The following is a 56,697-nucleotide window of genomic DNA, read 5'->3' as shown; positions in this document are numbered from 1 at the left end:
GTGGACTCGATCAGTCGCTCCGAGGTGCTCATGAACCCACTGTACATACTAGTAGTTACAGAACGCCGGCCCCGTCCTGGGAGGGCGTGGGCGTGGGCGGGGCGTGGCCGCCGTGGAACGGGTCGCCGCGCGGTACGGAAACCCGGACGTGCGGACCCGCGAGGAGTACGCGCAGTCCTCGCACTGGGCCTGCTGCGGGTCGTCGGCCAGACCCGGCCCCAACTTCGGGCCATGGTCCGCTGGGAGTCAGTCCTGGTCGCCGCGTTCGGTACGGCGGGCTGGCGGGCTCGGCCTCGGTGCCTTCCTCGGCTGGGTCCTGGCGGCGGCCTCCGACGGCGCGAGCGACAGCGCCTTTCACCTTGAGCGTGCCGCCCTTGCACCTGGCGGTGGTGGCGCTGGTGGGCCTCGTGGCCGGAGCCCTCGCGGGGCCGCGCTCGGCCCGGCGTGCCGCCCGGCTGGACGTACTGCGGGCGATCGCCACGGAGTGACGCCGTTCGGCGAGTCCCGCGCGGCCCGCTCACCGCCCGGTCAGCCGACAACGGCCGACCGGGCGGGAGTGTGTTCGGGCGCGCGGCCGACGGGCTCGACGTCCGCGAAGCGGCGCGCGGGCTCCGTGGCCGTGCGGCGGGCCGGGCGCGGCGGTGCCTTCACGGCCGGGGTCGTCGTGGGCAGCGTGAACCAGACGACCTTGCCGTTGTCGCCGTCCGGCCGTACGCCCCAGCTCTCGCTCATCGCCGCCACCATCGCGAGCCCACGCCCGCAGGTGGCCAGCGGATCCGCGTCCGCAACGACGGGTAGGCGCGGGTCGTGGTCGCGCACCGAGACCATGAGCCGGTCGAGCAGCAGCTCGATCTCCACGGTGCACGTCTTGTCGGGTTGGGCATGCCGGTGGACGTTCGAGAGCAGCTCCGTCACACCGAGCGCCGCTCGGTCTATCAGGGGATCAAGATGCCAGTAGCGCAACTGCGCAGATACGATTCTGCGGACCTGGCCGATCCGCGACGGCAGGGCTTGGAGCTCCACCGTGCAGTGCCTGCTTGGGTGACTGATCACGGCTGCGACTCCCCGACGTGAGGTCCGGAAGAACACGGAGTTCGGATCCAGCAGCGCCTGCGTGAAACGGCCGCCTGCTGTCGTGGCCGGCGGGCTGGTTCGCAGCGTTATCGCCGGTAAACCCAGAGTGACGTGAGACCAGAGTGGCGCAAGGGGTGTGGGGCTGCAACTCGCGGCGTTCGGGGCGGAGTGTGGCGCCGCAGGTTCTCGGCCACCGTGGTACGTCACCGCCGATCCCCGGCCACCGTGGTGCGTCGCTGCCGCTCCCCGGCCCGGGCATTCGTCGGTCGCCCGTCAGCTGCCACGGCCCGCAGCCCTGCGTACGGCCTCTATGAACCGGCGTGCCGCGGGTGGGCCCGGCTCGCCCGGGGCGGGGTCGTGCTCGCCCAGGGTCAGCACATACCGCTTGCCGTTGAGGTCGGCCAGCGCGCGGTCCCCGGAGGCGAACCACGGCTTCGACGCCCGCACCGCCTGCACCGGCGCGCTGTCGATCTCGCTGCCGTAGCTGGTGAGCAACTCCACCCGGCCGCCGCTGATCCGGACCTGCCCGGCCCGGGTGAGCGAGCGCAGACCCTTCCCGATCCGCACGCCCAAGGCCCTGAACTCCGGCTCCGCCATACCCTCCTGCCCCCTCGTCGCCCGCGGGTCCTGTACGGGGTGTCCGTCCCACCCGGTGCAGTCTGCCCGCCACCGAAGTCGCGCACCAGTGCGCACGTCACCCGGGCATAGGCCACCCGGTGCACTCACGCGAATGCGCCCCCGAGGGGGGCCGGGGCGTGGTGCGTTCCTGCCGGTGCGGGGTGCGAGGCGCGGTCCCTCGCGAGGAGGTGCGGTGATCTCTCGCGAGGAGATACATGACGCTCTCCTGGGAGGCCGGGCCCTGGCGGTCGTCCGTACGGCGCCTGCGTGGCGTTTCGTCGAGGGGTGTCGCGTGGTGGTCCGCTGGGAGGCTGGTGCAGTGATGGGTCTCGTGAGGCGGTGCGTGGTGGTCCCGCGCGAGGCTGGCGTCTTGTGTCGCCTGTGTGGCGTCTGCGTGGCGCTCCGCCGAGGGTGTCGCGTGGTGGTCCGCTGGGAGGCTGGTGCAGTGATGGGTCTCGTGAGGCGGTTGTGTCGGTCTCTCGCGAGGCTGGCGTGCGGCGGTCGTCTGCGGGGCGTCTGCGCGAGGTTCGAGGCGACGATGGGCGTCGTGAGGCGGTGTGTGGGCGGTCTCTTGCGAGGCGGGCTTGTGGCGGCGTGTGTGTGGTGTCTGGTCTGCGTGGCGTTCCGCCGAGGGGTGTCGCGTGGTGGTCAGCCGGGAGGTCGGTGTGCGACGGGTCGCGCGGGGCGGTGGATTACGGCTGCTCGCGAGCCTGCGCACGGCGGTCTCCCCGAGCGTCTGCGCGGCATCCCCCGCAAAGGGACGGTCGAGCAGTCCACCGACCCCGCCCCCAGCGCCCCCTTTGAGCCGCCCAAAGATGCGTTTATGCAGGTGAGAAGCGTGCGCAAGCTGTTTATGATCGGGGTGTCGGCCGCGCGACGCGCCGTCGGCGTGCAGCCCTAAGGAGCCCCGCCGTGATCACCCCCCAGCAGACCCGGACCGGCGCCACTCTCGACGTCGACCGTACCGACGCCGCCTACCGCGTCTGGCTCAAGGACGCCGTCCGCAAGGTGCAGGCCGACGCCAACCGCTCGGCCGACACGCACCTCCTCCGCTTCCCGCTGCCGGAACACTGGGGCATCGACCTCTACCTCAAGGACGAGTCGACCCACCCCACCGGCAGCCTCAAGCACCGCCTCGCCCGCTCGCTCTTCCTCTACGGCCTCTGCAACGGCTGGATCCGCCCCGGCCGCCCGGTGATCGAGGCGTCCAGCGGCTCGACGGCGGTCTCCGAGGCGTACTTCGCGAAACTGATCGGCGTCCCCTTCATCGCGGTGATGCCGCGCACGACCAGCGCCGAGAAGTGCCGCCTGATCGAGTTCCACGGCGGCCGGTGCCACTTCGTGGACGACTCCCGCAGGATGTACGAGGAGTCCGCCCGCCTCGCGGCCGAGACCGGCGGCCACTACATGGACCAGTTCACCTACGCGGAACGGGCCACGGACTGGCGCGGCAACAACAACATCGCCGAATCCATCTTCCGCCAGCTGGAGTTGGAGCGCTTCCCGGAGCCGACGTGGATCGTCGCCACGGCCGGCACCGGCGGCACCTCCGCGACCATCGCCCGCTACGTCCACTACATGCAGTACGACACCCGCGTATGCGTCGCCGACCCGGAGAACTCCTGCTTCTTCGAGGGCTGGACCACTGGCGATCCGGACGTCACCTGCGACTGCGGCTCCCGTATCGAGGGCATCGGCCGGCCCCGTATGGAGCCGAGCTTCGTGCCCGGCGCGATCGACCGCATGATGAAGGTGCCGGACGCGGCGAGCGTCGCCGCGGTGCGTGCCCTGGAGCAGGCCATCGGCCGCAAGGCGGGCGGCTCGACGGGCACCGGTCTGTGGAGCGCCCTGAAGATCGTCGCCGAGATGGTCGCCGAGGGACGTACCGGCAGCGTGGTCACCCTGCTGTGCGACCCGGGCGACCGCTACCTCGACAAGTACTACTCGGACGCCTGGCTGGCCGAGCAGGGCCTGGACATCGCCCCGTACAGCGCGGCGATCGAGTCGCTGCTGGCCACGGGCGTCTGGCCGGACTGACGCGCCACGGCGCCCGGCGCCCTACCGCGCCAGCCGCCGGTCCAGCGCCGTCACCGCGTCCCGGAACGCCCGCCCGAAGCCCGGTCGCGCCAGCCTCATCACCGCCCGGAACACCGGCGGCCCGTCGGCCGCGAACGTCCACCGCACCCGCGTACCGCCACCGGCCGGCGCGAGCCGCCACTCCTCGACGAGCGCGCGGACGCCCGGCGCGTTGGTCTCGTCGACGCGATACGCGTACGCCTCGGGCGCCTTCGCCACGAGAACCGTCTCCGCGAACCGCGTACCGCCCCGCAGCCGGACCTCCCGCCCGCTGTCGGTCGGCCGGGCCAGCGTCACCGCCGAGAACCACTCCGTCCAGCCGGCCACGTCCTCGGCGAGCGCGCGGAAGACCGGCTCCGGGGGAGCGGCGATCTCCCGTGCGAAGACCAGCCGTACCGGAGCGGACAGCAAGAAGTCGACGTCCACCGGACGCAGACGGCGCGCCATACGAAACCCCCTGGGCGACGAGCAGGCACCGGGCCGCTCACCCTAGTTGGCGATCCGTCGGATGTCTGCGCCGGGAACGGGGTCAGAGCTCGTCGGCGCCCTCGTCCTCGCCCGCCACGATCAGATGCCGCAGATGCTCCGCGATCTCCTCCCGCGCCTCGGCGGCCAGCCCGGCGTCGGTCACCAGCGTGTCGACCTGGTCCAGCGTCGCGAACGAACTCAGGCCCACCGTGCCCCACTTGGTGTGGTCGGCGACCACCACGACCCGGCGCGCCGACTGCACCAGCCGCCGGTTCGTCTCGGCCTCCGCGAGGTTCGGCGTCGACAGACCGGCCTCCGCCGATATCCCGTGCACACCGAGGAACAGCACGTCGAAGTGGAGCGTGGCGATCGCCTGGTCGGCCACCGGCCCCACCAGCGAGTCGGACGGCGTGCGTACCCCGCCGGTCAGCACCACCGTGGCCGCACCCTGCCGCTGGCCGGACGAGCGCTGCGACGAGTGGAAGACGTCCGCCACCCGCACCGAGTTCGTGACGACGGTCAGGTCGGGGACCTCCAGCAGATGATGCGCCAGCGCATACGTCGTCGTACCGCCCGACAGCGCGATCGCCGAACCCGGAGCCACCAGCTCCGCCGCGGCCTTCGCGATGTCCTCCTTGGCGCTCAGCTCCAGACCCGACTTGGCCTCGAAGCCCGGCTCGTGGGTGCTCGCCTCCAGCACCGGCACCGCACCGCCGTGCACCTTCTCCAGGACGCCCTGGCGGGCCAGCGCGTCCAGATCGCGGCGGACGGTCATGTCCGACACGCCGAGCTTGCGGGTCAGCTCGTTGACCCGCACGCCGCCGCGCCGCCGCACCTCGTCCAGGATCAGGGCGCGCCGCTGCTCCGCGAGGAGGTTCTGATTCTCACTCACGTACGCTCCGGTCCTTTCGTCAAGCCGTCCGACACGCCCTCGCACCTGCTCCGACTAGGACATTCTCCCGCCCCTGGTGCGTTGGCGTCCCATATTCGCACGGCTTGGCCCGCGCCGCGCCACCGGCTGCGCGACGCGCACATGTCACCTAGGTCTCATCGGTTGCTCGCTCCTCACCCGGATCGGGGAGATTCCGTGTCGAGGGGTGTGCATCGCCCCGCCAGGGGAGATCCTGTGTCCCGCATGGACATGCCGACGGCGCGTCCTGGGGGATGTGCACACGACACGGGGGAAGTGCGAAGAGTGGAAAGCGCGCAGGAACGCGGCTTGAACGACGGGGTGACCGGCCCCGTGCCCCGGCCCGCGAAGGCCGGGGCCACCCTGGAACTGCTGGTCCACGGCGTGGGCGGGGCCACGCCCGAGCACATGCTCGACGACCCGCGCACCGTGCGGGTCTCCGGCGACGACACGGCGGCCGTCTTCCGCCGCGCCGACGACGTCGAGGCGGAGAGCCGTCCCACCGACCCCGACGGGCGCCCGGTGCCCGAGGCGTACGTCTGGTGCAACCTCACCTCCGGAAACGGCGCGCGAGCCCTGTGGCTGCTGTTACTGCCGTTCATGGTGGCCAACCTCGCCCACTGGATGCGCCCCACGGCCCGCGACCGGGCGCGCACCATCCGGCTCTACGGGCTGCTGGTGCGGCTCGTCGGCCTCAGCCTGACCGTGCTGCTGGTCGCGGCCGCCTGCGAGGTCGCCCTGGACCTCACGGCGTGGCAGTGCGCGGGCACGCGGGCGTGCGCCGAGCGGCACACCTGGCTGGACTTCCTGTCGCCCACCGCGTCCGGCGACGGCTGGTGGAGCCCGCCGGGCCGCCGCCTGGCCCTGGCGTCCCTGGTGCCCGCCGCCCTGGTCGGCCTCCTCTGGTACCTCTCCCGGCGCACCTGGAGCGCCTACGAGTCCGAACGGCCGCTCGTCCGCGACCCCGGCGAGGACACCGCCCGCAGCGCGCTGGGCCGCCCCGGCTTCTGGTACGGCCGGCGCCTGGTCGCCCGGCTGCGCGGCGCCCACACCGCCGCGGGCCTGCTCACGGTGGCCGCGGCCGTCGCCCAGGCCGCCGCCCGGCACGACCGCGAGGCCGGCGGCCCGGCCGCCCTGGAGGCCCTGGGGTGGCTGCTGGAGGCGGCGCTCGTGCTCGGCGCCGTGGTGGTGGTCGTGGTGGTCTGCCGACGCGGCCGCAGCGAGAAGCACCTCGACCGGGAGATCGACGCCTCTCCCGTACGACACCTGCCGCTCGGCGCGCTCGTCCTGCTCGTCCTCACCCTGGTGTACGCCTGCTGGGAGCGCCCGGGGTGGGAATCCGACGGCCGGCTGCCGGGCGACGCGGCCTTCGGCGGCATCGCCCTGGTCCAGGGCCTGCTGGTGATCGTCCTCGCGGTCGTCGCCCACCTGCTGTACCGCAGCGACCCCGACCCGCGCACCGCGATGCGGGGCCTGGCCGGACCCGCCGTCGCGATGCTGGCCTGCGCGCTGGGCGGGGTGATGTCCGGCGGCGTGTCGCAGCGGGTCGCCGACTGGGTGGACGGCACCCGGGCGTCCATCCCCGGCGCACCGGTCCTGCTGACGTGGCAGGCGTCCGTGATCCCGCCGCTGCTCGTGGTCCTGCTGCTGCTCGCCGGGTGGCAGGCCTGGCGCACCCTGGGGCTGGCCCGCGCCGAGCGCGCCGTCGTGGAACGCGACTACGCGGGCGAGGCCGAGGACCGCGACCGTACCCGCCGTATCGCACGCACTCGCGCGATGGCCACGCTCACCGACCGCGGCCCCCTCTTCGTCGCCGCCGTCTCCACCGTCTCCCTGATCCTGGGCACCGGCGCGCTGGCCGGCGCCATGACGACCGACAAGACCCCGAGCGAGGCCGCGCAGCACACCCACCCCTTCGTCCACGGCGCCGTGGACACCGCCCAGGCCCTCGGCTCCTGGCTGATCGGGCTCGGCTTCATCCTGTTCGTCACCCTGGGCCGCCGCGCCTACAAGGACAGGTCCGCGCGCCGCACCATCGGCGTCCTGTGGGACGTCGGCACCTTCTGGCCGCGCGCCGCCCACCCCTTCTCACCGCCCTGCTACGCCGAGCGCGCGGTGCCCGACCTGACCTGGCGGATCACCACCTGGACCCGCACGACGGGCGGGCGCCTGGTGCTCTCCGGCCACTCCCAGGGCAGCGTCCTGGCCGCCGCCGCGGCCTGGCAACTGAGCCCGGCCGTGCGCAAGCGGGTCGCGCTGCTGACGTACGGCTCACCGCTGGGGCGCCTGTACGGCCGCTGGTTCCCGGCCCACTTCGGCCCGGCCGCCCTCGCCGCCCTGCACGACGAGGTCGACTGCTGGCGCAACCTGTACCGCGTCACCGACCCGATCGGCGGCCCCGTACGACTGCCCGACGGCGACGGCCCGCGGGTCGACTGCGCGCCCATGAAGGACCCCCTGGCCCACGCCCGCAGCGACCTGCACCCCCTGCCCGCCCCGATCCTCGGCCACTCCGACTACCAGGCCGACCCCGCCTTCGACCGAGAACGCAGCCACCTACTCGACCGGCTCCACCCCGACCTACCGGGCCAGCGCCCCGGGGCCGGGCTCTGAGCAGGTCGGGGGGGGGGAGCGACGGCCACGACGGTGCCGCAGACGATCGACGGCATATCGCGGCACTTCCTGCGGAGCCCTCAGCGCTCACGCGAGGTCGGGCAGGTCCTCCGCGTACAGCAGGGTCAGGTCGTCCGTGCTCGGTTCGTCGAACTGGGCGACCCGGCTCGCGTGGCGTTCCACCATCGCCTCGAAGGTCTGCCGCGCGGTGCGGCCGTTGCCGAACGCGGGGCCCTTCGGGATCGCCGTGAAGTACTTCAGCAGCGCCTCCGCGGCACCTGGCGCCAGCCGGTACTCGTGCTCCTCCGCCTGCTGCTCCACGATCCGCAGCAGCTCCTCGGGGCCGTAGTCGCTGAAGGTGATGGTGCGTGAGAAGCGCGATGCCACCCCGGGGTTGACGGACAGGAAGCGCTCCATCTCGGCCGTGTAGCCCGCGACGATCACCACGACCGCGTCCCGGTGGTCCTCCATCAGCTTCACGAGCGTGTCGATGGCCTCCTTGCCGAAGTCCCGGCCCGCGTCCTCCGGGGACAGCGCGTACGCCTCGTCGATGAACAGCACACCGCCACGCGCCCGTTCGAACGCCTCCTGGGTGCGGATGGCGGTCGAACCGATGTGCTCGCCGACCAGGTCGACACGGGACACCTCGACCAGGTGGCCCTTGTCCAGCACACCGAGCGAGGCGAGGATCTCGCCGTACAGCCGCGCGACCGTGGTCTTGCCGGTGCCGGGGGAACCCGTGAAGACCAGGTGCCGCTTGACCGACGCGGCCTTCAGGCCCGCCTGCTGCCGGCGCCTGCCCACCTCGATCATGTCGGTGAGGGCCCGCACCTCGCGCTTGACGCTCTCCAGGCCCACCAGAGCGTCCAGTTCGCCCAGGACGGCCTTGGAGGTCCGGGCCGGTGGCTGAGGCTGTGCGGCGGCGACGAGCGGCTCCTGCTCGGTGGTGCGCTGCCCGGGGATCGCGCCCAGCAGCCCCGGCGACTGACCGGCCGTCTGGACGGTGGGCTCGGGGGGTGCCGTGGGCGTGCGCAGCCCCGCGCTCTCGTCGCTGGTGCAGTCCTCGACGACCGGCCCCACGCCCGACTCGGCGTCGGGACCGCCGTCCGCGAACTCGTAACCGCCGCGCGCGCAGCGTTCCGTACGGCACTTCCTGAGCGTCGTACGGCAGCCGTCGAGCACATGGAAGCCGTACCCGCCGCTGCCCCTCACCCGGCAGTTGAGGAAGCTGCCGCGGCCGCCCGCCGAGACGTAGAAACCGGCCTCGGCGGGGGAGTCGACCGTGCACCGCTCGATGGTGGGGTCGGCACCCTTGGTGACGATCACGCCGGTCTGGGTGCCGTCCAGCGTGCAGTTGTTGAGGGTGCCGCCGCTGCCGTGGTCGCGGAACCACGCGCCGGTCGCGGCGTCCCGGATCCGGCAGTCGTCGAGCTGCGCGGTCGCCCCGTCGCTCACCGACACGGCCGTGTTGCGCACCTGGGACAGGTCGCTGTCGACGACGTCCGCGCGCGAGCCGCGGTCCAGGACGAACAGCGCGTCGGGCACGTCGTGCACCCGGCAGGAGTCCAGCACCACCGTGGCGCCGTCGCTGACCCACACCGCCGGGTAGTCGCCGGTGCTGTCGAAGATCTCGCACTGGTTGGCGTCCACGCGTGTGCCCGGGTCCCACACCGACAGGCCGTTGCGCCCGAACTGCCGCACGCTGGTGCGCGTCAGCGTCAGGACGGAGCGGGAGCGCAGGTCGACCGCGTTCTCGGGGATGTCGTGGATACGGCAGTCGGCGAGGGTGAGCACCGCGTCCGTGTCGAGGGTGACACCGTCGGCCGTGGTGCGGTGCACGTCGCAGTCGGTGAGGTGGGCGGTGGCCCGGCCGGTGATCTGCACCCCGCTGCCCCGGACCTCGTACACCTCGCAACCCACCGCCTCCAGCGCGGAGTTCTCGCCGGTCGCGGTGAGGCCCGAACCCGAGGCGTGGTGCACCCGGCAGCGGTCCAGACGTGGATGCGCGCCCCCGCGCACCGCCACGCCGGCCTGCCCGGCCGCGACGACCTCGCAGTCCTCGAACACCCCGCCCCCGCCGTCGACCACCGCGATCCCGATGCCCGCCGGATTGTCGACGGTGCACCGCCGCACGGTCGGCCGCGCGCTCCCGCGCACCTCGATCCCGGCGGCGGATCGCGTGACCACCCGCACGTCGGTCAGCTCCGGCGCGCCCTCCTCGACGAGCAGCGCGGGCGCGGCCGCGTCCTGGCCCTCGACATGCAGGTCCTGAACCACCGCGGAGGCGCGCACGGTGAGCGGCACCCCGTCGAGGGGCGCGATCCGCACGGAGCCGGGCGAGCCCTCGGGGCCGCGCAGGGTCACCGCCCGCTGGACGACGAGGTTCTCCCGGTAGGTTCCCGGGGCGACGGTGAGCACATCACCGTCGGCCGCGGCCTCCAGGGCGGCGGCCAGCGATGGGTACTCACCCGTGCGGCGCCGCCACCGCGATGTACCGGCGTGCGTCACCTGGACCGTGCCCTGTGCCATGGCGTTGTTGTGCCCCCACCTCGGTCGTACTGATGGCTCGTTCGCCCTCGGGCCGACGCGCCCCTGAACTGGCTCGCGCGCAGGTCGATGCCGAAGTTCGCTTCGGCCGGTCCACCGTAGCGTGCGCGCGGACGCCGGGTTGACCGGAGCCGGAAGGCTGTCAGCTGCCGGTGCCGGTCCTGCCCCAGTCCGGGCCCACCCGGTTCCATGCCTGGTCCCAACGGGCGTACCGGCGAAGGACCATGCGCCCGACGATCAGCCGTCTGACGCCCTCGGCCAGACACGCGGTCAGCAGCGCCGCGCCGAACCCGGCGAGGACGGCGTGCGTCGTCGCCGTGGCGGGGTCCAGTGGGCGGGCCACCATGCGCCCCCGCTCGTCCGTCCATATCGCGAACCGGTCGCCCGGCTCGGGGGACTTGAGGTGGGTGACGACCGGGCCGTTCAGGTCGGTGCCGTCCGGGGCGGTCCAGTGGGCGAGCACGCGCGTCCTGCTGTCCCGCGAGGCCGTCTCGGGGTCGGCGGCAAGCGTGGAAGCCTCCAGTTCCCGGACGACGGTGGCCGTCACCAGGTGCCGGGAGGCGCGCTGTTCGCGGACGGACTGCTGGAGGCTGTCCTGGGCGGCGGAGCCGGCGAGGAAGCCGATCACGGGCGCGACGAGGAGGATCAGCAGCAGGGCGGCCAGCGCCACCCAGGCCTCGACGAGATCGGTCGTGCGGCGCAGTGGATTGTGCCGCCAGCGCCACAGGCCGCGAACAGCGCGCATGTCCCGCACCCCCTTCCGCCTCCATGACAACCCCCGGCGGAGCCGCTCGCACGCGGTCCCGGTCAAAGAGAGAGCGACATCACCTGTGCCCGGGGCCCTTCATGAACGTCTCACGAACGCCCAACGCCCGGGTCCCGCTCGCGGGTTCCCGCCCGACCGCACTCCCCGGCGATATCGCTCATTCGAGGACGCGGACCGGGTCACCGACCCGGATCGTGCCCTGTGACCGGGGCACGAGATTCTGACCGAAGACCAGTTTTCCGCCGATGCGGCGGTGCCGCCCGAGGGTGTGCAGGGGCTCCCGCCCGCGCTCGCCGGTGCTCTGGTCGGTCGTCGTCACGACGCACCGGCCGCACATCTTGGCGACGCGGAACTCGACCTCGCCGATGGTGATGCTTCTCCAGTCGTCCTCGGCCCACGGCGCGGTGCCCGTGACGACCACGTTCGGCCGGAAGCGGTTCATCGGCAGCGGGCCCTCCTCGGCCACACCGTCCTCGGCCATCAGCGCGTTCAGGGCGTCGAGGGAGGCGAGCGAGGTGAGCAGCAGGGGATAGCCGTCGGCGAACGTGACCGTCTCGCCGGGCAACGCGTACTCCGGGTCGATCCGCCGGCGGGTGGCCGGGTCGTCCATGTGGACCAGACGGGTCCCCGCACCGACGTACGCACTGCACCACGCGTGCGCGGCGTCGTCGGCGAGGACCCCCTCCACCTTGTTCCCGAAGATGTCCAGCGTGACCGTGCCGGCCGGCTCCGGGACGGGCACGGTCAGCGGGTCGAGGCCGGGCGCGGACAGCCGGACGCCGCCGCCGGGCGGGAGCTCGGCGGCGGCCAGCGCAAGGCGCGGCTGCCGGCGTTGGGTGACGACCTTTCCCCCGTCGTCGATCAGCACCCAGCGCCTGTCCCCGACCAGCCCCCACGGCTCCACGACGGCCTCACGGGGCGCCAGGCCCCGGAGCGACTTGACCGGGTGGACGTGAATCGAGTGCAGCTCCGCGTTCCCCATGAGGCCATCGTGCCAGGCGGCACCGACACCCCCGAGGGATGATCAGTAGCCGCGGTACTGCTGGTTGTTGTACGGGTCCTGATACGGCGCCGGGGCAGGCCGCGGAGCCGCCGGGCGCATCGCCTCGTACCCCGTGCCGCCGGGCGCCCCGGGGCGGGGCTGCTGCGGTTGCGGGCCGGGGTAGCCGCGCGGCGCGGCGGCCTGCTGCGGGATGTACGCGGTCGGCGCCTGCTGCAGCGGAGCGGGCTGCGGCGCCTGCGGGTAGCCGTAGGCGGGCTGGGAGGGGGCCGCCGGGAGGGCGGGCAGCGCGGACGGGAGGGCGGGCAGGTGGCTGCCCGGCGTGTCGTACGCGGCGGGGACCCGGATCGGGGCGATCTGCGGGGTGCCCCGCTCGGCCACGAGCGAGTCGTAGATCGGGGTGTCCGGGAAGGAGGCGGAGTAGTAGCCGCCGCCATAGGTGGAGCGGGGGGAGGTCATGGCACATAAGTTAAGCCCACGATGTGCTGGTTGGGGAGACCGATAAGAGGGTTGTTTTCCGTGTCCGCGGTGACGTGGGATCCCCAATGCGAGCGAACCTGGGAAAAAGGGGCGCCAAGTGGCCTCCGAATCGTGTAAAGGCTCAGTTCCCAGTGGGTTACCGGCGGTTGGCCAGTGGTCTTTGCGTGCTCCTGATGGGCGTTCGACGCCATGGGCAATAAGTTGGAACGCACGGAGAACCCGATGGGCTGCCGGGACGCGACCTGGCGGGGTGACCGGGGATGGGGGCGGACATGTCAATGCCGAAGGGATCGAATGTCCCGGTGCCGACGACGGCGCTGCGAGTGGAACTGGGGTGGCGCTCCGGTGCGGGCGTGCCCGACACCGATGCCTCGGCGCTGTTGCTGGTGAGCGGAAAGGTTCGCTCGGACGCGGATTTCGTCTTCTACAACCAGCCGCAGCACTCCTCCGGAGCGATCCGGCACGAGGGCAAGCGGGACGTCGGCGGCCGGATCACCGACACGCTGCTGGTCGACCTCGCGCGTGTGGAGCCCGGCATCGAGACGGTCGTGCTCGCCGCGTCCGCGGACGGCGGGACGTTCGCGCAGGTGCCCGGTCTGTACATCGAGGTCAAGGACGCCGCCCGGGGCGCGGTGGTCGCCCGGTTCGACAGCGCGGGCGCGACCGTGGAAACGGCCTTTGTGCTCGGCGAGTTCTACCGGCGCCAGGGCGCGTGGAAGTTCCGTGCCGTCGGCCAGGGCTACAGCAGCGGCCTGGAGGGCCTGGCCACGGACTTCGGCATCACGGTGGACGAGCCGCAGCACACGGCACCCAGCGCGCCGCCGGTGACCACGACGCCGCCCGTCCCCACCGGCCCGCCGGTGACCACCACCCAGCCTGCCCCCACCGCGCCGCCGCCCGTCCCGACGGCGCCCGTCCAGCTCACCAAGGTCACCCTCACCAAGGCCTCCCCGTCGGTGTCGCTCACCAAGCAGGGCGGTACCTCGGGCGCCATGCGTGTGAACCTCAACTGGCAGGTGCGCCAACAGTTCTCGGGGTGGGGCGGCAAGCGCGGCCGTGCGGTCGCCCGGCACTCGGACCTCGACCTCGACCTCGACCTGTGCGCCCTGTACGAGCTCAACGACGGCAGCAAGGGCGTCGTACAGGCTCTCGGCAACGCGTTCGGGTCGCTGCACCAGCCGCCGTACATCCACCTGGACGGCGACGACCGCACCGGTGCCGTGGAGAGCGGCGAGAACCTCACCATCAACCTCGACCACAAGCAGGCGTTCCGGCGGATCCTCGTCTTCGTCACCATCTACGAGGGCGCCAGTTCCTTCGCCGACCTGCACGCCACGGTCACCCTGCATCCGCAGTTCGGCGCGCCGATCGACTTCTCCCTGGACGAGTGCACGGTCCCCTCCCCGGTGTGCGCGCTCGCGCTCATCACCAACACCGGCTCGGACCTGGTCGTCCAGCGCGAGGCCCGCTACCTGGTGCCCGACCGCGGGGTGAGCATGCAGCGGGCCGTCGACCGCGCCTACGGGTGGGGCATGAACTGGACGCCCGGCCGCAAGTGAGCCCTCGGAGGACTCATCCCTCGTCGGGGACGGTGTCCGGACGCGTGTAGGTGCGGCCCTTCCAGGCCGCACCGCGTCCCCTGTAGTGCCGCACCGCGGAATCGACCGTCATGAGGAGGTACAGAAACGCGGTGAACGGCAGCAGGGGAGCGAGCCACAGCGGCTGCTCGTAGTAGCGGAGCATGGGGACGTACGTCGCCGTCATCACGAGCCATGCCAGGGCGCCCAGCGCCGCCGTCGCCGTACTCCCCAGGGACAGGCCCACGACGAGCGCTGCGGGCGGCACCAGGTACACCACCGCCAGCCCGGCGACCGTCCCGGCCAGCACGAGCGGGTTGTGCCGCAGCTGGGCGTAGGCGCTGCGCGAGACCATGCGCCACAGATCGTGCAGCCGGGGATAGGGGCGCACGCTGTCCACCCGCTCGGCGAGCCCCAGCCAGAGCTGCCCGCCGCTGCCTCGGACGGCCTGCGCGAGGGCCACGTCGTCGATGACGGCGTGCCGGATGGCGTCGGGGATCCGCGCCCGCTCGGCGGCCTCGGTGCGCAGCAGTACACAGCCACCCGCCGCGGCGGCGGTCCGCGCCCCCTTCCGGCCGATCCGGCGGAACGGGTACAGCTGTGCGAAGAAGTAGACGAAGGCCGGAACGACGAGCCGCTCCCACAGGCTCTCGACGCGCAGCCGCGCCATCTGGGAGACGAGGTCGTAGCCGCCGGTGCGCGCCGCCGCCACCAGCTCGCGCAGACTGTCCGGCGCGTGCGCGATGTCGGCGTCCGTCAGCAGCAGGTACTCGGGGGCACGCGCGCGTGCGAGGCCGATGCCGTGCCGCACCGCCCAGAGCTTGCCGGTCCAGCCCGCGGGCGGCTCACCGGGCGAGCCCACGGTCAACGGCAGCCCGCCGTACCGACGCGCCAGCTCGCGCGCCAGCTCCCCGGTGCCGTCCGTACTGCCGTCGTCCACGAGGAAGACCTCGGCCCGCCCCGGATAGTCCTGCCTGAGCAGCGACGGCAGGCTGGTCGGCAGCACCGCGGCCTCGTCGCGCGCGGGGACGACCACACCCACGGACGGCCAGACGGCGGGTTCCGTCCGGGGCGGCAACCGAACATCCGTACGCCAGAAGAAGCCCTGACAGAGCAGCAGCCACAGCCAGGCGGCGAGGGATCCGGCGGCGATCCACAGGAAGGCGCTCACCCGCGCAGTCTGCCCCACCGGACCGGCCGCAAGAGGGCCATCGTCTATCGTGGCCCGGTGAAGATCGCGCTCATGGACTCCGGAATCGGTCTGCTGGCGGCCACCGCAGCGGTACGGCGCCTGCGCCCCGACGCCGATCTCGTACTCTCCCTCGACCCCGACGGCATGCCCTGGGGGCCCCGCACGCCTCAGGACCTCACCGAGCGCGCCCTGGCCGTCGCCGAGGCGGCCGCCGCGCACCGGCCCGACGCGCTCATCGTCGGCTGCAACACCGCGACCGTGCACGCCCTGACCGCCCTGCGCGCCCGCCTGGAACCCGCGCTGCCGGTCATCGGCACCGTCCCGGCGATCAAGCCGGCCGCGGCCGGCGGCGGCCCCGTCGCGATCTGGGCCACGCCCGCCACCACCGGCAGCCCCTACCAGCGCGGACTCATCGAGAACTTCGCCGAGGGCGTGAAGGTCACCGAGGTGCCGTGCTGGGGACTCGCGGAAGCGGTCGAACGCGCTGACGAGACGGCCATCGACGCCGCCGTCGCGGCGGCCGCCGAGCTGACCCCGGACGACGTCACGACCGTCGTCCTGGGCTGCACCCACTACGAGCTGGTCGCCGAACGCATCCGCACCGCCGTGCAGCGCCCCGGCCTGCCCCCGCTCGTCCTGCACGGCTCCGCCGGAGCGGTGGCCGCCCAGGCGCTGCGCCGGATCGGCGCGCGTCCCGAACCCGGGGCCACGTCCCTCGGCGGCGTGACGGTGCTGCTGAGCGGTCGTGAGGGCGCGCTGCCCGCGGCCGCCCTGACATACGAGGAAGGCCGCATGCTCGCGGCCGTCAGCCCCGTTCGATGACGGCCGATCACTGATCGGAACCCCTCGGTCCGCACCAACCCCTGCCCGGCCCGTCACTGTGTGCGACCCCGCTACCCGCTCAGCGAAACCTGAGTAGTCTCGATGGTATGAGGGACCACCCCCACGGCGAGCGCACCCCGAATCCCGATGTCTGGACCGGCCGGGCCACCAACCGGGTCCAGTGGCTGCTGGCGCTGGTCGGGGCCGCCTGCGTCGCGCTCGGCATCGAGCTGGCCGTAGCCTCCGCGTGGACCGACGACGGCCTCGCACCGCTGGTGATGTCCGTCGTCGGCTGCATCGCCGCCGGACTGCTGGTCCTGTGCGGGACCCTCGCCTTCGTGCACGTCGCCCTGCGGGTGGACAAGGAGTCCCTTGAGGTGCGCTGCGGCCACATGGGTGTACCGCGCCGCCGTATCCCGCTGTCACAGGTCGTCGGCGCGGAGTTCGTCCCGCACGTCACCCCGCGCCACTGGGGCGGTTGGGGCTACCGCTGGCGGCCCGAGAAGGGCACCGCGGTCGTCGTACGGCGTGGCGAGGGCGTGGAGCTGCGGCTGTGGGACGGCCACACGTTCACGATCACCGTGGACAACGCCGAGACGGCCGTACGGATCATCAAGGAGCGGCTGCGGCCGACCACACCGGGGACGGTGCGCTGAGGCCCCGGGGAGCGGCCCGCCCGGTCACGGCACCTGCCGGTCTCCCGGTACGGCGCTCTGCTGACGCGTCGGCTCTTCCGCCGGTGGACGTGCCGTGGCCGGCCCCGCGAGCAGCCCGGCGCCCACCGACACCACCGTGAAGCTGAAGCGCGTTGCCCACCGCGGCGACGGCCGCGAGCGCCGTCAGTGCCGCGCCCGCGCTGAGGACGACCGGCGTGGGTCGTGCTGTACGCCACAGGGCGTACAGCACCCAGCAGAAGACCGCCGCCGGCAGCGCCACCCCGACGGCTCCCTGTTCGGCCGCCTGCTGCAACAGCGCGGAGTGGGGCCTGCCGTCGGACGGCGGGGACGCGACCGAGGTCGCGCTGAACTCCCCTGCCCTGGCGGGTCGGCGCCAGCGCGTCCTGCCACAGCTCCACCCGGTGCCGGGTCGGCGGATCCTTCAGGGACGCGGCGAGCCCCTCGGGCGGTGCGCTGCTCGCGACCGCCCAGGTCAGGCCGGTCACCAGCGCCGTCACTGCGGCCAGAGCGGCGAGGCCGACCCCGCGGTGGCCCACCCGGCCGACCGCCAGTGAGCACAGCAGCACCGCGGCACTGGCCACGACGCCGGTGATCGAGCCGAGCAGGGCCGCCGTCGCCACGATCCCGGCCGCCGACGCCCACAGGGCCGACCGCACCGCCGGTACGGCCGTGGACCCAGGCGGCGCAGCCGCGGCGCCGGTGGACAGCGCGAGCAGGGCGGCGGTGGCGCCCGCGTGGCCCAGTGGCACGCCGGGCTGCAGCCCCGGGGCGAGGTGCGGGACGCCGATCGTCAGTGCGACTCCGGCGAGCGCCCCGGTCAAGGGGCGCGGCGACCGGCGCGAGCGCTCCGCAGATGCGGCCCGCGGCGTAACCGGCGCCCACGCGGCCGGCACCGTCGGCAGCACGCCTTCCGGGCGCCCGCCGTGCGCGGCAGCCGGGATCAGCGGCCAGAGGGCACAGGCGCCGAGCACCACACCCGCCGTGTCGGAGGCGCTCTGTCTTCCGCCGTCGGCCTCCGCACCGGCCACCGACGTCACTCCCCTGGACCCCACCCGTCCCCCCGCAACCGGCCGCTTCCCGACCTGCGCCGGGCCCTGCCGCCCCGCCGCGCGACCTGGGCTCGGGCGCACGGTGACGGCTTGTCGATGCGTTGGCACCGGCGTGCGGGGGCGTCCGGACCACGCTGTCGGCCGCCGAGGCCGCCGCCGTACACTCCCGGAGTGACCGTCACCGCAACCTCCGTGGACGAGTCGGACGCCGTACGCCCGCGAACCGCGCCCGAGTCGCGCGCCGCGCGGTGGCTGCGCCGCCTCGTTCCGGCAGCCGCCGCAGCGCTCTCCGGAGTGCTCCTCTACGTCAGCTTCCCGCCGCGCACCCTGTGGTGGCTGGCCCTGCCGGCCTTCGCGGTCTTCGGCTGGGTGCTGCGCGGCCGCGGCTGGAAGGCGGCCCTCGGTCTGGGTTACCTCTTCGGCCTCGGCTTCCTGCTGCCGCTGCTGGTGTGGACCGGCGTGGAGGTCGGTCCGGGCCCCTGGCTCGCCCTGGTGGCGATCGAGGCGATCTTCGTCGCCCTGGTGGGCGTGGGGGTGGCGGCGGTGGCCAAGCTGCCGGGCTGGCCTTTGTGGGCTGCCGCGGTGTGGGTCGCCGGTGAGGCGGCACGCGCGCGTGTGCCGTTCGACGGCTTCCCCTGGGGCAAGATCGCCTTCGGGCAGGCGGACGGTGTCTTCCTGCCGCTGGCCGCGGTCGGCGGCACCCCGGTGCTCGGCTTCGCGGTCGTCCTGTGCGGCTTCGGCCTGTACGACGTCGTACGTCTGGGCCTGGACGCGCGGCGCACGCGCGCGGTACGGCGCGGAGCGGCGGTCGTGGCGCTGCTCAGCGTGGCCGTGCCGGTGGTGGGTGCCCTGGCCGCGCGCCCCCTGGTGAGCGACCGCGCCCAGGACGGCACCACCACCGTCGCCGTCGTCCAGGGCAACGTCCCGCGCGCGGGCCTCGACTTCAACTCCCAGCGGCGTGCCGTACTCGACTACCACGCACGCGAGACGGAGCGGCTGGCCGCCGAGGTCGAGGCGGGCAAGGTGGCCAAGCCGGACTTCGTGCTCTGGCCGGAGAACTCCTCCGACATCGACCCCTTCGCCAACCCCGACGCCTACGCGGTCATCGACGGCGCGGCCAAGGCGATCGGCGTGCCCATCTCCGTCGGCGGTGTCGTCGAGCGCGACGGCAAGCTCCTCAACGAGCAGATCCTGTGGGACCCGCAGAAGGGACCCGTCGACACCTACGACAAGCGGCAGATCCAGCCGTTCGGCGAGTACCTGCCGCTGCGCCCCCTGCTCGACATGATCAACAAGAACTGGACGTCGATGGTCCGCCAGGACTTCAGCCGGGGCAGCGAGCCGGGTGTGTTCGACATGGACGGCGCCACGGTCGGCCTCGTCACCTGCTACGAGGCGGCCTTCGACTGGACGGTGCGCTCCGAGGTCACCGACGGCGCACAGATGATCTCCGTGCCGAGCAACAACGCGACCTTCGACCGCAGCGAGATGACCTACCAGCAGCTCGCCATGTCCCGCGTCCGCGCCGTCGAGCACAGCCGGACCGTCGCCGTACCGGTGACCAGCGGCGTCAGCGCCATCATCCTGCCGGACGGGACGATCACCCAGCGGACCGGCATGTTCGTCGCCGACTCACTGGTCCAGGAGGTACCGCTGCGCTCCTCCCTGACGCCCGCCACCCGGCTCGGCATCCTGCCGGAGATCGCCCTGGTGCTGGTCGCGGCGGGCGGCATCGGCTGGGCCGTCGCCGCCGGGGCGCGCCGGCGGCGCGCGGGTGACGTGTAGCGGTACGCCCGCCGTACGCCCCCGGAACCCGCCCGGGGGCGCGGAAACCGCCCGTTAGGGTCAGCCCATGGCTACTCCTGACTTCATCCGCACCCTGCGGGCGTCCGCCGGGCATCAGCTGCTCTGGCTCCCCGGGGTCACCGCGGTCGTCTTCGACGACGACGGCCGAGTGCTGCTGAACCGCCGCCGCGACACCGGCCGATGGTCGCTGATCGGCGGCATCCCGGACCCGGGGGAGCAGCCCGCCGCCTGCGCGGTGCGGGAGGTCCACGAGGAGACCGCGGTGCGCTGCGTGCCCGAGCGGGTGGTGCTGGTCCAGGCGCTGAAGCCCGTCACGTACGGCAACGGCGACATCTGCCAGTACATGGACATCACGTTCCGCTGCCGGGCCGTCGGCGGCGAGGCACGGGTGAACGACGACGAGTCGCTGGACGTCGCCTGGTTCGACGTCGACGCGCTACCGACGCTCAACGAGTTCGGGCTGCTGCGGATCAAGCAGTCCCTGTCGGACGCACCCACATGGTTCGACCCCACGACGTTCGAATGAAGTATGGGGGCTGACCACATGGGGCCGGGGGCACGGGCTGCCTAGGGTCGACCCATGACCGCGTCCCGTGCCCTTCCCGGCCCCCACGCCCCCACGCTCGACCTCGGCGGCCGCACGGCCCTCGTCACCGGCGCCGCCGGCGGTATCGGCCGCGCCTGTGTCCTGCGGCTCGCGGCCGCCGGCGCCAAGGTCAGAGCCGTCGACCGGGACGACGCCGGTCTGGAGGCGCTCGCCGAGCAGTCGGCGGGCCTGCCCGGCAGCGTCGCACCGCACGTCCTCGACCTCACCGACCTGGACGCCGCCGAGGCCGCGGCCGCCGGCACGGACGTGCTGGTGAACAATGCCGGGCTCCAACTGGTCCGCCCCATCGAGGAGTTCCCGCCCGACGTCTTCCACACTGTGCTCACCGTGATGCTGGAGGCGCCGTTCCGCCTCATCCGCGGCGCGCTGCCGCACATGTACGGGCAGGGCTGGGGCCGCATCGTGAACATCTCCTCCGTGCACGGCCTGCGCGCCTCCGCCTACAAGGCGGCGTACGTGGCCGCCAAACACGGCCTGGAAGGGCTGTCCAAGACCGCCGCTCTGGAAGGCGCACCCCACGGCGTCACCTCGAACTGCGTGAACCCCGCCTACGTCCGCACCCCCCTGGTCGAGAAGCAGCTCGCCGACCAGGCGAGGGCGCACGGCATCCCGCAGGAGCGCGTCCTCTCGGAGGTCATGCTGCAGGACAGCGCGGTCAAGCGGCTCATCGAACCCGAGGAGGTCGCCGAGGCCGTGGCCTACCTGTGCAGCCCACAGGCGTCCTTCATGACCGGTGCGTCGCTCGTACTCGACGGCGGCTGGACCGCGCACTAGTTCGGCCCGGGCTCGGGGTGCCCGGAGTTTTCCACAGGGCTGACGGGGCGGCCCGGCGATGAGGAATCCTGTGACCATGTCCCGCGATCACGTGCAGTCCGCCGAGCGCCCCACCGGCGACCCCGAGGCGCCCTCGTACGGCGCCGAGGCGCCGTTCCTGGAGCTGCTGGCCCGTGGCGCGTCCGCCGACGCCTACGAGCAGCCCGTGCTGCTCGCCCGCGCCCAGGGCCGGCCCGCCGAACGGATCGCGGCGCTCGAACACGCCAAGCTGCTCGCCCTGCGTGTCAGGTCGGAGCTGGAGGGGCGGCGCCGCCGGGAGGCGGAGCTGTCGGCGCTCTTCGAGACCGCCCACGACCTGGCCGGACTGCGCGACCTGGACGCCGTGCTCCGGGCGATCGTGCAGCGCGCCCGGTCGCTGCTCGGCACCGATGTCGCCTACCTCAGCCTGAACGACCCGGACCGAGGCGACACCTACATGCGCGTGACCGAGGGCTCGGTCGCGGCCCGCTTCCAGCAGCTGCGGCTCGGCATGGGGGAGGGCCTGGGCGGCCTGGTCGCGCAGACGGCCCGGCCGTACGTCACCGACGACTACTTCCGGGACGACCGCTTCCAGCACACCGCCACCATCGACGCGGGCGTACGGGACGAGGGACTGGTCGCCATCCTCGGCGTGCCGCTGATGCTGGGGCACCACGTGATCGGCGTGCTGTTCGCGGCGGACCGGCGCGCGCGGGTCTTCGAGCGTGAGCAGATCGCGCTGCTCGGCTCCTTCGCCGCCCTGGCCGCCGCAGCCATCGACACCGCGAACCTGCTCACCGAGACCCGCTCCGCCCTCGCCGACCTGGAGCGCGCCAACGAGATCATCCGGGACCGCAGCGCCGTCATCGAACGTGCCTCCGACGTGCACGACCGGCTCGCCGAACTGGTGCTGCGCGGCGGCGGGGTGCACGACGTGGCCGCCGCCGTCTCCGAAGTCCTCGACGGCACGGTCGAGTTCACCGACGTCACCGCCGCACCGGCGCAGGCCCTGGAGGCCTTCCGCACCGAAGGGCACACGGTCCGGCACGAGGACGACTGGATCGCCGCCGTCGCCGCGGGCGGTGAACTGTTCGGCGCGCTCGTGCTGCGCGGCCATCCCGGCCTCGACCCCGTCGACCAGCGCACGCTGGAGCGCGCCGCGATGGTCACCTCACTGCTGCTGCTCGCCCGGCGCTCCGCCGCCGAGGCCGAGCAACGCGTCCGGGGCGAACTCCTCGACGACCTGCTCGACGCCCGCGACCGCGACCCGCGCCTGCTGCGCGAACGCGCCTCCCGGCTGCACGCCGACCTCGACGCCACCCACGTCGTCCTCGCCGCCCGCCTCGACGGCCCCCCGGCCGACGCCGACCAGGAGGCGGACGCCCGCCGACGCCTGTGGTCCGCCGCGTCCCACCTCGCCGCCACCCGGCACGGCCTGGCCGCCACCCGCGACGGCGGTACGGTCCTGCTGCTGCCCCTCGACGCCGGTGACACGGCGACGGGCCTGGCCCGCCGCACCGCCCGGCAGCTGGGCACCGCCGTCCACGAAGCGGTCACGGTCGGCGCGTCCGCACCGGTCGAGGACCTCACCGCCCGGCCCGACGCCGTCGCCGCCGCCTACGAGGAGGGACGGCGCTGCCTGGACGCCCTGCGCCTGCTCGGCCGTAGCGGCGACGGGGCCGCCGCCGAGGACTTCGGCTTCCTGGGCCTGCTGCTGGCCGGCGACCGGGACATCGCCGGTTTCGTCGACCGCACGATCGGCCAGGTCGTGGCGTACGACGAACGCCGCGGCACCGACCTGGTGCGCACGCTCGACGCCTACTTCGCCTGCGGGACGAGCCCGGCCCGCACCAAGGACGAACTCCACGTCCACGTCAACACCGTCGCCCAGCGCCTGGAACGTATCGGCCGACTCCTGGGCGACGACTGGCAGACCCCGTCGCGCGCCCTGGAGATCCAACTCGCCCTGCGGCTGCACCGCTTGGCGACTCCGATACGCAAGTGACCCCTGTACGCACGGGCGTACAGGGGTCGAGGCCGGGCGTCAGACGGTGTGCGCGTCCGCGGCCCGGGACGCCGACCGCTCGGCGTCGGCGGGGGCGACGTCGGCCAGATCCCGGTTGCGGGTCTCCTTGGCCGCCGCCACGGCGACGATCGTGAGGAGCGCGGCGGCGATGACGTACAGGGAGATGGGAGTGGAGCTGCCGTAGTCCGACAGCAGGGCGGTGGCGATCAGCGGGGCCGGGGCGCCCGCGGCGACGGAGGCGAACTGGGCGCCGATGGAGGCGCCGGAGTAGCGCATGCGGGTCGCGAACATCTCGGAGAAGAAGGCGGCCTGCGGCGCGTACATCGCCCCGTGCAGCACCAGACCCACGGTCACGGCGAGGAGCAGGTTGCCGAAGCCGCCGGTGTCGATGAGCGCGAAGAACGGGAACATCCACAGGCCGACGCCGACCGCGCCGATCAGATAGACGGGACGGCGGCCGATCCGGTCGGACAGCGCGCCCCACAGCGGGATGACCGCGAAGTGCACGGCCGACGCGATGAGCACCGCGTTGAGGGCGGTCTGCTTGGAGACGCCGGCGGAGGTGGTGGCGTAGACGAGGATGAAGGCGGTGATGACGTAGTAGCTGATGTTCTCGGCCATACGGGCGCCCATGGCCACCAGGACGTCCCGCCAGTGGTGCCGCAGCACCGCGACGAGCGGCATTTTCTCGGCCTGCGCCGCGTGGTCGGCCTTGCGTGCCTCGGCCTGGGCGAGCGCCTGCTGGAAGACGGGGGACTCGTCGACGGAGAGCCGGATCCACAGTCCGACGATCACCAGCACCCCGGAGAGCAGGAACGGAATGCGCCAGCCCCAGCCGGTGAAGGCGGCCTCGGACAGGACGGCGGTGAGGAAGGACAGCACGCCGGTCGCGAGGAGCTGCCCCGCGGGCGCGCCGGTCTGCGGCCACGACGCCCAGAAGCCACGACGTCGGGCGTCCCCGTGCTCCGACACCAGCAGGACGGCGCCGCCCCACTCACCACCGAGCGCGAAGCCCTGCACGAGCCGCAGCACGGTCAGCAGCACGGGCGCCGCGCTGCCGATCGTCGCGTGGGTGGGCAGGAGCCCGATCGCGAAGGTCGCGCCGCCCATCAGCAACAGACTCAGCACGAGCAGCTTCTTCCGCCCGAGCCGGTCGCCGTAGTGCCCGAAGACCAGCGCACCGAGCGGCCGGGCCGCGAAGCCCACGGCGTAGGTCAGGAACGACAGCAGCGTGCCGACGAGCGGGTCGGACTCCGGGAAGAACAGCTGGTTGAACACGAGCGCGGCCGCCGAGCCGTACAGGAAGAAGTCGTACCACTCGATGGTGGTGCCGATGAGGGACGCGGCGACGATGCGCTTCAGTTTGCCCAGGGATGGGGGAGCGGTTGCTGCGGAGGCCATGTGCGCCACTTCCTCGTGTGCGGTGGGGACGGGTACGTGTGGGCACACCGTAGAAACCTGCAGGTCAGGCGCACATGTGGTGGGCCAACATAGTTCGGGGCGCGGCTATGCGTCGGACCACCATGCCCGCTCGCGGAGCGGCGGCTCAGCGGCTTGAAGAGGGTCGAGATGACCGCTGTCCAGACGCGTAGTTATGGGTGATTCGACGGTGGCGTGCTGACTCCCGTGCTGGTTCGGTGCTGACTGAAGTCCCACGTCATCACCCGTGCTCCTCTGTCCCGTGCTGACTCGGCGCCGGCTACGCTCTGCAGAACTCGGGCATGTCCGTTCGCCGTGGTAGTGGAGGCCACGTGCACGGACTGCCCACCCGCTCGGTCGACGACTGGTCAAAGCCCTGGGTGCGGACAGCCGGATCTCCCAGTCCGAGGACTCCCGCGGTCCGCGGCGAGCTGGACGAGGAGCTGACCGCCTTCACGGAACGCCCGCTGGACCACACGTCTTCCCCTACGTGTTCCTGGACGCCACCCACGGCAGGGCCGGGGTCAACCACCGGATCGCCTCTCAGGCGGTGGTCATCGCTACCGGGATCTCCGCTACCGGGCACCCCGAGATCCTCGGGCTGATGGTCGGCGACAGTGAGTCCAAGCCGTTCTGGACGAAGTTCCCGCGCAGTCTGCGGGCCCGTGGCCTGGAACATGTCCGGCTGGTGATCTCCGACAGCCGCAGCGGGCTGGTGGCCCGCACCGTCTTCCGTGGCGTGGCCTGGCAAGGTGCCGGGTCCGCTTCGTCCGGGACGTGTTTTCCGGCATCGAGAAGGTTCTGGGGAGATGGCCGTCGCCATCCGGACCATCGTCGCGCAGACCACTGCCGAGGCCGTCCGCACCCAGCTGGTCAAAGTCATGCTGTTGGAAGCCGCCGGGGAGATCACCGCGTTCGCGGACTTCCCGCCGGGGCACTGGAAGAATTTCTGGCCGACGTCGTGCAGGTCTTCCCCAACCCCACCGCCCTGACCGGCTGGCCGCCGCGGTCGACGACGACCATGCACTGCAGGGCGTCGGGCACCGACAGGTGGATGGTCTCGTTCACCGCGTCGCGGAGCCGGACCATGGGCTCGCGGGCGGCGACGAACAGGCTGGACCCCTGCAGGGCGGCGGGCCGCACGGCCAGGACGCGGGCGCCGATCTCCCAGCGGGTGGTCTCCTTGCGGTTGGCCCGGAGCCAGCCCGCCTCGGACAGGGTGACCAGGGTGCGCTGCACCGTCGACTTCGACAGGCCGAAGAACTTCGTCAACTCCCCGACAGCGACCGGCTGATGCTGGGCGACCGCCTCCAGGATGCGCAGCGACCTGGTGACGCTATTCATTTCCATCCGGTTTCCCCCTGTTAATCCTCGGAATTTCTGGCCGACACCCTCTTGACTCCCTCTCGGGCCACTGCCATTCTCTGTGCCAGATTCCAGCACAGCATTCCACAATGTGGCACGGCTCCCCGGAAGATCCCGACGAAGTGAGCCGGACTTACGAGAACCGGACGGATGCGAGCCGACGGCCCCCGAAGCCCCGGCCCCGCCCAAACCCTCTCGAATCGAACAGTCTCACGCAGGGGAGCCAGCATGCGCCCCGGCGATACGAAAGGAAACCCCTGTGTCAGCTGCCAGGAAGCGCGTCGCCGTCGTCGGCGTGGGAACGATGGGCAGCCAGGCCGCCTGGCGGCTCGCGGCCCGGGGCGCCGAGGTCGTCGCCTACGACCGCTTCGCCCCCGGTCACGACCGCAGCGCCGCCGGCGGTGAGACCCGGATCTTCCGCAGCGCCCACTTCGAGGACTCCCGGTACGTCCCGCTCCTCAAGCACGCCGACGCCCTGTGGGAGCAGCTTCAGCAGGAGACCGGCCGTGAGCTGCGCCGTCTGACCGGGTGCCTGCTGATGGGGCCGACCGCGGAACGGCAGATGGCCACCGTCCTGGAGTCCATCGCGGAGCACGGCCTCGACCATGAGGTGCTGGACGCCGAGGCGCTGGCGAAACGTTTCCCCCAGTACCGGCTGGAGGACGGCGACGCAGTCGTGCTCGACCGCCGCGCGGGCTTCATCCGCCCCGAGCTGACCGTCCAGACCGCCGCCCGCCGCGCCGAGCAGCTGGGCGCCCGGATCCACCGCTACACGCCCGTGCGGGAGATCACGCCGGTGAGCGGTGGAGTGGAGGTCCGCACCGACTCCGGCGGCGAGCGCTTCGACGCGGTCGTCGTCACCGTCGGCCCGTGGGTGAACGACCTGCTGCCCGACCTGCCGTGGGAGGTGGACATCCGCCGCCTGATCAGCGCCTGGTTCGTGCCGACCACCGACGCCTGGTTCGGCGAGGAGCGCCCCGCGTTCATCCGTACCGCCCCCACCCACTGCTACGGCCTGCCTTCCCCGGACGGCGTCTCCGTCAAGATCGGGCTCAGCAAGGACCTGCACCGACCCGCCGGCGACCCCAACGCGCTGGACCGCACCGTGCAGCCGGAGGAGCTGGAGATCTACACCGAGCTGCTCCGCCGCCATGTGCCGGACCTGCACCCGGACCCGACCCGCCTGTCCGTCTTCATGGAGGGCTACACCGAGAGCAGCCGCCCGCTGATCGGCCCGCTGCCCGGCGCGGAGAACGTCGTCCTGCTCGCCGGTTTCTCCGGCCACGGCTTCAAGCTCTCGCCCGCCTTCGGCGACATCGCCGCAGACCTCGCCCTGGAGGGCTCCTCCGCCCAGCCCATCGACTTCGTGTCGACTCTCGGCCGCACCGAGGCCTGAACCGCCCCGACCACCATCCGGCACATCCGCCAAGGAGAACCACATGGCCACGAGGAAACGGGTCGCCGTCGTCGGTACCGGCACGGTCGGCAGCCAGGCCGCCTGGCGGCTGGTGGCCCGTGGCGCCGAGGTCGTCGCCTACGACCGCTTCGCCCCCGGCCACGACCGCAGCGCCGCGGGCGGAGAGACCCGGGTCTTCCGCAGCGTGCAGACCGACGACGGCCGGTACGTACCGCTCGTACGGCACGCCGACGCCCTCTGGCAGCAGTTGCAGACGGAGACCGGCCGCGAGCTGCGCCGTCTGACGGGCTGCCTGTTCATGGGGTCGGCCGACGACCCCGAGATGCGCACGGTCATGGACGTCATCGCCGAGCACGGCCTCGACCACGAGGTGATCGACGCCGAGGCGATGGCCAAGCGTTTCCCGCAGTTCCGGGTGGACGACGGCGACCTTGCGGTCCTCGACCGCCGTGCGGGCTTCATCCGCCCCGAGCTGACGGTCCAGACCGCGGCCCGCCGCGCCGCGGAACTGGGTGCCCGGCTCCGCCGCTACACCCCGGTGCGGAAGGTCAACCCCGTGGCCGGGGGAGGGGTGGAGATCCGCACCGACACCGACAGGGAGCGCTTCGACGCCGCGGTGGTCACCCCGGGTCCCTGGGTGGGTGACCTGCTGCCCGACCTGCCGTGGCAGGTGAGCATCTGCCGTGCGATCAGCGCCTGGTTCCTGCCCGGCGAGGACCACCGGGCCGGCGAGGAGCGCCCCGGCTTCATTCGCGCGGGCGCCCCCCACTTCTACGGGATCCCGTCCCCGGACGGCTTGTCCGTCAAGCTCGGCCTGTCCCAGGCGTATCACCGCCCTGTGGACGACCCGAACAGGCTGGAGAGGACCGTCGCGCCGGAGGAACTGGAGACCTTCACCGAGATCGTGCGGCGCCACCTGCCCGGCCTGAACCCCGACCCGGTGCGGCTCGGCGTCTTCATGGAGGGCTACACCGACAGCACCCGCCCGCTGGTCGGCCCCCTGCCCGGATGCGACGACATCATCCTGCTGGCCGGGTTCTCCGGTCAGGGCTTCAAACTCTCGCCCGCCATGGGCGACATCGCCGCGGACCTCGCCCTGGAGGGCCGCACAACCCAGCCGATCGACTTCATCAGTACCCACGGCCGCGCCGCGGCCTGAGCCCGAATGAGGTAAGACATGACCCTGACCATCGGCCCGCTTCGGGCCGAGCCCGGCCAGAAGACCCGCGGGAGCCTCCCCGCCGACCTCGGCCCCACGACGGTGGAGGTCCCCCTCATCCTCGTCAACGGCTCCCGTCCCGGCCCCAGAGTCGTGATCACCGGCGGGGTGCACGGCGGCGAGTTCATCGGGGTCGACGCCGCCACCCGCCTGGCCGGACTGCTGGAGCCGGACGATGTCGCAGGCCAGCTGGTGATCTGCCCCGTGGCCAACCCCCCTGCCGTCTACGGAGGCAGGCTCAACATCTCGCCACTGGACGGCGTCAACATCAACCGCGTCTTCCCCGGCGACCCGAACGGCGGCCCCACCGACCGGATGGCGGCCTGGCTGTTCGAGACCGTGGTCAACGGCGCCGACGCTTACGTCGATCTGCACAGCGGCGGCATCGACCAGCATCTGCTCGACTTCGTCGGCTACCGCCTGACCTCCGACGAGGAACTGGACGCCAAGATCAAGGGAATGGCCTACGCCGTCGGCTACGAACGGGTCATCGTCCGCCCCGTCCCGGACGGCGGCAACAGCCACGCCGCGGCGAACCGGCAGGGTATTCCCGCCATCCTCGTCGAGACCGGGCAACTCGGCGACCGGGACCCCGCCACTGCGCGCAGACTCCTCGACGGCCTGCACCGGCTGCTGCACCACCTCGGTGTCATCGAGGCCCCGCAGGACCTCGCACCGGTGACCGCGCGGCCGCGCGAGTGGGTCTGGACGGGCGACGTCGTCTCCCCGGCCGCCGGCCTGTGGTACCCGGACGCGATCACCGGTGACGTGGTGACCGAAGGACAGACCATCGGCCACATCATCGACCCGGCCGACGGCGCCGAGCACAAGATCGCCGCGACCGCCACCGGAAAGATCATCTATGGCATGAACGGGCTCACCGTCCGCCCCGGCACGGAGCTCGCCGCCATCGCCGTCCCGCATGACTGACGGGCCGCGTGCCCGCCCGCTGATTCCCCCCCCCCACCGCCCATTGAGCTGGTCCCCACGCGCTACCTCCAGGAGATTTGTCATGAGTGATCCCGTGATCGGCCGTAGAGCGCTCCTGCGCGGAGCAGGCGGCCTGGCCGCCCTCGCCGCTCTTCCCTCCCTCGCCGCCTGCGGCACCGGCACCAGCCGCGCAGCCTCCGGCGGCAAGGGAGACGGCAAGACAGTGATCGTCCGCGACAGCGGCGGTACCTTCGGCGCGGCCCTGCAGAAGGCGATCTACACGCCGTTCACCCAGGAGACCGGCATCACCGTCAAGGTCCTCAACCTGGACGACGCCCCGCTGCTCGCGCAGATCAAGCAGGGCCGCCCGCAGTGCGACCTCATCAACAACTCGATGATGTCCCACGCCAAGTACGTGAACCAGGACGCACTGGAGAAGCTGGACCTCGACCGGGTCAAGAGCCTGAAGAGCGCGAAGATCCCCGAGAACCAGATCACCGACCACGCCATCGGCAACAGCTTCTACGGCCAGTGCATGGCGTACCGCACCGACGCCTTCGGCGGTAAGAAGCCCGAGTCGTGGGCGGACTTCTGGGACACCAAGGCGTTCCAGGGCAGCCGCTCGATGTGCAACCCGGACGCGGACCTGCCGGAGCTGGAGTTCGCGCTGCTGGCCGACGGTGTGCCGATGGACAAGCTGTACCCGCTCGACGTCGACCGCGCCTTCAAGGTGCTGACCCGGCTCAGGTCCGACATCAAGAAGTTCTGGGACAGCGGCCCGCTCCCCGGCGTCCTGCTCAGCCGCCAGGAAGTGACGATGTCCACCGTCTGGGACGGCCGGATCGCCGACCTGCAGAAGCAGGGCGTCCCGGTCGCCAGGCAGCTCAACGGCATGCGCCGCCAGTTCCAGGGCTACGCCATCGCCAAGGGCGCGGCCAACGCGGACAACGCCTACCAGCTCATGGACTTCTCGTTGCGTCCCGAGATCCAGGCCAACCTGGCCAAGGTTTTCCCGTCGAACCCCTCCTCCCCGGTGGCCTACGCGAAGCTCACCGAGGACGAGCGCAACGCACTCGCCGGCGCGCCGCAGTACTACGACAAGGGTTTCGACACGGACCTCGACTGGTGGCTCAAGAACGAATCCGCCGTCACCAAGCGCTGGTTGGAGTGGGCTCGTGGCTGAATTCGGTGTTGCCACACCGTCCGTCGCGGTGGCCGGCGCCAAGCCGGCCACCGCGACCGGCAAACCGCTGTCGGTAGTGGCCCTGCGCAAGACATACGGCGACGTCGTCGCCGTGGACGAGGCCTCCATGGAGATCGCGGCCGGGGAGTTCGTCACCTTCCTCGGCGCCTCCGGGTCGGGCAAGACCACGACCCTGATGATGATCGCCGGGTTCTGCGAACCGGACTCCGGCACCATCACCGTCGGGGACCGCGACGTCACGCGGCTCGCCCCGCAGAAACGCAACCTGGGTTTCGTCTTCCAGCAGTACCTGCTCTTCCCGCACATGACGGTGAGTGAGAACGTCGCTTTCCCGCTCACGCTGCGCGGGGTGCCGAAGGACGAGATCCGCAGGCGGGTGGGGGAGACCCTGGAGATCGCCGGCCTGTCCGGCTTCGGCGGCCGCAAGCCGCGTGAGCTGTCCGGTGGTCAGCAGCAGCGTGTGGCCCTGTGCCGGGCGCTGGTCTACCGGCCGCCGGTGATCCTCATGGACGAGCCGCTGGGCGCGCTGGACAAGAAGCTGCGTGACCAGCTCCAGGTGGAGATCAAGGCCATTCAGCAGGAACTCGGCCTGACCGTCATCTATGTGACGCACGATCAGGAAGAGGCGCTGGTGATGTCGGACCGTATCGCGGTGATGCGTAACGGTCTGATCGAGCAGTTCGACACCCCGCGGGAGCTGTTCGAGCGGCCGAGGACGCCGTTCGTGGCGGACTTCCTCGGCGCGGCGAACTTCCTGCCCGGCCGGGTGGTGCAGAGCACCGACGAGCACACCCTGGTCCGCCTCACCCAGAGCGGGGGGCTGCTGAAGGCGCGGCGCCATGACCTGGTCTCCGGTACCGAGGTGAAGGTGGCTGTCCAGCCGGGTCGGCTGCGGGCCTGTGCTCCGGACGAGGGCTTCGTCACCGGCACGGTGGAGACCGCCACGTATGTGGGCACCCTGGTCCGCGCGGGCGTGCGCATCGGTGCCGGTGACGCGCCGCTGCTGCGTCTGGAGGTCCCGGCCGGCCGGGGGCCCGTATCCGGCGAGCAGATCGGGGTGACCGTCCATCCCGAGGACGTCAATCTCTTCCCCACCGAACAGGGCGGGTGAGTCATGGCCGCCACTCTGACCGCCCATGCTCCCGCCCGTCCGCGCAAGCTGCTGGCCTCGCGCCGGACAAGGGCCGGCATCCTGTACGCCCTGCCGGTCGTGGTCTATCTGCTGGTGCTGTTCGTCTACCCGATCTTCAGCACGATGTTCCTCAGTCTGAAGAACGCCGACGGATCGCTCACCCTGCGCTGGTACGCCGAGGCGCTCACGGGCGTCAATCTGTCGGTGCTGTTCACGACGTTGCGGATCTCGGCGGAGACGGCGCTGTTCAGTCTGGTCTTCGGGTTCGTCCTGGCGAACGCGATCTCGCGGCTGAAGCCCGTGTGGGCCGGGCTGGCGATGCTGGTCGTGGTCGTGCCGCACTTCATCAGCGCCCTGGTGCGTACCTACGGCTGGATCATCATGCTCGGTGACAAGGGCCTGGTGAACGAGACCCTGTCCACGCTGTGGGTCCCCGGAGCGCCCTATCAGCTGCTGTACAACGAGATCGGTGTGGTCATCGGCACGACCTCGGTGATGCTGCCGTACACGGTGCTGCTGCTGTACGGGGTGATGCGCGGTGTGGACCGCAGGCTGCTGGCGGCCGCGGCGAGCATGGGCGCGGGACGCGTGACCATCTTCCGCCGGGTGTATCTGCCGCTGGTCGCCCCCGGGCTGGCCAGTGCGGGGCTGCTCGGTTTCATTCTGTCGCTGGGTTACTACATCACTCCCGCGCTGATGGGCGGGCCGAACCAGACGATGATCGCCTCGCTGATCAACCAGCAGGTGACGAAGGAGAACCAGTGGAACGGGGCGGCCGCTGAGGGCGTCATCCTTCTGCTGCTGACCTTCGCCGGACTGCTGCTGGTCAAGCTGATCAGCTCCCTGGGCGCGAGCCGGAAGAAGAGGAGCGCGTCATGATGGAGCTGCGCAGCACCCTGGCCGGGCGGATCGTTCTGACGGCGGTCGCCACCGTGATCCTGCTGTTCCTGGCGTTGCCGATCGTGGTCATCCTGGTCACGTCGTTCAGTGACAACGCCTTCGCGGCGTTCCCGCCGGACTCCTGGACGCTGGGCTGGTACAAGGCGTTGTTCGCCGACGGCAGCAAGTGGCCGGCGGCGCTGTCGCTCAGCGCCCTGATCGCCGCGTTGAGCACGGTCTTCTCGCTGATCATCGGGGTGACCGCGGCGACCGCGCTGACCCGCAGCGAACTGCCGCTGCGCTCCGCGGTCTACGCGCTGGTCCTGGGTCCGCTGATCATCCCGAACATCGTCACCGCGCTGGGTCTGTTCCTGCTGTTCGAACCGGCCGCGATGCTGGGCAGCCCGCTCGCCATCGCCCTCGGCCACACCGTGCTGGCCTCGCCGATCGCGGTGCTGATCCTGATCGCGACCCTGCGCGGGATCGACGAACGCCTGGAGGACGCCGCGGCCAGCATGGGCGCCAGCCGGCTGACGATCGCCCGGAAGATCACCTTCCCGCTGGCCGCGCCGGGCATGATCGCGGCGGCGATCTTCTCGTTCATCACGAGCTTCGACGAGTTCTACATCTCCCAGTTCCTGGCGTCGGTCGACACCGTCACGCTGCCGGTGCAGATCTACAACTCGCTGACGTTCGACATCGATCCCAGCGTGACCGCGGTCAGCGCGATCCTGATCGCCTTCGCGATCCTCGCCCTCGCCCTGGTGGCCCTGGTGCGCTGGCTCGGCTCCGGACGACAGAACTCCCTGCTGTCGGTCGAGACCACGACGGGAATCGCCACTCCGGGAGCTGAGAAGGTATGACCACCACAACCGCCAAGCGGCATCTGCTGCTGAACATGACCGCGAACGGCTCGCTCGTCCCGCAGGGCAGGGAACTGTTCGTCGTGCGCCATGGCGAGGGCCCGTACGTCGACGACGCGGCCGGCAACCGCTACATCGACGGCCTGTCCGGGCTGTACTGCTGCCAGATCGGCTACTCCTACGCCGACGAGATCGCCGAAGCGGCCCAGAAGCAACTGCGCGAACTCTGCTACAGCCCCCTGTGGTCGGAGTCCGCGCACCCCACCGGCCTCCAACTCGCCGAACGGCTGGCCGCCCTGGCCCCGGACGGTATCGAGCACGTCTTCTTCAGCGGCGGCGGCGCCGAAGCCGTGGAGACCGCGTGGAAGATCGCCCGCAGGTACCACACCCTGCGCGGTGAGCCGGGCCGGACCAAGGCCATCGCCCGGCGCGGCGCCTACCACGGGCTGACCCTCGGGGCGCTGTCCTTCACCGACGACCCGGGCCTCACCGAGCCCTACGGGCCGCCGGCCGTGGAGACCCACTTCGTGGCCAACACGAGCCGGACCGCTCTGGAACAGCCCCTCGACGAGACGGCCTTCACCCAGTACCTGCTCGCCGACGTGGAGGCCACGGTCCTGGCGGCCGGACCGGAGACGGTCGGGATGCTGATCGCCGAGCCGGTGCAGAACCGGGGCGGTTGTATCACGCCACCCCAGGGCTACTGGCAGGGCCTGCGCCGACTGGCCGACCAGTACGGCTTCCTGCTCGTCGCCGACGAGGTGATCACCGCCTTCGGCAGGCTCGGGGAGTGGTTCGGCGGGGAGCGCTACGGCGCCCGCCCGGACATCGTCACCGTCGCCAAGGGCATCACCGCCGGCTACGCGCCGCTGGGCGCGACCCTGGTCTCCGACCGCGTCGCCGACGTGATCAACCGCCCGGGCGAGGTCCTCAACCACGGCTACACCTTCAGCGGCCACCCGCTGAGCGCGGCCATCGCCCTGCGCAGCCTCGACATCATGGAACGCGACCGGATCCTGGACAACGTGCGCCTGCACCAGGACCACCTGGCCCAACGCATGACGTCCCTGGGCGAGTTGCCGATCGTCGGCGACGTCCGCGGCGCGGGCTTCTTCTACGCCTGCGAACTCGTCGGCGACCTCGACGGCGGCGGCTTCAGCGACAGCGCCCGCGCCGACCTGATCGCCGACCTGATCCCGCGCCGCCTGCGCGAGGCCGGGCTGCTCGCCCGCGTCTACAACCGCGCAGCTCCACTGGTCCAGATCGCGCCCCCGCTGATCAGCGACCGCCAACTCCTCGACCGTATCGCCGACATCATCGCGGACACCCTCGCCGAGGCCTCCGCCCGCCTGTGAAACCCCCTTTGGAAAGGAACGACATGTACTCCATCGGTCCGCTGACCGTCGCCCCCGGCGAGCGCGCCCAGGGCCTGATTCCGGTCGGCACCAGCACCTACGGTGTGGAGCTCGGCATTCCGCTGATCGTCGTCAACGGCGCCGAGGACGGCCCCGTGCTGTGCGTGGACGCCGGTGTGCACGGCGACGAGTACGACGGCCAGGAGGCAATCCGCCGCGTACTCGCCGAGGTCGACCCGGCCACGCTGCGCGGCACCCTCGTCGGCATCCCCTGCATGAACACCCCCGCCTTCGAGGCGGCCGCCCGCACCAGCGGCCTGGACTACCTGAACCTGAACCGGATCTTCCCGGGCGACGCGGACGGTTCGTACTCGCTGCGTCTGGCCGCCACCTTCGTCGACCAGGTCGTCCCGGCCATCGACGCCCTGGTCGACCTGCACACCGGCGGCACCTTCGGCGAGATCGCCCCGCTGGTCATCCTGCAGGGCGGCTACGAGGACCTGGCCACCGACCTCGCCCTCGCGGCCGGGCACGAGCTGGTCTGGAAGGGCGGCAAGTGGGGCGGCACGGTCCGTCACCCCACCCTCGCGGCCGGAAAGCCCGCCATCACCATCGAGGTCGGCGGCGCCACCTACCGCGAGCAGAACGTCGCCGTGCACGTCCAGTCGATCCGCAACATCCTGCGCCGGCTCGGCATGATCGACGGTGCGGCGGAGCTGCGGGACAGCTACACGGCCGTCTCCGGGACCTTCGCCCGCTCGGACGCGGGCGGCTTCTTCCTCGCTCACGCCGAGCCGGGGGAGAACTGCAAGGAAGGCGACCTGATCGCCCACGTCGTCGACCACTACGGCAACACGCTGGAGGAGGTCCGCGCCCCGCAGGACGGCATCGTGCTCTGGGTACGCCGCATCCGCACCGTCCGCCCCGGCGACGAGGTCGTCATCTTCGGTGAGGTGCAGGGGGAGATCCAGCCGTGACCGGCGAACGCGAGCAGGAACAGCACGTGGACCTGCTGATCGACGGCAAGCAGGTCCCCGCCGCCGACGGCCGCACGTTCACCGCGGTCGACCCGTCGAACGGCGGGGCCATCGCCCAAGTGGCGCTGGCCGGCAAGGCCGACGTGGACCAGGCCGTGGCGGCGGCGCGCGCGGCCTTCACCTCGCCCGGCTGGGCGCGGATGCGCGCCGCCGACCGGGGCCGGGTCCTGTACCGGATCGCCGAGGCCATCCGTAACCAGGGGGAGCGGCTGGCCCGGCTCGAGAGCCGGGACGTCGGCAAGCCGCTCAGCCAGGCGAAGCGCGATGTCGAGGCGGCGGCCCGCTACTTCGAGTTCTACGCGGGCGTTGCCGACAAGCTCGGGGGCACGACGATCCCGCTCGGCCCCGGTCTGATCGACTACACCGTGCGTGAGCCGATCGGTGTCTCCGGCCAGATCATCCCGTTCAACTACCCGCTGCAGAACACCGCGCGGGGCTCCGCCCCCGCACTGGCCGCGGGCTGCACGGTCGTGCTCAAGCCGTCGCCCGAGGCGCCGTTGACCCCGGTGGAGATCGGCAAGATAGCCCTGGACTGCGGGCTTCCGCCCGGTGTCCTGAACGTTCTCCCCGGCGACGCGGAGGCGGGAGCGGCCCTGGCCGGCCACCCGGACATCGACCAGGTCACCTTCACCGGCTCGGTGCCGACCGGCATCAAGGTGGCGCAGGCCGCCGCGGCCAACGTGGTGCCGTCCGTGACGGAGCTGGGCGGCAAGTCGCCGGTCGTCGTCTTCGCGGACGCCGACTTCGACCTGGCGCTCGGCGCCGTGGCCGCCTCCGCGTTCGGCAACGCGGGGCAGACCTGCTCGGCCGGCACCCGGCTGCTGCTCCAACGCGGCGCCGAGGAGTTCCTGGACCGGCTGGTCTCGTACGCCGCCTCCCTGCGCGTCGGCCCGGGGCTGTCGGACCCGGACGTCGGTCCGCTGGTGGCCGCCCGGCAGCGCGACCGGGTGCTGGGCTACCTGGAGCTGGCGCGGCAGGAGGGCGCCGTCGCGCGGGTCGGCGGAGGCACCCCCTCCGACCCCGAGCTGGCCGACGGCTATTACGTGGAGCCAACGGTCCTGACCGGGCTGACGAACGACGCCCGGTGCGCGCGTGAGGAGATCTTCGGTCCCGTCCTGACCGTCATCGAGTTCGACGACGCCGACGAGGCCCTGGAGATCGCCAACGACAGCCCGTACGGCCTGGCCTCCTACGTCTGGACCCGTGACATCGACAACGCGATGCGGCTGGCCGAGGGGATCCGGGCGGGCCAGGTCTACGTCAACGCCACCGGCGTCGGCACGGGCGTGGAGCTCCCCTTCGGCGGCTACAAGCACAGCGGCTGGGGCCGGGAGAAGGGCCTCGAGGGCATGGCCAGCTACCTGCAGACCAAGAACGTCTGCATCGGATTCGGGAGCGGGTCATGAGGTATCGCACGCTGGGTGAGCGCGGCCCGACCGTCTCGGTGGTCGGTGTCGGCGGCAACAACTTCGGCTCCCGCCTGGACGAGGAGGGCACGAAGGCGGTCGTGCACGCGGCCCTCGACGCCGGGATCACCCTGTTCGACACCGCTGACATGTACGGCGGGTTCGGTGAGCGGGGCGGCGCCCGCGGCGACGGCGAACGGCTCCTGGGCGCAGCCCTCAAGGGACGCCGTGACGACGTCGTCCTCGCCACGAAGTTCGGCATGGAGATGGGCCCCGAGGCCGACATGTACGGGCGGCGGGGCGCGCGCCCCTACATCCGGTACGCCGTCGAGGCGTCGCTGCGCCGTCTGGGCACCGACCGGATCGACCTGTACCAGTACCACGAGCCGGACGGCGTCACCCCGCTGGAGGAGACGGTGGCCGCGCTCCGGGAGCTGGTGGACGAGGGCAAGATCCGGTACTTCGGCTGCTCCAACCTGCCGCCGGAGGATCTCACCGACGCCTTCGTGTCCACCCAGGCCCGCTACCACCTGCTCGACCGCGGCGTGGAGGCCGACGTGATCCCGGCCTGCCTGCGCCACGGCCTGGGTCTGCTGCCGTACTACCCGCTGGCCAACGGCCTGCTCAGCGGCAAGTACCGGCGCGGCGAAGAGCCCCCGCCCGGCAGCCGCCTGTCCTGGCGGCAGGGCTGGCTCACCGACGCGGCCCTCGGCAAGGTCGAGGCGCTCACCGCGTACGCCGCCGAACGCGGCCTGACTCTCCTTCAGGTCGCCGTCGGCGGACTCGCCGCCCTGCCCGCGGTCGGCTCGGTCATCTGCGGCGCCATGACGCCGCAGCAGGTCACCGCCAACGCGGCGGCGGCCGACTGGATCCCCGACGCGGCCGACCTGGCCGCCCTGGACGTGATCGTCACCCCCGGCGAACGCGTCGTCTGAAACCAGCAAGTCCCCATAACCATCAGCGAATCGAGGCTGAACACCATGCGAGAGATCGTCACTTTCGACGCCTACGGAACCCTGGTCGACTTCCAGCTCGGCCCCACCACCTTGAAGATCCTTTCTGACTCCGGCCGGCTGGACCTGGACAACCTCGACGTCGACGAGTTCCTCGACGACTTCCGCGTCATGCGTTTCCAGGCCGTGCTGGAGGCCTACCGTCCTTACCACGAGATCCTGCCCTCCAGCCTGCGCAACGCCATGCGCCTGCACGGCCTGGAGTACCGCACTTCCGACGGCGAGGCCCTCGTGGACGCCGTCCCCACCTTCGGTCCCTTCCCGGAGGTCCCGGACGCCCTGCGCGCGCTGAAGACCAAGTACGAGATCGCCATCATCTCCAACACCGACGACAACCTGATCGCGCGGAACGTGGAGAACATCGGCGTCGAGTTCGACTACGTCATCACCGCCCAGCAGGCCGGCGCCTACAAGCCGGACCGCCAGACCTTCAAGCACGCCTTCAGGACCATGGGCGTCGAGCCGTCGCAGGTCATCCACACCGCCCAGGGCTGGGAGTACGACCACATCCCCACCCGTGACCTGGGCCTGAAGCGCCGGGTGTGGATCAACCGTTACGGGCGCCCCGGCAGCGCCGACTACCAGCCGTACGACGAGCTGCCCGACCTGACGGGCCTGCCGAAGCTGCTCGGCTGCTGACAGCACGGCGACACGGCGCACAGGACAGAGACCACGACAGGACGCACGCCATGAAGCAGATCCCCTACTGGCTGGACACAGCCCCCGCCCTGCCCGACCGTTCCGGCAAGGACCTGCCCGACGAGGCGGACGTGGTGGTGATCGGCGGCGGCCTCACCGGCCTGTCCACCGCCTACCACACCGCCCGCAAGGGCGCCCGGGTCGTCCTCGTCGAGAAGGACAAGGTCGGCTCGGGCGCCTCCGGCCGCAACGGCAGCATGTGCACCCAGGGCATCACCATCAGCCCCGCCGAGGCCCGCAAACGCTACGGCCAGGAACGCGCCCGCGAACTGTACGACGCGTTCCGCGAGGCCGTCGACGTCGTCGAGGAACTCACGCTCACCGAGAACATCGACTGCGACTTCAACCGCTCCGGCCGCCTCGGCGCGGTCTGCAAGCCCCAGCACTTCCAGGGCCTGCGGGCCAAGCAGCGCGACCTGGCCGACAACTTCGGCCACGAGACGGTCGTGCTGAGCAAGAGCGAACTGCGGGCCGAACTCGGCACGGACTACTACCACGGCGCCCTGCTCGACCCGCTCAGCGCGGGCCTGCACGTGGGCAAGTTCGTCGGCGGCCTGGCGGACGCCGCCGAGCGGGCCGGCGCCGAGATCCACGAGCGCAACGCCGCCACCGGCCTCACCCGCCTCCCCGGCGGTGGCTTCCTGGTGGAGACCCTGCACGGCACCATCCGTGCCCAGCAGGTCATGGCGGCGACGGACGCCTACACCGACAAGTCGATGCCGTGGTTCCGCAAGCGGCTGATCAACGTCGGCAGCTTCATCATCGTCACCGAGCCGCTGGGGGAGGCGCGCGTCAAGGAACTCATCCCCAACGGCCGCCTGCTGGTCGCCCACAAGAACGTCGGACACTACGTCCGCCTCACCCCGGACAACCGCCTCGCCTTCGGCGGCCGGGCCCGCTTCGCCCCCTCAAACCCCGCCTCCGACATCAAGAGCGGCGACATCCTCAAGGTCGAGATGACCGAGATCTTCCCGCAGCTCGCGGGAGTGCGGATCGACTACGTGTGGGGCGGCATGGTCGGCTTCTCCTGGGACCGCATTCCGCACGCGGGCGAGGCCGACGGGGCCAAAGGCCTGTACTACTCCATGGGTTACTGCGGCCACGGCGTCCAGATGGCCACCTACATGGGCCGCGCGGTCGCCGAGATGATGGACGGCAAACCGCAGGCCAACCCCCTGCGCGGCCTCGACTTTCCCAAGGTCCCCGTCCCCTTCTACAACGGCACCGCCTGGTTCCTGCCGTTCGGCGGCGCCTACTACAAGGCCAAGGACAAACTGCTCTGAACCCGTCGTACTGCGGTGGCCTGCCACGAGGTTGGCGGCGTGAGCCCCCGCGGTTCGCGGACAAGGTCCTCCCGTGAGTGTTCGCTGCGGCCGGGGCTGGGACCGTGACTGCGGTGCGCCCCTCTTCTCGACCCAACTGCTGACTGTTGAGGAACGAACATGCGACTCCAGGGCGTCAACGCCGTGATCACCGGAGCGTCGAGCGGGATCGGTCAGGCAGTCGCCTCCCACTTCCGCCGCGAGGGCGCCAACCTCCTGCTCACCGGGCGGCGCCCCGAGCTGTCCGAGGACCATCCGGACGATCTCTACCTCCCGGGGGACCTCAACGGCGAGACCTTCGTCTCCGAGCTCGCCGCCCGAGCCGCGGAGCACTTGCGGGACGTGGGCGTGGTCGTTCTCTGCCATGGGCTCCAGGCGTCCAGCCCGATCGCGGAGATGACCTACGACGACGCACGCGACGTGCTCCACGGCAACCTCCTGAGCGCGTTCCTGGTCATGAAGCACCTGATGCCGCTGGCTTCCGAGTCGGGCGCGTCGATGGTGTGCGTCAGCTCGCGCCTCGGCATGGTCGGTATGCCGAACCAGACCTTGTACTCCGCCGCCAAGGGCGGCCTCATCGCCCTCGCGCGTGGCGCCGCCATCGAATGGGCGCCCCGCAACATCCGCGTCAACGTGGTGGCGCCCGGTCTGACCGCGACGCCGATCATCGAGGCCGGTTTCCAGCGGCGCCCCGATCCCGCCGCGTACCGGCAGATGAAGGAGGACTCCATCCCGCTGCGCCGCCTCGCCACACCCGAAGAGGTCGCCGACGCGGTTCTCTTCCTGGCCTGCCCGGAGTCGTCGTACATCACCGGTGCCGTGCTTCCCGTGGACGGAGGCTACACAGCGTTCTGAATGAGCCGTGTCGAAGCTTGCCGAGAGGACGCCGGTTCACGCCTGGGCCGCGTTGACCTTCTGTGCCCGACGTCCTGGGAGGGCGCCGTCAGGCCCGGTCCGCTCGCCGACCGGCTCGCCCGCCACGCCGACATGTGCATCGAGCGGAGCCCGGCCAGTCGCGGCTGTGCGCCTGAGCCGGCCTCGAGCGGCACGCCTCGTACTCCAGTGGAGTTCGCTGTCGCCGCTGCTCAGGGGCGTGTACCTGGCTGTTGTTCCGCAGGCGTCGACCGGGAAAACGGTGCGGGTGCGGTCGGCCTCGCCGGGGCAGAGGCCGACCGCACCGGTCCGTGCGTGTAGGTGGCTACTCCTTGTAGTACGTCGCGTCGGCCCGGTCGAGCGTGGTGCTGACGGGCTGGACGTAGAGCAGGTTCTCGTAGTGGCGGATGTAGCGGCCCGGGAAGTTGAACGACTCGTAGGAGACGCCGTCCGCGGAGTCGGCAAGGCCGGCCCGCTGGTGGAACGAGGCGTCGTTCTTGAAGAGGGTCGTGCCGTCGTTCTTCTCCACCCACACCTCGAAGTTCTTGTGGCGCAGGTAGTAGCCGGGGAAGTTGGCCGATTCGAGGGAGACGGTGCCGCTGCCGGCCAGGCCGGGCACGACGCGGAACTGCGAGTCGGCGAGGTTCGTGACGTTGGCCTCGGTCTTGGCCCGGAACTCCCAGTGGCGTATGTAGCGGGCCGGGAAGTTGTACGAGGAGAAGCGGACCGGGGTGATGCCGTCGGCGACGGGGATGCCGAAGTTGGGGGTGCCGTCGGCGTTCCAGTACACCTTCTGGTAGCGGGTGCGGCGGTTGGGGTCGTTGAGCGGGTCGCCGGTGATGTCCTTGTAGTTGCGGTCGTGGTAGACCAGGATGTCCGACTTGCCGTCCTCGGACGTGGTGAAGGTGTTGTGGCCGGGGCCGTACTGGCCGGTCGCGTCGTTGCTCTTGAAGACCGGGTTCGGGTTCTTCGTCCAGGACGCCGGGTTCATCAGGTCGGCGGTGGCGTCGGCGGTCAGCAGGCCGAGGCAGTAGCTGGCGTCGGTGGCGCTGGCCGAGAAGGTCATGAAGACCTTGCCGTTCTTCTGGATGACGGCCGGGCCCTCGTTGACGCGGTGGCCGACGGTCTCCCAGGAGTGGGTGGGCGTGGAGATCCGCACCGGGGTGCCGCTGATGGTCCAGGGGTTGGACATCGGGGCGAGGTAGAGGTTCGTACCGCTGCCGACGGCGGGGTCGTTCTGCGCCCAGCTGAGGTAGCGGGTGCCGTTGTGGACGAAGGTCGTCGCGTCGAGCGAGAAGGTGTCCAGCGGCAGGGCGATGCGGCCCTTCTCGGTCCAGGTGCCGGTGAGCGGGTTGGCGGCGCTGGTCTCCAGGACGTACGGCCGGATCTTCCAGATGTCGTTGCTGGCCCCGGCGGCGAAGTACACGTACCACTTGCCGTCGATGAAGTGGATCTCCGGGGCCCAGATGTGGGCGCCCATCTCACCGCTGGCGTGCTTGGTCCAGATGGTGGTCTCGGCTGCCGTGGCGAGACCCTGGAGGGTGGTGGCCCGGCGCATGACGATCTTGTCGTAGGCGGGCACGGTCGCGGTGAAGTAGTAGTAGCCGTCGGTGTGCTTGAAGATGTGCGGGTCGGCGCGCTGCTCGGCGATCGGGTTGGTGAAGGTCACGGCCGGGGACGCGGGGGCGGCGGCGTGCGCGGGGGTGGCGGGGGTCAGCAGGGCCAGCGCGGCGAGCGCGGCCGGCGCGACCCGGGCGATGAGGCGTCTCATGGTTGGGTGTTCTCCTGATGGGGGGCTGATCGGGTGGCTCAGGTGGTGGGGACGAGCTTCCACTGCTGGCAGTTGTTGTTCAGCCAGCTCCACTGGCGTACGTCGGTGCCGTTGGCGGTGCCGCAGTCGGCGACGTCCGCGACCTTGCGGGTGGCCTCGTTGACGATCCGCACGTAGTCACCGGTGGCCGTGTGGACAAGCCGGTACTTCTGGCAGTTGTTGTTCAGCCAGGTCCACTGGGCGATGTCGGTGCCGTCGGCGGAGTCGCAGCCGGCGGTGTCCATGACCTTGCCGGTCGCCACGTTCACCAGCCGGCTGGTGTCGTTGCCCAGGTCCTCGATGCGCCACTTCTGGTTGGCGCCGCCGTTGCAGGTCCACTGGAAGATGTCGGTCCCGTCGGCGGTGTTGCCGCCGGCGACGTCCAGGCACTTGCCGCTGTTGCGGTTCACGAGGGTGTACGAGGTGGGCGTGGCGGCCGTCTCGCCGGACGGGCCGGGCAGGGTGGTGCCGAGCGCCACCGGCGTGCCGAAGTTCGGCGTGCCGTCCGCGTTCCAGGTGAACTTCTGCGCCCGTGTGGTGCGGGCGTTGCCGCAGCCGCCGTTGGCGGTGCTGTTGGCGTGGTAGACGATCCAGTTCTCGGTGCCGTCGGGCGAGGTGAAGAACCCGTTGTGGCCGGGGCCGTAGACGCCCGCCGCGTCGTTGCGCTGGAAGACCGGGGTCGACTTCTTGGTCCAGGACGACGCCAGCAGCGGATCACTGCCGGTCAGTTCCAGTTGGCCCAGCTTGTAGTCCGGGGTCTGGCAGGAGCTGGCGGAGAAGGTGAGGAAGGTCCTGCCGTCGTGATAAAGCGGCTCGGGGCCCTCGTTGACCGGGGCGCCCGAGGTCTCCCAGCTCGCGGTGGGGCTGGAGATGATGTGGAAGGTGGAGCTGCTCAGTGTGTACGCGTTGCTCATCGGGGTGATGACCAGGCTCTGCGCGCTGCCGCCTATGAAGCCGCTGCCGAGCAGGTACAGCTTGTTGTCGTGTCTGAGGACGCTGGCGTCGATGAGCCAGCCGCCGGGGCTCAGGTTGGACCCGCTGAGCTGGTTCTTGTAGGTGTACGGGCCCATCGGGTCCGTACCGGCGCTCTCCAGGACGTGGGTGCGCTGGGAGTCGCAGCAGGCGACTCCGGCCTGCGCCGCGGAGTAGTACAGATACCACTTGCCGTCGACGAAGTGCAGCTCGGGTGCCCAGATGTTGGCGTTCCTGGTGGGGGTGGTGTCGCTCCAGACCTGGACGTTGGGGGCGGTGGACAGCCCGGCCAGGGTGGGCGACTTCCGCATGGTCAGCACGCCGGTACCGGTCGTGGTGATCAGGTAGTAGTTGCCCTCGTAGTACTCCAGCCAGGGGTCGGCGCCCTTCTGCGACTCGACGGGGTTGGTGTACGGCCGCCCTTCCGCGGCACTGGCGGTCGGCTGGGTCACGGCACCCAGGAGCAGGGTGAGGAGAACGACGATGGCGGCGAGCCATCGGGGAGAGCGCACGGCGAACCCCGCACGGGTGCGGATCACTGGGGGTGTCCCTTCGTCGGACCGTCCGGCAGACCACTGAACGTCCGATATATCGAATGCAGTTCGGAACTTCGGGCAGAAATTAAGGCCCGGGAAGCCCCGCGTCAACACTTCTGTCACACGGAACGCGAGTTTCCTCGCGGGCTCGCCCGTGGGCTACGCCAGGTCGTGCATCAGGGGCAGCGGCCCCGGAACTCGGTGGGGTGCGCGGTGGTCCGGAGACCCCGCCTGCGCCGCTCCCGCCGCGTCGGCGGTCGGTGCTCGGACGCTCATAGTGCAAGGACCCCTTACTGCCGCCGCTTGCGGTCGCGGTGGGCGGAGACGTGGACGCGTGTGGCGCACAGGCGTGTGCAGTATGCGCGGCGGCCGTTGCGGGAGGTGTCGACGAAGACGGCGCGGCAGCCCGGTGCCGAGCACCGCCCGAGACGGCAGGGATCGGTCTCGGTGAGGACCAGGGCGAGCCCGGCCGCGGTGGCGGCCCGTACGCGCGTGACGACGTCGGCGTTCTCGTCGGCGTAGTGCAGGTGCGGCGGCTGGCCGTCGTGGGTGGACACGTACGGGCGGGCCGCCGCATCGGTCAGCAACCGGTTGACGGCAGCGACCTGTTCCGGCCCGGTGGGGGCCGTGAACGCCTCCCACAGGCGCAGGCGCCAGGCCAGCAGGAGCCGGAGCTGCTGGTCGGTCAGCCGGGGGCGCGCCACCCGGTGCTCGGCCAGCAGCGTCTCGGCCGTGCGGGCATCGCAGCGGTCGTCGAGGTTGGCCAGGGCCGCCGCCAGCAGGGCCGCGTTGCCGCCGTAAGCGTTGAAATGCATTTACTCATTGCATCACGCTCACGGCATGACTTCATGCCTCTTCCTCACCTTGTCGAAGCACTCGACATCCCTGGGCTGGGTGCGCTACCAGCGCTGCGCCTGCGGCCGCCTGCGTGTGCTGCTGGCGGGGGATGTCCTCAAGGACGGGCCTGCGCCGCCCCGCAGGCCGTCACCTGAAGAGCCGGTGACGGCGCTCGTACGGGCAGCCGGTGGCGGTGAACCGGCGTGCTAGGACTCAGCTGGGCCCAGCTGGGCTCCTTCGTCGCGCTGTGCCTGGTCCTCGCGGCGACTCCGGGCGCCAATCTCACGGTCGTGCTGGGCTGCGCGCGACAGGGCGGTCAGCGGGCCGCGGTGGCCGCCACGGTCGGCTTGACGCTCGGCAAGGTCTTCTGGGCGGCGGGCTCCGTGCTCGGGCTCGCCGCGCTGCTGGCGACCTCGCGCGTGGCATACGACACACTCCGCCTGGCGGGCGCGGCGTACCTGATCTGGCTGGGCGTGCAGGCCCTGCGCTCGGCCCGGCGCCGGCCGGCGCTCCAGCGGCCCGACGGTGCGGCGCCCGAGCTGTCCGCGTACGGCGGGTTCCGCCGCGGTCTGATCGGCGACCTGCTCAACCCCAAGGTGGGGATCTTCTACACCACCGTGTTCCCCCAGTTCATCGGGCCGGGCGACGCGGTCGTCCCAGCGGCGGCCGTGCTGCTCGCCGCTCACGCCGCGGTGCTCATGACGTGGTATCCGGGGACGAGTTACCTGCTGACCCGGGTGGGCCGCCGACTCGCGAGACCCGGACTCTCGGCCGTGCTCGACCGGCTCATGGGTTCCGTACTCATCGGGCTCGGCATCCGACTGGCCGTCGTTCCCCTCTGAGAGGCCCGCCGCCCCCGGCCGCTACCGCAACCGCTCCTGGAAGAAGGAGGTGGCGGCCGCGGCCGACTGCTCGAAGGCGGGATGGTCCTCGTACACGTCGAAGTGCCCGCCCGCGACAGTGAGCAGCTGCTTCGGCTCCCGGGCCCGCGCGTACGCCGCGAGCTGGAGGTCGGCCGGGCAGACCATGTCGTCTCTTGCGACGATCATCAGCATCGGCGTCGGGCTGACCCGCTCGATGAGCAGGGCGGGGCTCGTAGCCGAAGACGAGTTCCATCGTGCGTGGGGTGACTTCGTTGCGGTAGGTGGGGAACCTGGTCTGGCCGTGGACGAAGTCCCAGGCGTCGGGGGTCGGCAGCGCCGCCGGAGCCGTCGGGTCGGGTGACGCCACCGGCATCATGGCCGGGGCCTTGCCCGCCATGCGCGCCAGCCGGTCCTCATGCTGGAAGGCGGCGGCTGCGGCGAGGGCCGGGGCGGGCACCAGCCGCTGCCCGCACTCCCTGCCGCTGACCATGGGCGCCTGCGCCACGATCGCCTTCACCCGTCGGTCCTGCCCGGCCAGGACGATCACATGGCCGCCCGAGAGGCTGGAGCCCCAGGCGCCGATCCTGTCCGGGTCGGTCTGCGGCAGGGTGAGGGCGAAGGTGACGGCGTCGCTGTAGTCCATGTCATGCGCGCATGGTGACCGCCCGCCGGGCGGAGGGCTTTGCCCTGAGCGCAGACGGGCTTGTCCGTTCGTGCAGGATGCCTGTCACTCCGCTGCCGCGAGCCGTCGGTGCCGTGCGATGACGCTGCTGGGCGTCACGCCGTACGCCTGCTTGAAGACCCGGCTGAAGTGCGCCATGTCGTTGAAGCCCCAGCGGAAGGCCACGTCGGTGACGGTCGTGCCGCGGTGCGCCCGCGCCGGATCCCGGTAGCAGGCCCGCAGGCGTCGCTCACGGATCCAGCGGCCGACCGTGCTGCCCGTCTCGCCGAAGGCCACTCCTCGCCGGGAAGCTGGTCCTCGACCAGGACACCTCCGTGGTCGTCCTCGGCAGCGCCAACCCGGAGTTCTTCGTCGCCCACTTCGAGCTGGGCGACGTCCTCCGCTCGATGGAGGACCCGGACCTGCCGCAGAGCAAGTACCCGGACATCAACGTCCTCCAGGCGCTCACCACCACGGGGGAGGCGCTCCCGCAGACGACGATCGGCGTCGCGTACGGCATCCTCAACCGTGCCCTGCCCGCCGACGAACTCGGCGCCTACGTCGACGACCTCGCCCAGCGTGTCGCCGAACGGTCCGCCGGTTCCCTGGCGGCGGTCAACCAGGTCCTCGCGAAGGTCTTCGGCGGTGCGGTGGACGCGCAGTTCGCGGGCTTCGCCGTCGAGAGCGAGGCCATGCGCGCGGCAGCGGCCAAGTAGCGGACGCGGAACGAGACCATGACCGAGAACGCCAGGTCCGAGCCGCACCCAAGGTCGGCTCGGGGTCTTTCATCAGCTGGAGTAGTCCCGGCGATCTGGTTGGCCGCGGCTCCACGGTGGTCAGGGCGAGGGCACCGCCGACCGCGCATCCGAAAGCGCGGCCGTCATTGAGGGCCGGGTGAAGGTGGTCCCGTCCTGGGCGTCGGTGTCGGGTCGGCCCAGGGGCCGTGGCGTCACCGGCCGATGGCTGCCTTCGACTGGTCGGCGCCGAGATCGGCGGGGCAGAAGCCCGCGGGGTATCCGGGATAGCAGCGGGCGCGGACGGACCTGGTGAGGGAGGCATGGCGGCGCGGCGGCAGCAGGCGCTCCACCGCTGCCCGGCCGCGCAGGGCGGCCCGCACCGTCCGCCCGGCCCAGGCCGGTGCCGGGGGGAGGCCCAGGGCGCCCAGCATGAGCGGATCGAGCCGGCTGCGCGCGGCCGTCTCGACCAGGGCCCGCAGTGGCCGCGGGTACCAGGAACGGAAGAGGTCCATGGTGTACCGGCCGATCGCCTGGTTGGCGGGGCTGTGGGCGAACCGCTCGCGCTCGAAGCGCTGCTTGAACTCGCGGAACTCGGCGTAGTCGGCCGGGATGTCGCGGATGCCCATGCGGTGGCCCACTTCGCAGTAGTGGTGGAACGCGGCGTGCCGCTCATGGGGGTGGAGGGGGCGCCAGCCGAACCGGGTGATCCAGTCGATGGGTTCGTAGACGAACGTGGAAAGGGTGTACCGCATGTCGTCGTTGCTGATCGTGTACCGGCGATGCTGCCGGTTGATCACGCGGAGTGCTTCCTTGCCGCGTGCGGAGTCGTAACCGTGCTCGGCGATCTCGGCCATCAGCAGGGCGGTGTCGTCGTACCGCTTCTGCGGCCGATGCTCGAATTCGCCGGTTCGGGCGAGCAGTTCGGAGATGCTGGGCACGCAGAAGGTGCGCAGCAACGCGAATTCCAGGGCTCGCAGGTAGTCCCACGGGAACTCGTGGCCCGACGATATGCGGTAGATCTCCGTCGCGTCGGCGACGGGGTCCAGGTCGGCGATGCGGTTCAGCCAGTGGTATCGGTCCATGGTGGCCTTCCTGCGAGGGTGACTCTTCGGACGTTCGCTCTTCGGGCGCTTCACGCGCCGGTGAAGCGTGGCGTGCGGTGCTCCTGGAAGGCGCGGACGCCTTCGGCGAAGTCGGCGCCACGGAACAGGCGTAGTTGTCCGGCTCGTTCCTGTGACAGGGCGTGGTCGAGACCGGCGAGGGCGCTCGCGCGCAGCGCACGCTTGGTCTCGGCGTAGGCCGCGGTCGGACCGGTCGCGAGGGCGGCTACGACCTTGTCCGCCTCGGCGGCCAGTTGGTCGTCGGGGACCACGGCGGAGATCAGGCCCCAGTGGAACGCCCGCTGCGCGGGGACGCGTTCGGCGAGCAGGGCCATCCGTGCCGCGCGGGCCCGGCCGATGGCGGCCGGGATGGTGGCGGTGGCCCCGCCGTCCGGCATGAGTCCGACGTTCGCGAACGCCAGCAGGAAGTAGGCGGACTCCGCTGCCCAGATCAGGTCGCAGGCGGTGGCGATCGAGCAGCCGACCCCGGCCGCCGGTCCGTTGACCACGGCGACCACGGGTTTCGGCACGTCGGTGATGGCGCGGATGAGGCGGTTCGCGGCGTCGATGCCGCTCTCGGCGGTGCCGTGCGCTCCATAACGGCGGGCTCCGGGCTCGCCCGCCTGAGATCCGTCCACCGGGGCGATGTCACCGCCCGCGTCGGTCAGGTCCGCGCCGGTGCAGAAGGCCCGGCCGGTGCCGGTGAGCGTGATGACTCGTACTCGGGCGTCCGCGGCGGCCTCCTCGACGGTGTCGGCGGCGGCCCGCAGCACGGCGGCGGTCAGGGCGTTGAGCCGCTGCGGACGGTTGAAGACGACCCGCAGCACCCCGTCGGCGTCGTCGACCAGGAGATACGGCCCGCCGGTCACCGCCCGGCCCCCTCGTCCATGGCGGTGCGGCCCGGCCTGTGCCCGGCGGTGACGAGGGCGCCGAGACGGCCCTCGATCAGCGCTGCCGCCTCGGTGACGACGTGGGTGACCAGGTCGGCCACGGTGGGGATGTCGTGGATGATGCCCTGCACCGTCCCCGAGCTCCAGATCCCGGCTTCGAGGTCGCCCTCCTCGAACACCCTGCGGCCGCGGGCCCCGGCCACCAGGTCACGTACGTCGTCGAACTGCCCGCCGGCGTCGAGGATTTCCACCACCCGTCGGCTGACTGAGTTGCTCGCCACCCGGGCGGTGTTGCGCAGGGGCCGGAAGATCAGCTCGGTGTCGCGTTCGGTGTTCTCGACGATCTGCCGCTTGACCCGCTCGTGCACCGGCGCTTCCGCGGTGCACAGGAACCGGGTGCCCATGTTGATGCCGTCCGCACCGAGTGCCAGGGCCGCCACCAGGCCGCGGGCGTCGGCGATGCCGCCGGAGGCGAGGATCGGCACGGTGAGCCGGTCGGCGGCCGCCGGGATGAGCACCAGGCCGGGAACGTCGTCCTCGCCCGGGTGCCCGGCGCACTCGAAGCCGTCGATGCTGACCGCGTCCACACCGAGGTCCTGCGCCTTGACGGCATGCCGGACGCTGGTGCACTTGTGCACCACCTTGATCCCGGCGGCATGGAAGGAGGGCAGGTGATCGGCGGGATTGGATCCGGCTGTCTCGACGACCGTGATGCCGGACTCGATGATCGCCTGCCGGTACTCCTCGTACGGGGGCGGGTTGATGGCGGGAAGGATGGTCAGGTTCACCCCGAACGGCTTGTCGGTCAGATCGCGGCAGCGTTCGACCTCCTTGACCAGGGCTTCCGGAGTGGGCTGGGTCAGAGCGGTGAGGAAGCCCAGGGCACCGGCGTTGGCGACGGCGGCGACGAGCTCCGCGCGGCCCACCCACTGCATGCCGCCTTGGACCAGGGGGTGCTCCACCCCGAAGGTTTCGGTGAAACGGGTCGTCAGCATGGACTCGGAGGGTCCCTTCTGGGCGCTGTGAGTGGTCACCGTGCGCGGCCGTGGATGCGGGTGAGGGCGGCGCGGAGCAGCCGCATGGTGCGGGGGCCGCGCCGGAAGGTCGGCAGCGACATGCCCGGAATCGGGAACCGCCGGCGTGCGAGGGACTGGGTGCGGGTGAACGCGAGAAGTCCCTCAAGCCCGTGGATGCGGCCGAAACCCGAGTCGCCGACGCCGCCCATGGGCAGGGCGGGGATCGCCGCGTACGCCAGCATCGCGTTGACGGAGACGGTTCCGCAGCGCAGCCGCCGGGCGATCGCCCGGCCGTGGCGGCGGGAGAACACCGTGGCTCCCAGGCCGAAGCGGGTGCCGTTGGCCAGCCGCACGGCCTCCTCGGCATCGTCCACGGTGCGGATCACGACCAGCGGGCCGAACGTCTCCTCCTGCACCGCCGGATGCGACTCGGGTACGTCGACGAGGACGACGGGATCGATGTACGGCGGGCGCAGGGCGTCCACGCCGCCGACCAGGGCGGTGGCGCCGGCATCGAGGGCGCCGGTGAGGTGGCGGCGTACCACGTCGATCTGTTCCGGTACGGTCATCGGGCCGTAGGCATCGCCCGCGCGGATGTCCCGCAGCTCGTCGCGGAGCGCGGTGCAGAACCGGTCCGCCACGGGCCGCTCCACATAGACCCGTTCCACCCCGATGCAGGTCTGGCCGGCGTTGCTCATCGCGCCCCAGGCGACTGCTTCGGCGGCGGCGTCCACGTCGGCGTCGGCCGCGACGATGACCGGGTCCTTGCCGCCGAGCTCCATCAGCACCGGGGTGAGCCGTTCGGCCGCGGCCGCCATGACCTTCCTTCCGGTCGCGGCCGAGCCGGTGAAGGCGATCAGGTCGACCCCGGAGCCGACCAGGGCCGCGCCCGTGTCGCCCTCGCCGAAGACCGCGGTGAACACCCCTTCGGGCAGGTCCGGGTTGGCCGCCGCGAAGGCGTCGACGCAGAACTTCCCGATGGCCGGGGTGTGTTCGCTCGGCTTGAACACCACCGTGTTTCCGGCGGCCAGCGCGTAGGCGATCGAGCCGACCGGAGTGTTGACCGGGTAGTTCCATGGGCCGATCACCCCGATGACGCCGAGCGGATGGCGTTCGACGCGGGCCTGGAAGTTGGCCATCAGCGCCCCGGGCGACACCCGGCGCGTGGCGAGTGCCTGCCCCGCGTGCCGGGCGGACCAGCGGATGTGTCCCAGCGCGAGCGCCAGTTCCAGGTAGGCGTCCTCGGCCGGTTTGCCGTTCTCGGCATGCACCAGCTCGCACAGCGCGTCGGCATCGCGGACCAGGTGCGCGGCCCAGCGCAGCAGGGTCCGGCGCCGCTCACGCCAGGGCAGTGCGCTCCAGTGGGCCCCCGCCCGGCGGGCCTGGTCCACCGCGTCGTGCACCTGGGCGGGGGTGTGCAGAGGCAGTTCGGCGACGAGGTCTCCGGTCGCGGGGTTGACCGAGCGGAGCCGCCGCTCCTCGGTGACAGTGCTCCGGGCCTCTCCCACCGCGGTCACAGCCCGAAGGTCTTGCCGATGATGTCGCGCTGGATCTCGCTGGTCCCGCCGTAGACGGTGGACACCACCGTCGAGCGGAGCATGCGCTCCATGCCGTACTCCAGCGCGTAGCCGTAGCCGCCCATCATCTGCATGCCGTCCAGGGCCACCGCCTTGGCGAGTTCGGTGGCCTTGAGCTTGGCCATCGACGCCTCGCGCGGCAGCATCCGCTCGGGCTCGGCGTCGATGCGGCGCGCCACGTCGTGGACGAGGAGGCGGGTGCACTCCAACTCCGTGGCGTGATCGGCGAGCCGGTGCCTGAGCGCCTGGAAGGTGCCGACGGGGCGGCCGAACTGGTGGCGCTCCTTGACGTATTCCACGGTGTCGTCGAAAGCGCGCCGGGCGGCGCCGAGCATGGTCGCGGCCAGGATCATCCGCTCCAGGTTCAGACCGGCCATCAGCTGGCGCCAGCCCTGGCCGACCTCCCCGACCACGGCGTCCTCGGGCAGGAAGCAGTCCGTGAAATACAGGTCGTTGACGTCGGGGCCGCCGAGGGTCTCGATGGCGTGGATGTCCAGGCCATCCGCCTCCGGCGGCACCGAGAACATGGTCAGGCCCTCGTGCTTGGTGCCCGCGGAGGAGGTGCGGGCGACCAGCAGGATGTGCTCGGCCAGATGTGCGTTGGAGCACCAGGTCTTCTGGCCGTTGATCACCCAGCCGCCGTCGCGCCGCTCGGCCTTGCAGGTCAGCGCGGCCACGTCCGACCCCGCGCCCGGCTCGGACATCGAGATCGCGAGGACCTTGCCCTTGAGGAAGTCGCCGAGCACCCGATGCTTCTGCTCTTCGGAGCCGAACTTCTGGTACGAGGCGGCCGCGATCGCCGATGTGGAGAAACCGCCGATCGGGGCCTGCCAGTACGCGGTGGTCTCCAGGAACAGCGCCAGCTCGGCCATGCCCTGGCCCCCGCCGCCGTATTCCTCGGGCACCGCGATGCCCGGCCAGCCGAGTTCGGCCATCTTCCGGTACAGCTCGGAGTTGTGCTGGTGGCTGCCGCCGGCGGTGAGTTTGTCCCACTGCTCGCGGGTGCCGCACTCACGGCGGCAGAAATCGGTGAGCGCGGCGGTGAAGTCCCGCTGCTCAAGCGTCAGTACGTCGGTCACCACGACACCTCTTGTCGGGTCGGTCCGGGCATGGCGTGGTCAGGGCAGCGGCGGGCGTCCGCGTTCGGGAACGGGCCCGGCGGCGCGCGGCCGTTGTGCACGGGGGCGTCAGCGGGGCGTGTTCACAGGGGGTTGTCAGCAGGCGCGTACAGCGCGTCGATCTCGGCCGCGTACCGCTGCTCGATCACTCGGCGCTTGAGTGAGAGCTTGGGCGTGAGCTCCCCGGTCTGGGGTCCCCAGGGCCGGTCGAGCACATGGAAGGCCTTGATCTGCTCGGGCCGGGACAGCGCGGCGTTGGCCCGCTCGACCGCGGTGGCCAGTTCCTTCAGCAGGTGCGGCTCCGCGGCCAGCTCCTTGATGCCGGTGACGCTCAGGCCGTGCGCCTTCGCCCAGGCGGGGGCGGCCTCCTCGTCGAGCACCAGCAGAGCGGTGAGGTAGGGGCGGCGGTCACCGATGACCGCGGCGTAGCCGATCAACGGATGTGCCCGCAGCAGGGACTCCACGCGGCTGGGCGCGATGTTCTTGCCGCTCGCGGTGATGATGAGTTCCTTCTTGCGGTCGGTGATCCGCAGCATGCCGTCGGGGTCGAAGGTGCCGACATCGCCGGTGGCCAGCCAGCCCTCCGCGTCCACGGCCGATTCGATCCGGCCGTCCGGCTGCAGGTAGCCGAGGAACACCAGGGGGCCGCGCACCTCGATCTCGCCGTCGGCGGCGAGGCGCACCTCCATGCCGGGAACCGGCAGGCCGACCGTGCCGGGCCGGTAGCGGTCCGGGTAGGTGCTGGTGGCCGCGCCGGTGGTCTCCGACAGGCCCCACACCTCCATGATGGTCAGGCCCAACGAGCCGAAGAACTCCAGGACTTCGGCTGGGATCGGGGCGGCACCGCTGCCCAGCCTGACCGCGTCGACGAGCCCGAGCTGCTCCCTGAGCGGCCGCAGTACCCTGGCGTCGGCTTCGGCGAGGGCCGCCGCCAGATCGGGCGGCACAGCATCGCCGCCCGATCGGATCCGGTACGCCCGGCCTGCCGTCTCCCTGGCGGCGTCCACCGCCGCCCGGCGCGGCTCGTCGAGGGCGGCAAGCATCCCCTGGAGGGCGGCGGCGAACTTCTCCCACACTCTGGGCACACCGAAGAAGCCTTCCGGGCGTACCGCGATCAGGGTGGACGGCAACTGCGCCGGGTCGGGGCAGATCGTCACATGGCCCGCGGTGTAGACCGGCAGATACATGCCGAGCACCCGTTCGGCGACATGCGCCAGCGGCAGGTAGGCGATCAGCCGGGGATGGTCGGGCCCGGCGTTGACCAACTCCTGGGCCGCGCACTGATAGAGGGCGCCTCGGTGCGAGAGCACCACACCCTTCGGGTCGCCGGTGGTGCCCGAGGTGTAGATCAGGGCGAGGGGGTCGTCCTGCCCGATGGCGTCGGTCCACTTCGAGGCACGTTCGGGATGGCGGCGGCGCAATTCCCCGCCCTGGGCCACCAGTTCGGCGTACGCGACAACACACGGGAGGTCCGCCGCCTCGGCGGCCGGGTCGAGCAGCACCACGGCGCGCAGGGACTCCATCGAGGCCAGCGCCGGGCGCCAGCGCTCGATCTCCGCGGCCCCCTCCAGGACCAGCACCGTCGCACCGCTGTGCACGGCGACCTGGCGGATCTGGTCCGGGCTGAGGGTCGCGTAGGTGGTGCACGGGATGGCGCCGAGCTGCACCGCGGCGAAGTCGATCGCCCAGTGCTCGGGGCGGCTCGACATGACGATGAGCATGCGGTCGCCGCGCCCGAGACCGACCGTGTGCAACCCGTGTGCGGCGGCAAGCACCTCGTCGCCCAGCTCCTGCCACGTCCAGGTCAGGTGGTCCGCCCCGGCCCGGCCGGTGAGGGCCGGCAGGTCGGCGAACTCGGTGGCGTTGCGGTGCAGCAGGCGTGGCAGGGTCCACGCTCCCACCGCGCGGGTGATGTCTGACTCGGTAACCATGGGCGGCTCCCTTCGTCGAGCGCCGGGCACGCCCATATGACAGACCCGGCCCGCACCACCTGTCAATAGATGCGAATGATGACTTACTTATATGTGCATCCAGCCAGGTCGGCGGGAAGGTGAGACCGATAGGTCAGCAGATGTGCCCTCACCTCGGAGGATGGCTACACTCGCCCCATGCCCAGCTCTCCGCGCCGACGACCCAAGAACCGCAAGGCGACGATCGCGCTCGCCGCGGCCGAGCTGTTCTGCGCCCGCGGCTACCACAACGTCGGCATCGAGGACATCGCGAAGGAGGTGGGCATCACCGGCCCCGCGATCTACCGGCACTTCGCCACCAAGCAGGCCGTGCTCGTGGCCTCGGTCGACGAGCTGGGCACGAGCTTCGCCGAGTGCGTCCACTCGGCCGACGCGGTCGAGGACCCCGCCGAGCGGCTGCGCGCCGTGCTGCCCTCACTGGTGCGCTTCGCCTTCGACCGCCGCGCGGTGGCCCGGCTCTACCAGTGGCAGGGCCGCCATCTTCCGCCGGAGCAGCGCGAGTTGCTCGCCGAGCGGTTCGACGGCTCGGTACGCACCCTGCGCGACCTGTTGATCGCGTCCCGGCCCGAGCTGCCCAAGCGTGACGCCGCCACGCTGGTGACGGCCGCACTGAGCGTGATCGCCAGCCCGTCCACCCATCGCGCGGCCCTGGCCAGGGCGCAGGCCGAGCGGACCATCCTGGACTGCGCCACGGCCGTGCTCCGTGCCGACCTGCCCGCACCCCGCCAGGCCGCTCCGCGCGGCCACCGGCCGGAGCAGGGCGCGCTGCTGCCGCGCCGCGAGCGGCTGCTCACCGAGGCCGTGCGACTGTTTCGCGAGCAGGGCTACCACGAGGTGTCCATCTCCGACATCGGCGAGGCGGCCGGCATCAACGCCTCCAGTGTCTACCGTCATTTCGCGAGCAAGGCAGATCTCCTTGCCGCCGCCTACTACCGGGCCAGCAGCCGCCTGGAACTGGCCGTCTCCGAGACGCTGCTCGACGCCGCCACTCCCGCGGAGGCGATGCGCCGGCTCATCGACACCTATGTGCGGCTCACCTTCACGCACGCCGAACTGCCCGAGGTGTACGCCGCCGAGAGCGAGAATCTGCCCCCGGCCGACCGCCACCGGCTGCGGGTCGAGCAGCGTCGGCATGTGGACACCTGGGTGGGCCTGCTGGCCGAACTCGACCCCGGCCAGCCGCCGGCGGTGCTGCGCTTCCGGGTACACGCGGCGTTCAACATGGTGAACGATCTGGCCCGCGCCGGCGGGGCGTCGGTCACCGTGGAGCGCGCCGCGACACTGGCCCGGTACGTTTTCGCCCTGGCGAATGAGGACGGACTTCTTGGAGCGGCTGACAGCCTGTGACCGGCGCCCGCCCCCTGCGCGATGCCCTAG

Annotated in this window: 51 protein-coding genes and 3 pseudogenes (1 of these 54 only partly in view); 30 read left to right on the top strand and 24 right to left on the bottom strand. The window is 71.6% G+C overall.

Features of this window, described 5'->3' with window-relative positions:
- On the bottom strand, positions 1-47 hold the start of the coding sequence (locus KWI83_RS11725; protein WP_218514260.1) for a TetR/AcrR family transcriptional regulator. It extends 541 nt beyond the left edge of the window; the window shows 47 of its 588 coding nt (coding positions 1-47); the start codon lies at positions 45-47; its stop codon lies off the left edge, out of view.
- Between the two features lie 35 nt (positions 48-82).
- Between KWI83_RS11725 and KWI83_RS11720 the strand changes: the two are divergent.
- A pseudogene (locus tag KWI83_RS11720) lies at positions 83-488 on the top strand (FtsX-like permease family protein); the annotation flags it as partial.
- Between the two features lie 40 nt (positions 489-528).
- Here KWI83_RS11720 and KWI83_RS11715 read toward each other — a convergent pair.
- Positions 529-1,053 carry an ATP-binding protein gene (locus KWI83_RS11715; protein ID WP_218514259.1) on the bottom strand — a complete coding sequence of 175 codons (525 nt, stop codon included), beginning with the start codon at positions 1,051-1,053 and terminating at the stop codon, positions 529-531.
- A gap of 294 nt (positions 1,054-1,347) precedes the next feature.
- Positions 1,348-1,671: a hypothetical protein gene (locus tag KWI83_RS11710; protein ID WP_218514258.1), complete on the bottom strand. Its 324-nt coding sequence runs from the start codon at positions 1,669-1,671 to the stop codon at positions 1,348-1,350.
- A 933-nt stretch (positions 1,672-2,604) separates the two neighbouring features.
- Here KWI83_RS11710 and KWI83_RS11705 point away from each other — a divergent pair.
- Positions 2,605-3,729, top strand: a complete 1,125-nt coding sequence (locus tag KWI83_RS11705) for a PLP-dependent cysteine synthase family protein (RefSeq protein ID WP_218514257.1) — start codon at positions 2,605-2,607, stop codon at positions 3,727-3,729.
- Positions 3,730-3,750: 21 nt separating this feature from the next.
- On the opposite strand, the gene KWI83_RS11700 is transcribed toward KWI83_RS11705, so the two are convergent.
- Positions 3,751-4,215, bottom strand: a complete 465-nt coding sequence (locus KWI83_RS11700) for an SRPBCC family protein (protein ID WP_218514256.1) — start codon at positions 4,213-4,215, stop codon at positions 3,751-3,753.
- A gap of 82 nt (positions 4,216-4,297) precedes the next feature.
- Positions 4,298-5,128, bottom strand: coding sequence for a DeoR/GlpR family DNA-binding transcription regulator (locus tag KWI83_RS11695; protein ID WP_218514255.1), 831 nt, complete (start codon positions 5,126-5,128; stop codon positions 4,298-4,300).
- A 303-nt stretch (positions 5,129-5,431) separates the two neighbouring features.
- Between KWI83_RS11695 and KWI83_RS11690 the strand changes: the two genes are divergently transcribed.
- Positions 5,432-7,759: a hypothetical protein gene (locus KWI83_RS11690; protein WP_374106294.1), complete on the top strand. Its 2,328-nt coding sequence runs from the start codon at positions 5,432-5,434 to the stop codon at positions 7,757-7,759.
- 87 nt (positions 7,760-7,846) lie between these two features.
- On the opposite strand, the gene KWI83_RS11685 is transcribed toward KWI83_RS11690, so the two are convergent.
- From KWI83_RS11685 to KWI83_RS11670, 4 genes are all read right to left on the bottom strand, one after another.
- A complete protein-coding gene (locus tag KWI83_RS11685; RefSeq protein ID WP_218514253.1) occupies positions 7,847-10,288 on the bottom strand; it encodes a right-handed parallel beta-helix repeat-containing protein in 2,442 nt (813 codons plus the stop codon).
- Positions 10,289-10,448: 160 nt separating this feature from the next.
- Entirely contained in the window at positions 10,449-11,051 is a 603-nt protein-coding gene (locus KWI83_RS11680; RefSeq protein WP_218514252.1) for a hypothetical protein, read from the bottom strand.
- A 178-nt stretch (positions 11,052-11,229) separates the two neighbouring features.
- On the bottom strand, positions 11,230-12,054 hold the full coding sequence (locus KWI83_RS11675; protein WP_218514251.1) for an MOSC domain-containing protein: 825 nt from the start codon (positions 12,052-12,054) through the stop codon (positions 11,230-11,232).
- A 42-nt stretch (positions 12,055-12,096) separates the two neighbouring features.
- A complete protein-coding gene (locus KWI83_RS11670) occupies positions 12,097-12,531 on the bottom strand; it encodes a DUF6643 family protein (RefSeq protein WP_218514250.1) in 435 nt (144 codons plus the stop codon).
- Between the two features lie 299 nt (positions 12,532-12,830).
- On the opposite strand from KWI83_RS11670, the gene KWI83_RS11665 reads away from it, so the two are divergent.
- The gene (locus KWI83_RS11665) at positions 12,831-14,111 is read left to right on the top strand and encodes a TerD family protein (protein ID WP_218514523.1); all 1,281 of its coding nucleotides are present in this window, start codon (positions 12,831-12,833) and stop codon (positions 14,109-14,111) included.
- 13 nt (positions 14,112-14,124) lie between these two features.
- On the opposite strand, the gene KWI83_RS11660 is transcribed toward KWI83_RS11665, so the two are convergent.
- On the bottom strand, positions 14,125-15,318 hold the full coding sequence (locus KWI83_RS11660) for a glycosyltransferase (protein ID WP_218514249.1): 1,194 nt from the start codon (positions 15,316-15,318) through the stop codon (positions 14,125-14,127).
- A 39-nt stretch (positions 15,319-15,357) separates the two neighbouring features.
- On the opposite strand from KWI83_RS11660, the gene KWI83_RS11655 reads away from it, so the two are divergent.
- Both KWI83_RS11655 and KWI83_RS11650 read left to right on the top strand, forming a co-directional pair.
- A complete protein-coding gene (locus KWI83_RS11655) occupies positions 15,358-16,143 on the top strand; it encodes a glutamate racemase (RefSeq protein WP_218514248.1) in 786 nt (261 codons plus the stop codon).
- Between the two features lie 107 nt (positions 16,144-16,250).
- A complete protein-coding gene (locus KWI83_RS11650) occupies positions 16,251-16,799 on the top strand; it encodes a hypothetical protein (protein WP_218514247.1) in 549 nt (182 codons plus the stop codon).
- A 24-nt stretch (positions 16,800-16,823) separates the two neighbouring features.
- Here the strand turns inward: KWI83_RS11650 and KWI83_RS38415 are convergent.
- Positions 16,824-17,848, bottom strand: a pseudogene (locus KWI83_RS38415) (hypothetical protein).
- A gap of 192 nt (positions 17,849-18,040) precedes the next feature.
- On the opposite strand from KWI83_RS38415, the gene lnt reads away from it, so the two are divergent.
- The 4 genes from lnt (at position 18,041) to KWI83_RS11625 (ending at position 23,079) form a co-directional block, all read left to right on the top strand.
- Positions 18,041-19,654 carry an apolipoprotein N-acyltransferase gene (gene lnt, locus KWI83_RS11640; RefSeq protein ID WP_218514245.1) on the top strand — a complete coding sequence of 538 codons (1,614 nt, stop codon included), beginning with the start codon at positions 18,041-18,043 and terminating at the stop codon, positions 19,652-19,654.
- A gap of 67 nt (positions 19,655-19,721) precedes the next feature.
- Positions 19,722-20,201 carry an NUDIX domain-containing protein gene (locus KWI83_RS11635; protein WP_218514244.1) on the top strand — a complete coding sequence of 160 codons (480 nt, stop codon included), beginning with the start codon at positions 19,722-19,724 and terminating at the stop codon, positions 20,199-20,201.
- Positions 20,202-20,255: 54 nt separating this feature from the next.
- The gene (locus KWI83_RS11630) at positions 20,256-21,056 is read left to right on the top strand and encodes a 3-hydroxybutyrate dehydrogenase (RefSeq protein ID WP_218514243.1); all 801 of its coding nucleotides are present in this window, start codon (positions 20,256-20,258) and stop codon (positions 21,054-21,056) included.
- 76 nt (positions 21,057-21,132) lie between these two features.
- The gene (locus KWI83_RS11625) at positions 21,133-23,079 is read left to right on the top strand and encodes a GAF domain-containing protein (protein WP_218514242.1); all 1,947 of its coding nucleotides are present in this window, start codon (positions 21,133-21,135) and stop codon (positions 23,077-23,079) included.
- A gap of 39 nt (positions 23,080-23,118) precedes the next feature.
- Here the strand turns inward: KWI83_RS11625 and KWI83_RS11620 are convergent, their stop codons facing one another.
- Positions 23,119-24,501, bottom strand: coding sequence for an MFS transporter (locus tag KWI83_RS11620; protein WP_218514241.1), 1,383 nt, complete (start codon positions 24,499-24,501; stop codon positions 23,119-23,121).
- A gap of 508 nt (positions 24,502-25,009) precedes the next feature.
- On the opposite strand from KWI83_RS11620, the pseudogene KWI83_RS40240 reads away from it, so the two are divergent.
- Positions 25,010-25,210 (top strand): annotated as a pseudogene (locus KWI83_RS40240) (transposase); the annotation flags it as partial.
- Between the two features lie 215 nt (positions 25,211-25,425).
- Here KWI83_RS40240 and KWI83_RS11610 read toward each other — a convergent pair.
- Positions 25,426-25,869 carry a helix-turn-helix domain-containing protein gene (locus KWI83_RS11610; protein WP_256362130.1) on the bottom strand — a complete coding sequence of 148 codons (444 nt, stop codon included), beginning with the start codon at positions 25,867-25,869 and terminating at the stop codon, positions 25,426-25,428.
- Between the two features lie 274 nt (positions 25,870-26,143).
- Here KWI83_RS11610 and solA (KWI83_RS11605) point away from each other — a divergent pair, with 274 nt between their 5' ends.
- From solA (KWI83_RS11605) to KWI83_RS11540, 14 genes are all read left to right on the top strand, one after another.
- On the top strand, positions 26,144-27,280 hold the full coding sequence (gene solA, locus KWI83_RS11605) for an N-methyl-L-tryptophan oxidase (RefSeq protein WP_218514240.1): 1,137 nt from the start codon (positions 26,144-26,146) through the stop codon (positions 27,278-27,280).
- Between the two features lie 43 nt (positions 27,281-27,323).
- Positions 27,324-28,460: an N-methyl-L-tryptophan oxidase gene (gene solA, locus KWI83_RS11600; protein ID WP_218514239.1), complete on the top strand. Its 1,137-nt coding sequence runs from the start codon at positions 27,324-27,326 to the stop codon at positions 28,458-28,460.
- 18 nt (positions 28,461-28,478) lie between these two features.
- The gene (locus KWI83_RS11595; protein ID WP_218514238.1) at positions 28,479-29,450 is read left to right on the top strand and encodes a succinylglutamate desuccinylase/aspartoacylase family protein; all 972 of its coding nucleotides are present in this window, start codon (positions 28,479-28,481) and stop codon (positions 29,448-29,450) included.
- An 82-nt stretch (positions 29,451-29,532) separates the two neighbouring features.
- Positions 29,533-30,633 (top strand): ABC transporter substrate-binding protein, encoded by a 1,101-nt coding sequence (locus tag KWI83_RS11590; RefSeq protein WP_218514237.1) that lies wholly within the window; start codon positions 29,533-29,535, stop codon positions 30,631-30,633.
- Positions 30,626-31,765, top strand: a complete 1,140-nt coding sequence (locus KWI83_RS11585; protein ID WP_218514236.1) for an ABC transporter ATP-binding protein — start codon at positions 30,626-30,628, stop codon at positions 31,763-31,765. Before KWI83_RS11590 ends, KWI83_RS11585 begins: the two co-directional genes overlap by 8 nt.
- A gap of 3 nt (positions 31,766-31,768) precedes the next feature.
- Positions 31,769-32,665 (top strand): ABC transporter permease, encoded by an 897-nt coding sequence (locus KWI83_RS11580; RefSeq protein WP_218514235.1) that lies wholly within the window; start codon positions 31,769-31,771, stop codon positions 32,663-32,665.
- A complete protein-coding gene (locus tag KWI83_RS11575; protein WP_218514234.1) occupies positions 32,662-33,528 on the top strand; it encodes an ABC transporter permease in 867 nt (288 codons plus the stop codon). Before KWI83_RS11580 ends, KWI83_RS11575 begins: the two co-directional genes overlap by 4 nt.
- A complete protein-coding gene (locus tag KWI83_RS11570) occupies positions 33,525-34,883 on the top strand; it encodes an aminotransferase class III-fold pyridoxal phosphate-dependent enzyme (RefSeq protein ID WP_218514233.1) in 1,359 nt (452 codons plus the stop codon). The genes KWI83_RS11575 and KWI83_RS11570 overlap by 4 nt, the downstream gene beginning before the upstream one ends.
- A 23-nt stretch (positions 34,884-34,906) precedes the next feature.
- A complete protein-coding gene (locus KWI83_RS11565; RefSeq protein ID WP_218514232.1) occupies positions 34,907-35,860 on the top strand; it encodes a succinylglutamate desuccinylase/aspartoacylase family protein in 954 nt (317 codons plus the stop codon).
- On the top strand, positions 35,857-37,326 hold the full coding sequence (locus KWI83_RS11560) for an aldehyde dehydrogenase family protein (RefSeq protein ID WP_308122031.1): 1,470 nt from the start codon (positions 35,857-35,859) through the stop codon (positions 37,324-37,326). Before KWI83_RS11565 ends, KWI83_RS11560 begins: the two co-directional genes overlap by 4 nt.
- A complete protein-coding gene (locus KWI83_RS11555; protein WP_218514231.1) occupies positions 37,323-38,261 on the top strand; it encodes an aldo/keto reductase in 939 nt (312 codons plus the stop codon). Before KWI83_RS11560 ends, KWI83_RS11555 begins: the two co-directional genes overlap by 4 nt.
- Positions 38,262-38,306: 45 nt before the next feature.
- Positions 38,307-38,978 (top strand): haloacid dehalogenase type II, encoded by a 672-nt coding sequence (locus tag KWI83_RS11550; RefSeq protein WP_218514230.1) that lies wholly within the window; start codon positions 38,307-38,309, stop codon positions 38,976-38,978.
- A 50-nt stretch (positions 38,979-39,028) separates the two neighbouring features.
- The gene (locus tag KWI83_RS11545) at positions 39,029-40,321 is read left to right on the top strand and encodes an FAD-binding oxidoreductase (protein WP_218514229.1); all 1,293 of its coding nucleotides are present in this window, start codon (positions 39,029-39,031) and stop codon (positions 40,319-40,321) included.
- A 159-nt stretch (positions 40,322-40,480) separates the two neighbouring features.
- Positions 40,481-41,215 carry an SDR family NAD(P)-dependent oxidoreductase gene (locus KWI83_RS11540; protein WP_218514228.1) on the top strand — a complete coding sequence of 245 codons (735 nt, stop codon included), beginning with the start codon at positions 40,481-40,483 and terminating at the stop codon, positions 41,213-41,215.
- A 343-nt stretch (positions 41,216-41,558) separates the two neighbouring features.
- On the opposite strand, the gene KWI83_RS11535 is transcribed toward KWI83_RS11540, so the two are convergent.
- From KWI83_RS11535 to KWI83_RS11525, 3 genes are all read right to left on the bottom strand, one after another.
- Positions 41,559-43,004 (bottom strand): family 43 glycosylhydrolase, encoded by a 1,446-nt coding sequence (locus KWI83_RS11535; protein WP_218514227.1) that lies wholly within the window; start codon positions 43,002-43,004, stop codon positions 41,559-41,561.
- Positions 43,005-43,042: 38 nt separating this feature from the next.
- The gene (locus KWI83_RS11530) at positions 43,043-44,500 is read right to left on the bottom strand and encodes a family 43 glycosylhydrolase (RefSeq protein ID WP_308122044.1); all 1,458 of its coding nucleotides are present in this window, start codon (positions 44,498-44,500) and stop codon (positions 43,043-43,045) included.
- 341 nt (positions 44,501-44,841) lie between these two features.
- Entirely contained in the window at positions 44,842-45,366 is a 525-nt protein-coding gene (locus tag KWI83_RS11525; RefSeq protein ID WP_218514226.1) for a CGNR zinc finger domain-containing protein, read from the bottom strand.
- A gap of 25 nt (positions 45,367-45,391) precedes the next feature.
- On the opposite strand from KWI83_RS11525, the gene KWI83_RS11520 reads away from it, so the two are divergent.
- Together KWI83_RS11520 and KWI83_RS11515 are read left to right on the top strand one after the other, a co-directional pair.
- A complete protein-coding gene (locus KWI83_RS11520) occupies positions 45,392-45,598 on the top strand; it encodes a hypothetical protein (RefSeq protein ID WP_218514225.1) in 207 nt (68 codons plus the stop codon).
- The gene (locus KWI83_RS11515) at positions 45,592-46,230 is read left to right on the top strand and encodes a LysE family translocator (protein ID WP_218514224.1); all 639 of its coding nucleotides are present in this window, start codon (positions 45,592-45,594) and stop codon (positions 46,228-46,230) included. The genes KWI83_RS11520 and KWI83_RS11515 overlap by 7 nt, the downstream gene beginning before the upstream one ends.
- A 21-nt stretch (positions 46,231-46,251) precedes the next feature.
- Here KWI83_RS11515 and KWI83_RS38410 read toward each other — a convergent pair whose 3' ends face one another.
- A complete protein-coding gene (locus tag KWI83_RS38410) occupies positions 46,252-46,437 on the bottom strand; it encodes an alpha/beta hydrolase (protein WP_256362129.1) in 186 nt (61 codons plus the stop codon).
- A 95-nt stretch (positions 46,438-46,532) separates the two neighbouring features.
- On the opposite strand from KWI83_RS38410, the gene KWI83_RS38405 reads away from it, so the two are divergent.
- The gene (locus KWI83_RS38405) at positions 46,533-46,889 is read left to right on the top strand and encodes a hypothetical protein (RefSeq protein ID WP_256362128.1); all 357 of its coding nucleotides are present in this window, start codon (positions 46,533-46,535) and stop codon (positions 46,887-46,889) included.
- Positions 46,890-46,978: 89 nt separating this feature from the next.
- Here KWI83_RS38405 and KWI83_RS11505 read toward each other — a convergent pair whose 3' ends face one another.
- Positions 46,979-47,209 carry a helix-turn-helix domain-containing protein gene (locus KWI83_RS11505; RefSeq protein WP_308122030.1) on the bottom strand — a complete coding sequence of 77 codons (231 nt, stop codon included), beginning with the start codon at positions 47,207-47,209 and terminating at the stop codon, positions 46,979-46,981.
- 38 nt (positions 47,210-47,247) lie between these two features.
- On the opposite strand from KWI83_RS11505, the gene KWI83_RS11500 reads away from it, so the two are divergent.
- Positions 47,248-47,628: a hypothetical protein gene (locus tag KWI83_RS11500; RefSeq protein ID WP_218514222.1), complete on the top strand. Its 381-nt coding sequence runs from the start codon at positions 47,248-47,250 to the stop codon at positions 47,626-47,628.
- A 233-nt stretch (positions 47,629-47,861) separates the two neighbouring features.
- On the opposite strand, the gene KWI83_RS11495 is transcribed toward KWI83_RS11500, so the two are convergent.
- The 6 genes from KWI83_RS11495 to KWI83_RS11470 form a co-directional block, all read right to left on the bottom strand.
- On the bottom strand, positions 47,862-48,731 hold the full coding sequence (locus KWI83_RS11495; RefSeq protein ID WP_218514221.1) for an oxygenase MpaB family protein: 870 nt from the start codon (positions 48,729-48,731) through the stop codon (positions 47,862-47,864).
- Positions 48,732-48,781: 50 nt separating this feature from the next.
- Complete coding sequence (locus tag KWI83_RS11490) at positions 48,782-49,618, bottom strand: enoyl-CoA hydratase (protein ID WP_218514220.1); 837 nt, start codon at positions 49,616-49,618, stop codon at positions 48,782-48,784.
- On the bottom strand, positions 49,615-50,634 hold the full coding sequence (locus KWI83_RS11485; RefSeq protein WP_218514219.1) for a nitronate monooxygenase family protein: 1,020 nt from the start codon (positions 50,632-50,634) through the stop codon (positions 49,615-49,617). The genes KWI83_RS11490 and KWI83_RS11485 overlap by 4 nt, the downstream gene beginning before the upstream one ends.
- Before the next feature lie 35 nt (positions 50,635-50,669).
- Positions 50,670-52,172: an aldehyde dehydrogenase family protein gene (locus tag KWI83_RS11480; protein WP_308122029.1), complete on the bottom strand. Its 1,503-nt coding sequence runs from the start codon at positions 52,170-52,172 to the stop codon at positions 50,670-50,672.
- Entirely contained in the window at positions 52,169-53,314 is a 1,146-nt protein-coding gene (locus tag KWI83_RS11475; protein ID WP_374106293.1) for an acyl-CoA dehydrogenase family protein, read from the bottom strand. The genes KWI83_RS11480 and KWI83_RS11475 overlap by 4 nt, the downstream gene beginning before the upstream one ends.
- 119 nt (positions 53,315-53,433) lie before the next feature.
- Positions 53,434-55,281, bottom strand: coding sequence for a long-chain fatty acid--CoA ligase (locus KWI83_RS11470; RefSeq protein ID WP_218514217.1), 1,848 nt, complete (start codon positions 55,279-55,281; stop codon positions 53,434-53,436).
- A 177-nt stretch (positions 55,282-55,458) separates the two neighbouring features.
- Here KWI83_RS11470 and KWI83_RS11465 point away from each other — a divergent pair, with 177 nt between their 5' ends.
- Positions 55,459-56,667, top strand: a complete 1,209-nt coding sequence (locus KWI83_RS11465; RefSeq protein WP_218514216.1) for a TetR/AcrR family transcriptional regulator — start codon at positions 55,459-55,461, stop codon at positions 56,665-56,667.
- Positions 56,668-56,697: the final 30 nt, after the last annotated feature.

Origin of the sequence: Streptomyces sp. TRM70350, from assembly GCF_019219825.1 — a bacterium.
Taxonomy (GTDB): domain Bacteria; phylum Actinomycetota; class Actinomycetes; order Streptomycetales; family Streptomycetaceae; genus Streptomyces.
Note: the sequence above shows the minus strand (reverse complement) of the source record. Positions and strands in the feature narration are given on the sequence as shown.

What these genes read in the sequence shown, in the direction of transcription:
- KWI83_RS11710 (WP_218514258.1), bottom strand. Translation starts at nt 1,671, where the DNA reads ATGGCGGAGCCGGAGTTCAGGGCCTTGGGCGTGCGGATCGGGAAGGGT.
- KWI83_RS11700 (WP_218514256.1), bottom strand. Translation starts at nt 4,215, where the DNA reads ATGGCGCGCCGTCTGCGTCCGGTGGACGTCGACTTCTTGCTGTCCGCT.
- KWI83_RS11685 (WP_218514253.1), bottom strand. Translation starts at nt 10,288, where the DNA reads ATGGCACAGGGCACGGTCCAGGTGACGCACGCCGGTACATCGCGGTGG.
- KWI83_RS11680 (WP_218514252.1), bottom strand. Translation starts at nt 11,051, where the DNA reads ATGCGCGCTGTTCGCGGCCTGTGGCGCTGGCGGCACAATCCACTGCGC.
- KWI83_RS11675 (WP_218514251.1), bottom strand. Translation starts at nt 12,054, where the DNA reads ATGGGGAACGCGGAGCTGCACTCGATTCACGTCCACCCGGTCAAGTCG.
- KWI83_RS11670 (WP_218514250.1), bottom strand. Translation starts at nt 12,531, where the DNA reads ATGACCTCCCCCCGCTCCACCTATGGCGGCGGCTACTACTCCGCCTCC.
- KWI83_RS11665 (WP_218514523.1), top strand. Translation starts at nt 12,831, where the DNA reads ATGCCGAAGGGATCGAATGTCCCGGTGCCGACGACGGCGCTGCGAGTG.
- KWI83_RS11650 (WP_218514247.1), top strand. Translation starts at nt 16,251, where the DNA reads ATGAGGGACCACCCCCACGGCGAGCGCACCCCGAATCCCGATGTCTGG.
- KWI83_RS11635 (WP_218514244.1), top strand. Translation starts at nt 19,722, where the DNA reads ATGGCTACTCCTGACTTCATCCGCACCCTGCGGGCGTCCGCCGGGCAT.
- KWI83_RS11630 (WP_218514243.1), top strand. Translation starts at nt 20,256, where the DNA reads ATGACCGCGTCCCGTGCCCTTCCCGGCCCCCACGCCCCCACGCTCGAC.
- KWI83_RS11625 (WP_218514242.1), top strand. Translation starts at nt 21,133, where the DNA reads ATGTCCCGCGATCACGTGCAGTCCGCCGAGCGCCCCACCGGCGACCCC.
- KWI83_RS11620 (WP_218514241.1), bottom strand. Translation starts at nt 24,501, where the DNA reads ATGGCCTCCGCAGCAACCGCTCCCCCATCCCTGGGCAAACTGAAGCGC.
- KWI83_RS11610 (WP_256362130.1), bottom strand. Translation starts at nt 25,869, where the DNA reads ATGGAAATGAATAGCGTCACCAGGTCGCTGCGCATCCTGGAGGCGGTC.
- solA (WP_218514239.1), top strand. Translation starts at nt 27,324, where the DNA reads ATGGCCACGAGGAAACGGGTCGCCGTCGTCGGTACCGGCACGGTCGGC.
- KWI83_RS11595 (WP_218514238.1), top strand. Translation starts at nt 28,479, where the DNA reads ATGACCCTGACCATCGGCCCGCTTCGGGCCGAGCCCGGCCAGAAGACC.
- KWI83_RS11590 (WP_218514237.1), top strand. Translation starts at nt 29,533, where the DNA reads ATGAGTGATCCCGTGATCGGCCGTAGAGCGCTCCTGCGCGGAGCAGGC.
- KWI83_RS11580 (WP_218514235.1), top strand. Translation starts at nt 31,769, where the DNA reads ATGGCCGCCACTCTGACCGCCCATGCTCCCGCCCGTCCGCGCAAGCTG.
- KWI83_RS11575 (WP_218514234.1), top strand. Translation starts at nt 32,662, where the DNA reads ATGATGGAGCTGCGCAGCACCCTGGCCGGGCGGATCGTTCTGACGGCG.
- KWI83_RS11570 (WP_218514233.1), top strand. Translation starts at nt 33,525, where the DNA reads ATGACCACCACAACCGCCAAGCGGCATCTGCTGCTGAACATGACCGCG.
- KWI83_RS11565 (WP_218514232.1), top strand. Translation starts at nt 34,907, where the DNA reads ATGTACTCCATCGGTCCGCTGACCGTCGCCCCCGGCGAGCGCGCCCAG.
- KWI83_RS11555 (WP_218514231.1), top strand. Translation starts at nt 37,323, where the DNA reads ATGAGGTATCGCACGCTGGGTGAGCGCGGCCCGACCGTCTCGGTGGTC.
- KWI83_RS11550 (WP_218514230.1), top strand. Translation starts at nt 38,307, where the DNA reads ATGCGAGAGATCGTCACTTTCGACGCCTACGGAACCCTGGTCGACTTC.
- KWI83_RS11545 (WP_218514229.1), top strand. Translation starts at nt 39,029, where the DNA reads ATGAAGCAGATCCCCTACTGGCTGGACACAGCCCCCGCCCTGCCCGAC.
- KWI83_RS11540 (WP_218514228.1), top strand. Translation starts at nt 40,481, where the DNA reads ATGCGACTCCAGGGCGTCAACGCCGTGATCACCGGAGCGTCGAGCGGG.
- KWI83_RS11535 (WP_218514227.1), bottom strand. Translation starts at nt 43,004, where the DNA reads ATGAGACGCCTCATCGCCCGGGTCGCGCCGGCCGCGCTCGCCGCGCTG.
- KWI83_RS11525 (WP_218514226.1), bottom strand. Translation starts at nt 45,366, where the DNA reads ATGCATTTCAACGCTTACGGCGGCAACGCGGCCCTGCTGGCGGCGGCC.
- KWI83_RS11520 (WP_218514225.1), top strand. Translation starts at nt 45,392, where the DNA reads ATGACTTCATGCCTCTTCCTCACCTTGTCGAAGCACTCGACATCCCTG.
- KWI83_RS38410 (WP_256362129.1), bottom strand. Translation starts at nt 46,437, where the DNA reads ATGATCGTCGCAAGAGACGACATGGTCTGCCCGGCCGACCTCCAGCTC.
- KWI83_RS11495 (WP_218514221.1), bottom strand. Translation starts at nt 48,731, where the DNA reads ATGGACCGATACCACTGGCTGAACCGCATCGCCGACCTGGACCCCGTC.
- KWI83_RS11485 (WP_218514219.1), bottom strand. Translation starts at nt 50,634, where the DNA reads ATGCTGACGACCCGTTTCACCGAAACCTTCGGGGTGGAGCACCCCCTG.
- KWI83_RS11470 (WP_218514217.1), bottom strand. Translation starts at nt 55,281, where the DNA reads ATGGTTACCGAGTCAGACATCACCCGCGCGGTGGGAGCGTGGACCCTG.
- KWI83_RS11465 (WP_218514216.1), top strand. Translation starts at nt 55,459, where the DNA reads ATGCCCAGCTCTCCGCGCCGACGACCCAAGAACCGCAAGGCGACGATC.